The 57,671-nt window shown below is 38.3% G+C and carries 57 protein-coding genes (1 of these 57 running past the window's edge); 17 read left to right on the plus strand and 40 right to left on the minus strand.

The features are described 5' to 3' along the window. The first annotated feature begins 239 nt into the window (after positions 1 to 239). Complete coding sequence (gene fghA, locus GNP81_RS12815) at positions 240 to 1,082, plus strand: S-formylglutathione hydrolase (RefSeq protein WP_005417968.1); 843 nt, start codon at positions 240 to 242, stop codon at positions 1,080 to 1,082. Between the two features lie 70 nt (positions 1,083 to 1,152). Here the strand turns inward: fghA and GNP81_RS12820 are convergent, their stop codons facing one another. Beyond that, positions 1,153 to 2,457, minus strand: a complete 1,305-nt coding sequence (locus GNP81_RS12820) for an SLC5/6 family protein (protein WP_012534003.1) — start codon at positions 2,455 to 2,457, stop codon at positions 1,153 to 1,155. Positions 2,458 to 2,753: 296 nt separating this feature from the next. Here GNP81_RS12820 and GNP81_RS12825 point away from each other — a divergent pair, with 296 nt between their 5' ends. Genes GNP81_RS12825 through GNP81_RS12835 form a run of 3 tightly spaced genes read left to right on the plus strand, consistent with a single transcriptional unit; the run spans position 2,754 to position 5,132 of the window. Continuing rightward, positions 2,754 to 3,134, plus strand: a complete 381-nt coding sequence (locus GNP81_RS12825; protein ID WP_155674717.1) for a Rid family detoxifying hydrolase — start codon at positions 2,754 to 2,756, stop codon at positions 3,132 to 3,134. 25 nt (positions 3,135 to 3,159) lie between these two features. Continuing rightward, positions 3,160 to 4,437, plus strand: a complete 1,278-nt coding sequence (locus tag GNP81_RS12830) for an L-cysteine desulfidase family protein (RefSeq protein ID WP_155672884.1) — start codon at positions 3,160 to 3,162, stop codon at positions 4,435 to 4,437. 59 nt (positions 4,438 to 4,496) lie between these two features. Then, positions 4,497 to 5,132: a helix-turn-helix transcriptional regulator gene (locus GNP81_RS12835; protein WP_155672885.1), complete on the plus strand. Its 636-nt coding sequence runs from the start codon at positions 4,497 to 4,499 to the stop codon at positions 5,130 to 5,132. Between the two features lie 88 nt (positions 5,133 to 5,220). Here the strand turns inward: GNP81_RS12835 and GNP81_RS12840 are convergent, their stop codons facing one another. The 3 genes from GNP81_RS12840 to guaB form a co-directional block, all read right to left on the minus strand. Further along, complete coding sequence (locus tag GNP81_RS12840) at positions 5,221 to 6,780, minus strand: AbgT family transporter (RefSeq protein ID WP_155672886.1); 1,560 nt, start codon at positions 6,778 to 6,780, stop codon at positions 5,221 to 5,223. Positions 6,781 to 7,055: 275 nt separating this feature from the next. After that, entirely contained in the window at positions 7,056 to 8,609 is a 1,554-nt protein-coding gene (gene guaA, locus GNP81_RS12845) for a glutamine-hydrolyzing GMP synthase (RefSeq protein WP_005417959.1), read from the minus strand. A gap of 219 nt (positions 8,610 to 8,828) precedes the next feature. Beyond that, the gene (gene guaB, locus GNP81_RS12850) at positions 8,829 to 10,292 is read right to left on the minus strand and encodes an IMP dehydrogenase (RefSeq protein ID WP_155672887.1); all 1,464 of its coding nucleotides are present in this window, start codon (positions 10,290 to 10,292) and stop codon (positions 8,829 to 8,831) included. Between the two features lie 208 nt (positions 10,293 to 10,500). On the opposite strand from guaB, the gene xseA reads away from it, so the two are divergent. Continuing rightward, positions 10,501 to 11,850, plus strand: coding sequence for an exodeoxyribonuclease VII large subunit (xseA, locus tag GNP81_RS12855; protein WP_155674715.1), 1,350 nt, complete (start codon positions 10,501 to 10,503; stop codon positions 11,848 to 11,850). On the opposite strand, the gene GNP81_RS12860 is transcribed toward xseA, so the two are convergent. The 21 genes from GNP81_RS12860 to trmJ form a co-directional block, all read right to left on the minus strand. Next, complete coding sequence (locus GNP81_RS12860; RefSeq protein WP_012533706.1) at positions 11,843 to 12,076, minus strand: zinc ribbon domain-containing protein; 234 nt, start codon at positions 12,074 to 12,076, stop codon at positions 11,843 to 11,845. The genes xseA and GNP81_RS12860 overlap by 8 nt on opposite strands. Positions 12,077 to 12,393: 317 nt before the next feature. Further along, a complete protein-coding gene (locus tag GNP81_RS12865; RefSeq protein WP_155674713.1) occupies positions 12,394 to 13,269 on the minus strand; it encodes an alanyl-tRNA editing protein in 876 nt (291 codons plus the stop codon). Positions 13,270 to 13,348: 79 nt separating this feature from the next. Then, positions 13,349 to 14,851, minus strand: coding sequence for a ribosome biogenesis GTPase Der (gene der, locus GNP81_RS12870; RefSeq protein WP_011261369.1), 1,503 nt, complete (start codon positions 14,849 to 14,851; stop codon positions 13,349 to 13,351). 181 nt (positions 14,852 to 15,032) lie between these two features. Beyond that, on the minus strand, positions 15,033 to 16,190 hold the full coding sequence (bamB, locus tag GNP81_RS12875; RefSeq protein WP_155672892.1) for an outer membrane protein assembly factor BamB: 1,158 nt from the start codon (positions 16,188 to 16,190) through the stop codon (positions 15,033 to 15,035). Positions 16,191 to 16,200: 10 nt separating this feature from the next. Beyond that, positions 16,201 to 16,812 carry a YfgM family protein gene (locus GNP81_RS12880; RefSeq protein WP_336495495.1) on the minus strand — a complete coding sequence of 204 codons (612 nt, stop codon included), beginning with the start codon at positions 16,810 to 16,812 and terminating at the stop codon, positions 16,201 to 16,203. Positions 16,813 to 16,823: 11 nt separating this feature from the next. Continuing rightward, positions 16,824 to 18,092: a histidine--tRNA ligase gene (hisS, locus tag GNP81_RS12885; protein WP_336495496.1), complete on the minus strand. Its 1,269-nt coding sequence runs from the start codon at positions 18,090 to 18,092 to the stop codon at positions 16,824 to 16,826. Positions 18,093 to 18,130: 38 nt separating this feature from the next. Further along, on the minus strand, positions 18,131 to 19,249 hold the full coding sequence (ispG, locus tag GNP81_RS12890; RefSeq protein ID WP_005417930.1) for a flavodoxin-dependent (E)-4-hydroxy-3-methylbut-2-enyl-diphosphate synthase: 1,119 nt from the start codon (positions 19,247 to 19,249) through the stop codon (positions 18,131 to 18,133). Between the two features lie 12 nt (positions 19,250 to 19,261). Next, positions 19,262 to 20,182: a RodZ domain-containing protein gene (locus tag GNP81_RS12895; protein WP_155672893.1), complete on the minus strand. Its 921-nt coding sequence runs from the start codon at positions 20,180 to 20,182 to the stop codon at positions 19,262 to 19,264. Next, positions 20,163 to 20,933, minus strand: a complete 771-nt coding sequence (gene pilW, locus GNP81_RS12900; RefSeq protein WP_155674711.1) for a type IV pilus biogenesis/stability protein PilW — start codon at positions 20,931 to 20,933, stop codon at positions 20,163 to 20,165. Before pilW ends, GNP81_RS12895 begins: the two co-directional genes overlap by 20 nt. Before the next feature lie 30 nt (positions 20,934 to 20,963). Continuing rightward, positions 20,964 to 22,082: a dual-specificity RNA methyltransferase RlmN gene (gene rlmN / locus GNP81_RS12905; RefSeq protein ID WP_005417927.1), complete on the minus strand. Its 1,119-nt coding sequence runs from the start codon at positions 22,080 to 22,082 to the stop codon at positions 20,964 to 20,966. 224 nt (positions 22,083 to 22,306) lie between these two features. Beyond that, positions 22,307 to 22,741: a nucleoside-diphosphate kinase gene (ndk, locus tag GNP81_RS12910; RefSeq protein WP_005417926.1), complete on the minus strand. Its 435-nt coding sequence runs from the start codon at positions 22,739 to 22,741 to the stop codon at positions 22,307 to 22,309. A 285-nt stretch (positions 22,742 to 23,026) separates the two neighbouring features. Then, positions 23,027 to 24,313, minus strand: coding sequence for an aminopeptidase PepB (gene pepB, locus GNP81_RS12915; RefSeq protein ID WP_155674709.1), 1,287 nt, complete (start codon positions 24,311 to 24,313; stop codon positions 23,027 to 23,029). A 230-nt stretch (positions 24,314 to 24,543) separates the two neighbouring features. After that, positions 24,544 to 24,744 (minus strand): Fe-S cluster assembly protein IscX, encoded by a 201-nt coding sequence (gene iscX / locus GNP81_RS12920; RefSeq protein WP_005417922.1) that lies wholly within the window; start codon positions 24,742 to 24,744, stop codon positions 24,544 to 24,546. 122 nt (positions 24,745 to 24,866) lie between these two features. Then, positions 24,867 to 25,205 (minus strand): ISC system 2Fe-2S type ferredoxin, encoded by a 339-nt coding sequence (gene fdx / locus GNP81_RS12925; protein WP_005417920.1) that lies wholly within the window; start codon positions 25,203 to 25,205, stop codon positions 24,867 to 24,869. A gap of 2 nt (positions 25,206 to 25,207) precedes the next feature. Continuing rightward, complete coding sequence (gene hscA, locus GNP81_RS12930; RefSeq protein ID WP_155672897.1) at positions 25,208 to 27,058, minus strand: Fe-S protein assembly chaperone HscA; 1,851 nt, start codon at positions 27,056 to 27,058, stop codon at positions 25,208 to 25,210. A 38-nt stretch (positions 27,059 to 27,096) separates the two neighbouring features. Next, complete coding sequence (gene hscB, locus GNP81_RS12935; protein ID WP_011261361.1) at positions 27,097 to 27,612, minus strand: co-chaperone HscB; 516 nt, start codon at positions 27,610 to 27,612, stop codon at positions 27,097 to 27,099. Between the two features lie 15 nt (positions 27,613 to 27,627). Continuing rightward, the gene (gene iscA / locus GNP81_RS12940; protein WP_005417916.1) at positions 27,628 to 27,951 is read right to left on the minus strand and encodes an iron-sulfur cluster assembly protein IscA; all 324 of its coding nucleotides are present in this window, start codon (positions 27,949 to 27,951) and stop codon (positions 27,628 to 27,630) included. A 124-nt stretch (positions 27,952 to 28,075) separates the two neighbouring features. Then, complete coding sequence (gene iscU, locus GNP81_RS12945; RefSeq protein WP_005417914.1) at positions 28,076 to 28,459, minus strand: Fe-S cluster assembly scaffold IscU; 384 nt, start codon at positions 28,457 to 28,459, stop codon at positions 28,076 to 28,078. Positions 28,460 to 28,493: 34 nt separating this feature from the next. Further along, positions 28,494 to 29,708: an IscS subfamily cysteine desulfurase gene (locus GNP81_RS12950; protein ID WP_155672898.1), complete on the minus strand. Its 1,215-nt coding sequence runs from the start codon at positions 29,706 to 29,708 to the stop codon at positions 28,494 to 28,496. Positions 29,709 to 29,739: 31 nt separating this feature from the next. Then, positions 29,740 to 30,246, minus strand: coding sequence for a Fe-S cluster assembly transcriptional regulator IscR (iscR, locus tag GNP81_RS12955; protein WP_005417910.1), 507 nt, complete (start codon positions 30,244 to 30,246; stop codon positions 29,740 to 29,742). A gap of 107 nt (positions 30,247 to 30,353) precedes the next feature. Further along, positions 30,354 to 31,079, minus strand: coding sequence for a tRNA (cytosine(32)/uridine(32)-2'-O)-methyltransferase TrmJ (gene trmJ / locus GNP81_RS12960; RefSeq protein ID WP_155672900.1), 726 nt, complete (start codon positions 31,077 to 31,079; stop codon positions 30,354 to 30,356). 207 nt (positions 31,080 to 31,286) lie between these two features. Here trmJ and suhB point away from each other — a divergent pair, with 207 nt between their 5' ends. After that, entirely contained in the window at positions 31,287 to 32,090 is an 804-nt protein-coding gene (gene suhB, locus GNP81_RS12965) for an inositol-1-monophosphatase (RefSeq protein ID WP_155672902.1), read from the plus strand. Positions 32,091 to 32,145: 55 nt separating this feature from the next. Here the strand turns inward: suhB and truC are convergent, their stop codons facing one another. Together truC and GNP81_RS12975 are read right to left on the minus strand one after the other, a co-directional pair. Further along, a complete protein-coding gene (gene truC, locus GNP81_RS12970; RefSeq protein ID WP_336495497.1) occupies positions 32,146 to 32,925 on the minus strand; it encodes a tRNA pseudouridine(65) synthase TruC in 780 nt (259 codons plus the stop codon). 1 nt (position 32,926) lies between these two features. Beyond that, on the minus strand, positions 32,927 to 33,241 hold the full coding sequence (locus tag GNP81_RS12975) for a YqcC family protein (protein WP_017018645.1): 315 nt from the start codon (positions 33,239 to 33,241) through the stop codon (positions 32,927 to 32,929). Positions 33,242 to 33,343: 102 nt separating this feature from the next. Between GNP81_RS12975 and GNP81_RS12980 the strand changes: the two genes are divergently transcribed. Together GNP81_RS12980 and GNP81_RS12985 are read left to right on the plus strand one after the other, a co-directional pair. After that, positions 33,344 to 34,381: a DUF3549 family protein gene (locus tag GNP81_RS12980; RefSeq protein ID WP_155674707.1), complete on the plus strand. Its 1,038-nt coding sequence runs from the start codon at positions 33,344 to 33,346 to the stop codon at positions 34,379 to 34,381. Positions 34,382 to 34,384: 3 nt separating this feature from the next. Further along, the gene (locus GNP81_RS12985; RefSeq protein ID WP_011261354.1) at positions 34,385 to 34,693 is read left to right on the plus strand and encodes a DUF3301 domain-containing protein; all 309 of its coding nucleotides are present in this window, start codon (positions 34,385 to 34,387) and stop codon (positions 34,691 to 34,693) included. 66 nt (positions 34,694 to 34,759) lie between these two features. Here the strand turns inward: GNP81_RS12985 and GNP81_RS12990 are convergent, their stop codons facing one another. From GNP81_RS12990 to GNP81_RS13020, 7 genes are all read right to left on the minus strand, one after another. Further along, positions 34,760 to 36,037: a carbohydrate porin gene (locus GNP81_RS12990; RefSeq protein WP_155672907.1), complete on the minus strand. Its 1,278-nt coding sequence runs from the start codon at positions 36,035 to 36,037 to the stop codon at positions 34,760 to 34,762. Between the two features lie 260 nt (positions 36,038 to 36,297). After that, a complete protein-coding gene (locus GNP81_RS12995) occupies positions 36,298 to 37,302 on the minus strand; it encodes a LacI family DNA-binding transcriptional regulator (protein WP_155674705.1) in 1,005 nt (334 codons plus the stop codon). A 69-nt stretch (positions 37,303 to 37,371) separates the two neighbouring features. Continuing rightward, positions 37,372 to 37,695 (minus strand): PTS lactose/cellobiose transporter subunit IIA, encoded by a 324-nt coding sequence (locus GNP81_RS13000; protein WP_011261351.1) that lies wholly within the window; start codon positions 37,693 to 37,695, stop codon positions 37,372 to 37,374. A gap of 11 nt (positions 37,696 to 37,706) precedes the next feature. Then, complete coding sequence (locus tag GNP81_RS13005; protein WP_155674703.1) at positions 37,707 to 38,642, minus strand: ROK family protein; 936 nt, start codon at positions 38,640 to 38,642, stop codon at positions 37,707 to 37,709. A 27-nt stretch (positions 38,643 to 38,669) separates the two neighbouring features. Further along, positions 38,670 to 40,079 carry a glycoside hydrolase family 1 protein gene (locus GNP81_RS13010; protein WP_155674702.1) on the minus strand — a complete coding sequence of 470 codons (1,410 nt, stop codon included), beginning with the start codon at positions 40,077 to 40,079 and terminating at the stop codon, positions 38,670 to 38,672. A 39-nt stretch (positions 40,080 to 40,118) separates the two neighbouring features. Then, on the minus strand, positions 40,119 to 40,424 hold the full coding sequence (locus GNP81_RS13015; protein ID WP_005417897.1) for a PTS sugar transporter subunit IIB: 306 nt from the start codon (positions 40,422 to 40,424) through the stop codon (positions 40,119 to 40,121). Between the two features lie 32 nt (positions 40,425 to 40,456). Beyond that, positions 40,457 to 41,812 (minus strand): PTS sugar transporter subunit IIC, encoded by a 1,356-nt coding sequence (locus GNP81_RS13020; protein WP_155674700.1) that lies wholly within the window; start codon positions 41,810 to 41,812, stop codon positions 40,457 to 40,459. A 962-nt stretch (positions 41,813 to 42,774) separates the two neighbouring features. On the opposite strand from GNP81_RS13020, the gene GNP81_RS13025 reads away from it, so the two are divergent. Together GNP81_RS13025 and GNP81_RS13030 are read left to right on the plus strand one after the other, a co-directional pair. After that, positions 42,775 to 43,044: a hypothetical protein gene (locus GNP81_RS13025; protein WP_155674698.1), complete on the plus strand. Its 270-nt coding sequence runs from the start codon at positions 42,775 to 42,777 to the stop codon at positions 43,042 to 43,044. Further along, a complete protein-coding gene (locus GNP81_RS13030; protein ID WP_005417894.1) occupies positions 43,044 to 43,493 on the plus strand; it encodes a YaiI/YqxD family protein in 450 nt (149 codons plus the stop codon). Before GNP81_RS13025 ends, GNP81_RS13030 begins: the two co-directional genes overlap by 1 nt. Before the next feature lie 42 nt (positions 43,494 to 43,535). Here GNP81_RS13030 and GNP81_RS13035 read toward each other — a convergent pair whose 3' ends face one another. After that, positions 43,536 to 44,309, minus strand: a complete 774-nt coding sequence (locus tag GNP81_RS13035) for a Zn-ribbon-containing protein (RefSeq protein ID WP_005417893.1) — start codon at positions 44,307 to 44,309, stop codon at positions 43,536 to 43,538. Positions 44,310 to 44,389: 80 nt separating this feature from the next. Continuing rightward, positions 44,390 to 44,941: a SecY-interacting protein gene (gene syd, locus GNP81_RS13040; protein WP_155674696.1), complete on the minus strand. Its 552-nt coding sequence runs from the start codon at positions 44,939 to 44,941 to the stop codon at positions 44,390 to 44,392. A gap of 104 nt (positions 44,942 to 45,045) precedes the next feature. On the opposite strand from syd, the gene queF reads away from it, so the two are divergent. The 5 genes from queF (at position 45,046) to xni (ending at position 52,330) form a co-directional block, all read left to right on the plus strand. Beyond that, positions 45,046 to 45,891 (plus strand): NADPH-dependent 7-cyano-7-deazaguanine reductase QueF, encoded by an 846-nt coding sequence (queF, locus tag GNP81_RS13045; RefSeq protein WP_155674694.1) that lies wholly within the window; start codon positions 45,046 to 45,048, stop codon positions 45,889 to 45,891. A gap of 98 nt (positions 45,892 to 45,989) precedes the next feature. After that, positions 45,990 to 48,209: a tetratricopeptide repeat protein gene (locus GNP81_RS13050; protein WP_196587432.1), complete on the plus strand. Its 2,220-nt coding sequence runs from the start codon at positions 45,990 to 45,992 to the stop codon at positions 48,207 to 48,209. A gap of 175 nt (positions 48,210 to 48,384) precedes the next feature. Next, complete coding sequence (locus GNP81_RS13055) at positions 48,385 to 49,947, plus strand: GGDEF domain-containing protein (RefSeq protein WP_155674692.1); 1,563 nt, start codon at positions 48,385 to 48,387, stop codon at positions 49,945 to 49,947. A gap of 151 nt (positions 49,948 to 50,098) precedes the next feature. After that, positions 50,099 to 51,457: a nucleotide 5'-monophosphate nucleosidase PpnN gene (ppnN, locus tag GNP81_RS13060; protein WP_011261345.1), complete on the plus strand. Its 1,359-nt coding sequence runs from the start codon at positions 50,099 to 50,101 to the stop codon at positions 51,455 to 51,457. Between the two features lie 93 nt (positions 51,458 to 51,550). Then, positions 51,551 to 52,330 (plus strand): flap endonuclease Xni, encoded by a 780-nt coding sequence (xni, locus tag GNP81_RS13065; protein ID WP_155674690.1) that lies wholly within the window; start codon positions 51,551 to 51,553, stop codon positions 52,328 to 52,330. Between the two features lie 262 nt (positions 52,331 to 52,592). On the opposite strand, the gene rlmM is transcribed toward xni, so the two are convergent. From rlmM to GNP81_RS13080, 3 genes are read right to left on the minus strand one after another with little or no spacing between them, the layout of a single operon-like run. Continuing rightward, positions 52,593 to 53,684 carry a 23S rRNA (cytidine(2498)-2'-O)-methyltransferase RlmM gene (rlmM, locus tag GNP81_RS13070; protein ID WP_054775844.1) on the minus strand — a complete coding sequence of 364 codons (1,092 nt, stop codon included), beginning with the start codon at positions 53,682 to 53,684 and terminating at the stop codon, positions 52,593 to 52,595. After that, positions 53,681 to 54,067, minus strand: coding sequence for a DUF423 domain-containing protein (locus GNP81_RS13075; protein WP_012534127.1), 387 nt, complete (start codon positions 54,065 to 54,067; stop codon positions 53,681 to 53,683). The genes rlmM and GNP81_RS13075 overlap by 4 nt, the downstream gene beginning before the upstream one ends. Then, positions 54,060 to 54,968, minus strand: coding sequence for a transcriptional regulator GcvA (locus GNP81_RS13080; protein WP_005417875.1), 909 nt, complete (start codon positions 54,966 to 54,968; stop codon positions 54,060 to 54,062). The genes GNP81_RS13075 and GNP81_RS13080 overlap by 8 nt, the downstream gene beginning before the upstream one ends. 369 nt (positions 54,969 to 55,337) lie before the next feature. On the opposite strand from GNP81_RS13080, the gene csdA reads away from it, so the two are divergent. Together csdA and csdE are read left to right on the plus strand one after the other, a co-directional pair. Beyond that, entirely contained in the window at positions 55,338 to 56,555 is a 1,218-nt protein-coding gene (csdA, locus tag GNP81_RS13085; protein ID WP_196587433.1) for a cysteine desulfurase CsdA, read from the plus strand. A gap of 186 nt (positions 56,556 to 56,741) precedes the next feature. After that, positions 56,742 to 57,176: a cysteine desulfurase sulfur acceptor subunit CsdE gene (gene csdE, locus GNP81_RS13090; protein WP_155674688.1), complete on the plus strand. Its 435-nt coding sequence runs from the start codon at positions 56,742 to 56,744 to the stop codon at positions 57,174 to 57,176. Positions 57,177 to 57,272: 96 nt separating this feature from the next. Here the strand turns inward: csdE and tcdA are convergent, their stop codons facing one another. Then, positions 57,273 to 57,671 carry the 3' portion of a tRNA cyclic N6-threonylcarbamoyladenosine(37) synthase TcdA gene (tcdA, locus tag GNP81_RS13095; protein WP_005417869.1) on the minus strand. Its footprint extends 411 nt past the window's final position, so the window shows 399 of its 810 coding nt (coding positions 412-810); its start codon lies beyond the right edge, outside the window; it ends in the stop codon at positions 57,273 to 57,275.

Consider the following 57,671-nt stretch of genomic DNA (forward strand, 5'->3'; position numbering starts at 1 on the left):
TGTTCTGCATATGGATAAATAAGTAAAAATAAGGGGTTAGATACTCTAGCCCCTATTCTACTTTTGATCTCCAAGTGCTTTATATAAAGACAGTATGCTTATCTGCGTAGGTGGCGCAATGTATAGATAATCTTACTGAGTGTTTCATTCTTTATTTTAAAGCACTTCAAAATCAACCAGTAGATACCTATTCAATACAGTGATCTCGCTGATACGAATCAAATATAAAAGGGCTCATCATGACAATCGAAAATATCAGCCAAGCAAAAGTTGCGGGTGGTTGGCACAAACAATACACACATACTTCATCATCTCTAAACTGCAATATGCGCTTTGCTATTTTCTTACCTGCAAACGCATCTGAAAGTAATCCGGTTCCTGTTTTATACTGGTTATCAGGCTTAACTTGTACTGACGAAAACTTCATGCAAAAAGCTGGCGCTTTCAAAAAAGCTGCTGAGTTAGGTATTGCTATTGTGGCTATGGATACAAGCCCTCGAGGTGAAGACGTTGCTGATGATGCAGAAGGTGCATACGATTTTGGCCTAGGTGCTGGATTCTACTTAAATGCAACTCAAGCTCCTTGGAACCGTCATTACCATATGTATGATTATGTGACAAAAGAACTACCATCATTAATCGAAGAACACTTCCCTGTATCAGATAAAAAATCGATTTCGGGTCACAGTATGGGTGGTCATGGTGCTATTACTATCGGCTTAAAAAACCAAGACATGTATCAATCAATTTCTGCATTCAGTCCTATTGCTAGCCCAATTAACTGCCCTTGGGGACAAAAAGCGTTAGGTTTATACTTAGGTGATAATAAAGAAGCTTGGTTAGAATACGACAGTTCTGAACTTCTTAAAAAAGGCTCAAAACTTCCGATCTTAGTTGACCAAGGTGAAGCTGACGGCTTTTTAGAAGAACAATTAAAACCTGAATATCTTCTCTCTTCGGCAGAGAAATCAGGTACTGATATTGAAGTTAGAATGCAACCTGGCTACGACCATAGCTACTTCTTCATCTCAACATTTATTGATGAGCATTTAGAATTTCACGCATCTCACTTAAATAAGTAACAGCATAAATAGAAAAAGCCCAGAGAGGATATCTCTGGGCTTTTTTTATGTTATTTAGAAAATAATACTCTTAGATAAATGCAAGTATTGGAGAGATACAAAGCAGAATACCAGTAATAATAATTAGATTAGTTGCCACACCTTTGTACTTATGAAGTGTAGGTACTTTATACACAAGGTAAGCTGGAATTAAACAACCAACCAAACCAAAAACAGGACTACAAATCGAAGTAAAAGATAAGATAGGCGCATTTAACGCAACAGCAGACCATGCAAGTAATATAATGAATACAGTAATTAGTTTATTTACCAATTGTTTATTAATTGCAGATTCATCCATACGTCTTAATAGTATATTCATGGCAATACCACGACACGCTTCTTGGAATGCCATAAACACACCAAAGAATGATGTCACAACAGCGAAGATATTAATCACGATACCTGTAATCGTTGCCCAGCTACCAGGGAAGTAGTGTGCAATAATCGCTAATGCTGAAATATTTTTATTCATTGCTTCTGCCGCTTGCTCTTGGCTAATCGCAAAAGTAAAAGAAACAGCAAAGAAGAAAACAACAACAAACAAGATACCAAAAGCAATGTTCATTGCTCGTAGCGCTTTAAAGCGAGCAACCTCAATAGATTTTTCATGCGAACGGTATGAAATAACCATCGGGCTTAATGATTGGATAAATAAGATTGATGTTAATGTAAAAGGAAGTGTGATGATCGCATCTTTTAACATTGGACCAAATGATCCCATTGCTGGAATATTTGCCATATCCCAACGAGATACAAGTAATAGCCCCATAATTGCCACTAAAGATAAAACCGTTACAGCCATAAAACCAGAAAGTTTAAACAGTAACTTTTCACCTTTTGAACCAATGAATGCAAGAATACAAATCAGACCTAAACCATAAAATACATTATCGTTTAAATGCCCCTCTGTAACACCAAAAGAATGCAGATATGAAGAACTATCATTAGTTACCGCTAATGAATAAACCAATACCCAAATAACCAACATAATGAAATAAAGAACACCTAAAGCTATCCCCCAGTTTTTACCTAAATAACCAGTAATAACGCCAGGGTAATCCGTACATGTCTTTGCTTCTGCGAGAGTATTAATAAAAAGTTTTTGAAACAAATACATGGCTGGGTAACCAATAATTGAAGATAAAAGAAAAACCCAAAGCCCCATAATACCAACTTGAACAGGTAAAAAAACAATCCCTGCGCCTATAGCCATACCAATACTGATTACAATCCAACCAATATCAGTACTATCGAATTTCGTCGCTTTTTTCCACTCAGAGTCATTCATTCCATCTCTCTCATGATGATGACTCGGCAATGTAGCTGTGTTCATATAAAACTCCATCTTTGTGTAGGGTACGCTATTTTTTATTATTAATAATGCATCATACTTTCTAGGCATAAATGCAACTTTTGAAGAATTTACTCTTAATCATAAAAATAACAATGCAATTTTATTTGAAATGATAGCGAGATCTCAGTTCGAAAAATAAACACAAAAACAACAGAAACCTATTGCATTGCTTGTCAATTAAGCATAAATTCACCAAACAAGTTGGATGCAACTATTTTTGCACAACTTAAAATAAGAGTTAAAATTCAAAATTTATTGCAATTAAGTAGGTTTATATGAAAGAAATTATTGTTGCTGCATCTGCACCTGAAGCTATTGGCCCATATTCTCATGGCACACAATTTAACGGCCTTATTTTTACATCAGGTCAATTACCAGTAGATGGTTCTACTGGTAAAGTGGTTGAGGGTGGAATCACGGCACAATCACAAATGTCTCTACAAAATTTAATTGCTGTTATTGAAGCTGGTGGTGGTGATGTAGATACAGTTTTAAAAACAACTTGCTATCTTGCCAATATTACTGATTTCGCAGCGTTTAACGAAGTATACAAAACCGTTTTCAAAACAGACTGCCCTGCTCGATCATGTTTTGCCGTTAAAGATCTTCCACTTGGCGTATTAGTTGAAGTTGAAGCGATTGCACATCAAAAATAATAATTAGAGATAAAAGGTGACCATCATGAACTCTATCTGGAAACAGTACATTGATATTTTACAAGGTGTTGTAAAACCAGCTCTTGGCTGTACTGAACCAATTTGTGCTGCTTATGCTGCAAGCGTAGCTACACAGATGCTTGGTTCAAAACCAGAAACAATAGATGTTTTTGTTTCTGATAACTTATACAAAAATAGCATGGGTGTTTTTGTGCCAAGAACAGGTAGAGTTGGTCTTGCTATTGCAGCAGCAACTGGAGCCATAGGTGGTAATCCTGATGCCGGCTTAGAAGTATTAGCTAAGATAACTGAAGAAGAAGTAAATGAAGCACAAAGTCTCATTGATAATGGCTGCGTAGTCGTTCAAAGAGAAACCACTGACGAGTTTATTTATTGCCGAGTTATTGCCAAAAATGCACTTCATAGTGCTGAAGTTACCATTAGTGGTGGTCACACTCTAATTATTGAAAAACGTCTTGATGGTAACGTCATTTTCACGCTGGATTCCTCTTTACCAAAAACATCTACAGCGTCAATTTGTGATGGCGTTGATATCACTATCTCATCAATTTATGACTTTGCTACCCAAGCAGAGTTTGATGACATTAAATTTATTTTAGAGGCAAAAGAGTTAAATATCGCTCTTGCTCAAGAAGGCTTAAATAACCCTTACGGTTTAGAAGTTGGTCGCACCTATCAAAAGAACATTGAAAAAGGATTACTTGCTAAAAGTCTAGATAGTGACATTTTGATCTATACTTCTGCAGCATCTGACGCTCGTATGGGAGGCGCGACGCTGCCAGCCATGTCGAATTATGGCAGTGGTAACCAAGGCATTGCGGCAACTATACCAGTAGTAAAAATGGCTGACTTTTTTAATGCTGATGATGAAAAATTAGCTCGAGCTTTTATCATGAGTCATCTTGGTGCCATTTACATTAAATCTCACTACCCACCACTTTCTGCTTTTTGTGGTAATGCTGTTACGTCTGCAGCAGCATCAATGGCAATGGTATATCTAGCTGGTGGCACGTTTGAACAATCTTGCTCAGCCATTCAAAATACCATCAGTGATACCAGCGGTATGATTTGTGACGGTGCAAAATCAACATGCGCAATGAAAGTGGGAAGTAGCGCTCAGTCAGCAATGAAATCCGCTCTATTAGCATTAAATGATCATTGTGTAACGAAACAAGGCGTGATCGCTGATGATGTTGAAAAAACAATTAAAAACATTGGCAGAATGATCACAACAGGTATGCCAAATATTGATCATGAAATCATTGAAATAATGGCGTCATAATGAAAAGATGTCACTTACTCGTTAAGTGACATCTCATTTCACCAACATAAAGAACATATATGCTACATAAACTGACTACAGCCGATAAACTCATACTCAAATCAACTTACAGTATTGTTGATGGCATTGCTGCAATGTTTGGTAAACATGTAGAAGTGGTATTGCACTCTTTAGACTCGGATAACCCATCCATTATTAAAATAGCTAATGGGCATGTAACTGGCCGAGGCATCGGTGCACCTATCACGAACCTAGCACTAGAGAAATTAAAAACAGATTCTGATGTCTCTACCCCTTATTTTACTCGTACAGAAAAAGGGGAATTGCTACGCTCTGTCACATCGATAATTAGAAATGAAGATGGCACCCCAATTGCCTTACTTTGTATTAATTCAAATCTTGATGTTCCAATGAACAGTTTCTTTATGGATCTATTTCCTCAAACCAATCAGCTCACAGCATCACCAGAAACGTTTGCTAAAGACAGTATTGAAATGCTTACTGATTCAATTGCAAAAATTCAACATGATGTATTTGAAGATGAAACCATTGCCGTTTCACGTCGAGTTAGAACCATTGTTGAGCGCTTACACCACCAAGGCGCTTTTAATATTAAAGATGCAATTCAAATAACGGCGAATATTCTTAATGTATCTAAAGACTCTGTTTATCGATACCTAAGAAAGTTCAAATAATACCAATAACTCTTTCTTACCCTTATAAAAAAAGCCCTGAGAATTCAACATTCTCAGGGCTTTATTGCTTAATAACACTAATCGGATATTAACCCGGTAACTGATATGTGTATGGTGCTTGGATACCTAGTGGAATACCTAGAGCCCAGTATGCAAGTAGGAACACAGTCCAACCAACTAACATAGCAATAGAGAATGGCATCATTAGTGAAGCAAGAGTACCGATACCCGTAGACTTAACGTAACGTTGGCAATAAACCACTACTAATGGGAAGAATACCATTAGAGGTGAGATGATATTCGAAACTGAATCACCAACACGGTAAGCCGCTTGAGAAAGTTCAGGTGAAATACCAACACCCATTAGCATAGGTACTAGTACAGGACCAATTAGAGCCCATTTAGCTGATGCTGAACCAATTAATAAGTTAACCATTGCCGTTAGCAAAATCATACCAATAATGGTCATTTGACCTGGTAGGTCCATCGCTTTTAAGAAATCAGCACCGTACATTGCTAGAATTGTACCGATGTTTGATTGACTGAATGCCACTAAGAATTGTGCACAGAAGAATGACATAACCATGTATGCACCCATTGTACCCATCGTTTGTGACATTGCTTTGATTACATCATTACTGCTCTTAAATGTTCCTGAAACACGGCCATAAACAATGCCAGGAATAATAAATAGAATGAAGATAAGTGGAACAATTGACTTCATTAATGGTGCGGAAAATGACGTAATTTCACCATCAGGAGAGCGAAGTGCTGAGTTTTCTGGATAGATTAAAGCAATTAATAATGCAATACCTGCAACCATTGCCCAACCAGCAAATTTGAATGCTTTTGATTCAATCTCAGTGAATGAACCTAAGTCAGGTGCTTCTTCAGCATCTTCGTCTACTGGTGTATTTGCTAAGCGAGGCTCGATAATCTTATCTGTTACATACCAACCGATCACAACAATTAGAATTGAAGAAAGACCAGTAAAGTAAATGTTTGCTAATGGGTTAACAATATAAGAAGTATCTAGTACTTGAGCGGCTGTTTGAGTAAAGCCAGCCAGTAATGGATCAATACCTGATGGGATAAAGTTTGCAGAGAAACCACCAGATACACCAGCAAATGCTGCTGCGATACCAGCTAGTGGATGACGGCCTGCTGCGTGGAAAATAATACCACCTAGAGGAATAACTAAAACGTAACCTGCATCTGCTGCTGTATGCGAAACGATAGCAACAAGAATAAGCATAGGTGTTAATAGTTTAGCTGGCGTAAAGTTAAGCATTTTCTTTAGGCCAGTTTGAATAAAGCCAGAAGTATCTGCAACACCAACACCTAACATAGCAACCAATACGATACCTAAAGGAGCAAAGCCCGTGAAGTTCGTTACCATTGTTGCTAAAAAGTTTGCTAGAGAATCACCAGTTAAAAGGTTTTTCACTTGAACCGCGTCTTGGGTTACAGGGTGAATTAAGTCAAATTGTACTTGTGATAATAGCGCTGAAAGACCCCAAACAATTAAAAGGCCCCAAAAAAACAATAGTGCAGGATCTGGTATCTTGTTACCTACTCGTTCAATTGTATTCAGAAAACGATCCATGCCGCTAAGCTTAGGGGTTTTCTCTGCTACTTGGTTACTCATTAGTAACTCCATTTTCTGTAATGTTGTATTTAAAGATAAAGAGATTTGATTTTTTTTATTCTTTATCTATTCCTTTGCTAAATCAGTGTAAACCAGATATTGCCAAGAAAAGCTTAATACATTGCATTTTCAGCGCTATACAAATGTTTAATTTGTAAATTAATGTTTCAATGAAACATATATCTAACAACATTAATATTTGCATTACAATAGAAACAAAAAAAGCGCCTTTCGGCGCTTTAATAAATAGAATTTATATCAACAATTATTGAGGATTATTCCCACTCAATTGTTGCTGGTGGCTTACCTGAAATATCGTAAACTACACGAGAAATGCCATTAACTTCATTAATAATACGATTAGATACTTTACCTAAGAAATCGTATGGTAAATGTGCCCAATGCGCAGTCATAAAGTCGATAGTCTCAACAGCACGTAGAGAAACAACCCAATCGTACTTACGACCATCGCCCATTACACCAACTGAGCGAACAGGTAAAAATACAGTGAATGCTTGAGATACTTTATTATAAAGATCTGCATTGTGTAGTTCTTCAATAAAGATAGCATCAGCACGACGTAGTAAATCACAGTATTCTTTCTTGATTTCACCAAGAACACGAACACCTAAGCCTGGACCAGGGAATGGGTGGCGGTAAAGCATGTTGTAAGGCAAGCCTAGTTCTAGACCGATCTTACGAACTTCATCTTTAAATAATTCACGTAAAGGCTCAACAAGACCCATTTCCATATCATCTGGCAAACCGCCAACGTTATGGTGTGATTTAATTACGTGCGCTTTACCTGTTTTAGATGCTGCTGATTCAATAACATCAGGGTAGATAGTACCTTGTGCTAACCATTTAGCATTTTTCAGTTTCTTAGATTCTTCATCAAAGATATCTACAAATACGTGACCGATGATCTTACGTTTTGCTTCAGGATCCGATTCACCTTCTAGTGCATCAAGGAAACGCTGCTCAGCATTAACGTGAATAATGTTTAGGCCAAATTTATTGCCAAACATTTCCATTACTTGATCAGCTTCATTTAAACGTAGTAAACCGTTATCAACGAATACACACGTTAGTTTGTCACCAATTGCACGGTGAGCAAGCATTGCAACTACTGATGAGTCAACGCCACCAGATAGACCAAGAATCACTTCATCATCACCTACTTGCTCTTTAATTCGAGCAACAGCATCTTCAATAATAGAAGCTGATGTCCATAAACCTTCACAACCACATACATTAAGAACAAAGTTCTCAAGCATTTTCATGCCATTTTTAGTGTGAGTTACTTCTGGGTGGAATTGAACACCGTAGTATTTTTTCTCTTCGTTCGCCATTGCAGCGTATGGACAGGTTTCAGTCTCTGCAATTTTTACGAAATCAGATGGAATTTCAACGACTTTATCACCATGGCTCATCCAAACATCTTGAGTTGCTTCAAGATCTTTAAATAACGCTGATTCACCTGTTACTTGTACTGCTGCATAACCAAACTCACGTTCAGTTGATGTTGCAACTTTACCACCCAGTTGCTCTGCCATTGTTTGCATGCCGTAACACACACCAAATACAGGAACACCTGAATCAAATACATATTGTGGTGCACGAGGAGAGTTTTCTTCTGTAACACTCTCAGGTCCACCAGATAAAATAATACCGTCTGGATTAAAATCACGGATGTCAGATTCTTCTACATCCCAGCTCCAAAGCTCACAGTAAACACCAATCTCACGAATACGACGCGCAACAAGCTGCGTGTATTGAGAACCAAAATCTAAAATAAGAATACGTTGATCGTGGATATTAGTCGTCATTAGTCTTTCTCAAAAAATCATTTATTTAGTGTGGCTTTCATATAAACCACACGCTTAAAATTGAATTTGGTACAAAGTATTTTTTCTTTATATTTCAAAGCAGAATCATTCGAGTTCTAGGAAAAGGCACGGAGTTTACAAGTGTAAATGAGTACCTTTGACAACGAAATCGGAAGATTCTGCAAAGAAAATTAAGAAAAATTAGCCTAGGCGCTTCTTTTAACCCAAACGATAATTAGGCGCTTCTTTCGTAATTTGAACATCATGTACGTGAGACTCTTTCATGCCTGCACCTGAGATACGAACAAATTCAGCTTTAGTACGCATGTCTTCAATTGTTGCAGAACCTGTTAGACCCATGCTTGAACGTAGACCACCCATTTGTTGGTGAACGATCTCTTTTAGACGACCTTTATATGCGATACGACCTTCGATACCTTCTGGTACCAATTTATCTGCTGCATTATCTGATTGGAAGTAACGGTCTGAAGAACCTTGAGACATTGCACCTAGTGAACCCATACCACGGTATGCTTTGTATGAACGACCTTGGTAAAGAATCACTTCACCTGGTGCTTCTTCTGTACCTGCGAACATTGAGCCAACCATCACACATGATGCGCCAGCTACGATTGCTTTACAGATATCACCAGAGAAACGAATACCACCATCAGCGATAACTGGAATACCGTATTCAGCCGCCGCTGCTGCTGCATCTGCAATTGCTGTTACTTGAGGAACACCCACACCTGTTACGATGCGAGTTGTACAGATTGAACCTGGGCCAATACCCACTTTAACAGCGCTTACACCAGCTTCGATTAGTGCTTTTGCACCAGCCGCTGTTGCAACGTTACCACCAATAATATCTAAATCTGGGTATGCTGCACGAGTTTCACGGATACGGTTTAAAACACCTTCTGAGTGACCGTGTGAAGAGTCGATTAATAGAACATCTACACCCGCTTCTACTAGTGCTTTAACACGCTCTTCGTTACCAGCGCCTGCACCTACTGCAGCACCTACACGTAGACGACCACGCTCGTCTTTACATGCATTTGGTTTACGTTCTGCTTTATGGAAATCTTTTGCAGTGATCATACCGGTTAGTTGGAACTCATCGTTCACTACCAATACTTTTTCTACACGCGCTTCATGCATTTTCTCTTGAACTTCTTCACGAGTAGCGCCCTCTTTAACAGAAGCTAAACGCGATTTTGGCGTCATTACAACGTCAACTTTCTTAGATAAATCAGTTACAAAGCGAACATCACGACCAGTGATAATACCAACAAGTTCATTAGTTTCAGTTACTACAGGGAAACCAGCAAAGCCGTGTTTCTCTGTTAGTTCTTTAACATCTTGAATAGTTGCGTCTGGACGAACAGTGACAGGAGCAGAAACAACGCCAGCTTCAAAGATTTTAACTAGGCGAACTTCTTCAGCTTGCTGTTCAATAGACATGTTTTTGTGGATAAAACCGATGCCACCCTCTTGCGCTAATGCAATAGCAAGGCGCGCTTCTGTTACCGTATCCATAGATGCTGAGATCATTGGAATATTCAGAGAAATGTTCTTGGTTAACTGAGTGCGAAGATCAGCAGTGTTAGGAAGAACTGTTGAGTGTGCTGGGACGAGTAAAACGTCATCGAAGGTTAGAGCTTCTTTTGCGATTCGTAGCATTTGCAATATCTCACAACAAAGGTGTTTAAAGGAATAAATCCCACTTTATCGTTTCGCATAATAAAGTGTTTTGGATTTGATATTGCAGACGGATTATACGCATAGCGCAAACGCTTGGCTACACATTTATTTATTTTTAATTTGCAATTACCCCCTTGATATGTATTATATTGCCGCTAATTCCTATAGCCATGTCTAAGGCATTCTGATGTCTCTCGATTCCAATCCTCGTATCTTTACTGTCTCTCGATTGAATGCTGAAGTTCGCCTATTATTAGAGAACGAGATGGGAATTGTCTGGTTAGTCGGCGAAATCTCCAATCTTACCGTGCCTGTTTCTGGCCACTGGTACCTCACTTTAAAAGACAGTCAAGCACAAGTGAAATGTGCCATGTTTAAAGGCAATAACCGACGAGTTACCTTTAAACCACAAAACGGTAAACAAGTTCTTGTTAAAGCCCGCCTCTCTCTTTACGAACCTCGTGGTGACTATCAACTTATCATTGAAAGTATGCAACCAGAGGGAGATGGCCGTCTTCAACAAGAATTTGATCAACTCAAAATGTCACTGGCTGCTGAAGGGTTATTTGCTCAAACAGCTAAGAAGCCCTTACCTGAACAACCAAGACGTGTTGGTATCATTACTTCACAAACAGGGGCTGCCCTTTTTGATATTCTCCATGTATTAAAAAGACGAGATCCAAACCTACCTGTTGTTATTTATCCAACCATGGTTCAAGGAAGCGGTGCCGCTATACAAATAGCTCAAGCCATTGGACGAGCTAACACTCGCAATGAATGTGATATTTTGATTGTCGGTCGAGGCGGTGGCTCATTAGAAGATCTTTGGTGTTTTAATGAAGAGATTGTAGCTAGAACAATTGCAGCAAGTGGGATCCCAATCGTGAGTGCTGTAGGGCATGAAATTGATGTTACTATTGCAGACTTTGTTGCTGATGTTCGTGCACCTACACCTTCAGCAGCTGCTGAATTAGTTAGCCGTGATTTATCAACGCAGTTACAAACCGTTGCTCATCAAAAACGCCGTTTAAATAGTGCAATGGAACGTTATTTATCACATCAACAGCGTTCATTATCGGCTTATCAACACCGAATTGAAAAGCAACATCCTCAGATGCAGCTAAACAATCAAAGCCAACGCTTAGATGATCTTAATCAGAGATTGATGAATCATATTCAGCAACGCCTCCAACGTCAGCAACACAGAGTTGAAAACTTAACGCTACGATTAAATAATTTATCTCCGACAAAAAGAATCTCTCAAGATAAATCACACATTGAAGAACTCAAACGTCGCTTATTAGATTCAATGGATAGAAATCTATTAATGCAACGTCATCAATTAGCTCTGGCTGCAGAGAAGCTAGATACAGTGAGTCCTTTAGCTACCTTAATGCGTGGTTACTCCATCACCCATAATCAAGATGGGAAGATCATCACTTCAACAAAACAAGTGGAGTTAGGTGATAACATTACCACTCGTTTTGCTGATGGTGATATTACATCAACGGTAACTAAAACATCTGAACTTAGCTAATTGCAATTTCAGAAAATTCCGTTTTTGCTCGTGATTTAGACTTAAGTTCATTGCAATCATGACAAAAATAGCTTGCTGCGCCACAAGCATTAAGCTTTTCCATTTCTTTACTGCAATCAGGGCAATAAGCCACTTTCTTAAAATCTATCTGACAAAAGTCACAATGATAACCCTCTTTCTGCCAACGTAATTCAGATTGGCATTTTGGACATTGATTTTCTTGCATCACTCATTCCTTCTTTAATCGTTCTTATTCAATAATACTCTTTATTCAGTATATTCAAATGATGTGGATCTTCATGCTTATAGGGATCTGATCAGCGATCATGCCCTTTAAGAACATTTATATAACCACACCCCGAAAGCATTAGTTACATATGCTGTTTTTCAATTTAAAACCACATTAAAATCTAAATTTAACATTTAATATCAGAAGATCCAGCACATCAATCATTCTTTGGCTTATGATTTTCAGTGAAAAATACTCTAATTACACAAAATGCAGAATGAAATATACATGGAATGTAATTTCCATTTTTTAGATTATTTTTTAATCGATGTTGTTAGCATAAGGAGCTCTTGTTCGCTTTTCTCTTCCAATTTGACGGTAATTGTTGCGTATTCTTTAAATGAACTAACATGCGTACCACCACAAGGAAGTTTTGCTATTCCATCTATACCAAAATCTACTATCCAGTAACGTGAATCGGTTAACGCTTTACCATCACATTGCATAGTTACTTGGCTTTCTAGGGCAAGCCACTCAATAATTTGATGATTGACTGCTTCTTCTATTGTCTTAAGATCCGCCATCATCTCTGCACTATTAAGACCACGCTTACGTAATGTTTTACCTAAACGATATACATCTTCACAATGATCTTCAGATACAAAGCTGGTTTCTTGCGCATAGCTATTAAAATTATAGTGACCTAATTCGTCTTTTCTATCAGCATCTTTACGCCAGTAGTTAGCATGAAGCACTTTATTTAGTGCTAAATAAGCAATATGCCCTGCACTATGACCACGACTTAATGCTTTTTGATACTCCTCATCAACACGCAAAGTAACAATATTTTCTACTGCTATATCCGCATCTTTAGAGATTAAATGCGAAACAACAAAGACCCATCCCTCTTCGCCACGTTTAATTGGAATATCTTTTCCAATATAAAGCTCACCTGTAGCAAGTTCTATAGCTCCAGTTTGACAAGCAAGTACTGAGTATTCTTCATTATTAATCAGTATTACACCTTTATCTTCTGGGTGATCTGGCCAAATATGGCTAACAGGGTGGAATGGCGTCTCTTTAGTAATTACCCACTTTCCTTGCTCTGTTTCTTTGATAAGTAGCACTGTGGAGTCTGATTGCCATGTGTTATGACAAAATAAAATTTCGGTTGCTGCTAATTGAGTCATGATTTTTACCTAAAAAAAACGCCCAACAACTAGATGGGCGTTTTATTATTTAATATACATTTAAGAACGTAACTCTGGATTACTTCTTGTTGCGGTTTTTCACTGCACCTAACAGACGCTTGCGTTGACGCTCTTGCGACATAGTTAGTTTGCCACCACGATCTTCAAATGGGTTTTCGCTATTCTGGAATTGAATACGAATTGGAGTGCCCATAATTTCTAAAGACTTACGGTAGTAGTTCATTAAGAAACGTTTGTATGAAGATGGTAATTCTTTCACTTGGTTACCGTGAATAACGATAAGTGGTGGATTGTAACCACCTGCGTGAGCGTATTTTAGCTTCACACGACGGCCACGAACCAATGGTGGTTGGTGATCATCTTGTGCCATTTTCATGATACGAGTTAGAACAGAAGTACCAACACGCTTAGTAGCAGAAACGTATGCTTCTTGAACTGATTCGTATAAGTGACCTACACCAGTACCATGTAGAGCTGAAATAAAGTGAATACGAGCAAAATCAACAAAACCTAAACGGCGATCAAGTTCAGATTTTACTTTTTCTTTCACATCGTTATCTAAACCATCCCATTTGTTCACAGCAATTACTAATGAACGACCCGCATTAAGCGCAAAACCTAATAAACTTAAATCTTGATCTGAGATGTTTTCACGAGCATCAATCACCAGTAGAACAACGTTTGCATCTTCAACGGCTTTTAATGTTTTGATTACAGAGAATTTTTCTACGGTTTCATTAATACGGCCACGACGACGAACACCTGCAGTATCAATTAATACGTATTCTTGACCTTCACGTTCCATAGGAATGTAAATAGAGTCACGAGTTGTACCAGGCATATCGTAAACCACCACACGTTCTTCACCAAGAATACGGTTAGTCAGTGTCGATTTACCTACGTTTGGACGACCAATGATAGCTAGTTTAATAGGTTGATCCTGAAGACGAGCAAAATCTTTCTCTGCATCTTCTTCAGTTAGATCTTTCTCTTCGTCTTCAAAATCTTCAAATTCAGTTAAATCAGTGATTTCACCGTTTTCATCTTTCAAAGACTCTTCAACAAGCTCTTCCATAAAAGGAGCTAAAGCAAGTTCGAGTAAAGACGTTACACCACGCCCGTGTGAAGCTGCAATTTGGTATACTTTATTCATACCTAATTGCCAGAACTCAGCACTTGCAGCATCAGCATCAATACCATCGATCTTGTTAACAACTAAGAACGTTGGCTTTTCTCGTGAACGTAAGTGTTTTGCAATGGCTTCATCTGCAGATGTTAAACCAGCACGACCATCAACCATAAATAGCACAACATCAGCTTCTTCGATCGCAGCTAATGACTGTTCTGCCATTTTAGTTTCAACGCCTTGTTCTGTTCCATCGATACCGCCGGTATCAATCAGAATGAATTCTTGCTCTTCTAACTTAGCTCGTCCGTATTTACGGTCACGAGTTAAACCAGGAAAGTCAGCAACTAATGCATCCCTTGTGCGTGTAAGACGGTTAAATAGCGTCGATTTACCAACATTTGGACGCCCTACCAGAGCAACAACAGGAATCATATATACCTCTTTATTTAATCATAGGCATAGCGCGAGCTAATACCAATTTGATGATGGTTTTGACTGATTCATTACACATAAAGCCATCACCAAATTGGATTATCTTTCACTATCTAAAAACAATAAAAGGCCCCAAAACCAAAAGGACTTGGAGCCAATTCACAATTATAGCAAATAAATATTATTTAATTCGCATTTTTTTGATATCGCCTTCGCGAGTAACAACGAGGAAGCTGTCTTCAACTAAAATTGGAGAAACGGCAATACCATCACTGTCTATCTCTTGTTGAGACATAAACAGCCCAGTATCTCTATCTAACCAATGTAAATAACCTTCGCTATCCGCTAAAACAATATAGCTATCAATGATCATTGGTGATGTTAATTGACGATACTCTAACTCTTCGTTGCTCCAAAGTTCAGTACCACTTCGAGCATCAACAGCAACAACGTGATCTTTCTCTGTTACTAAGAAGAGTCGCTTACCATCAGATGACATATTCATAGCTGATGAATAATTGCGTTTCCATACCGGTTGGCCTGTACGTAAATCTAACGCAATTAACTGGCCATTGTAGCCAATAGTAAATAGTCGACTACCAAGGATCAGTGGTGAAGCATCAACATCAACCAAACGATCAATTTCTGTCGCACCTTTTGGTGTACCAACTGGTTGTTGCCATAATAGTTGACCTTTTGAAATCAACGCTGCCGCTAAGCGACCATTAGACATCCCCCAAAACACACCGCCTGAAATGCTCACAGGAGCACTATCACCACGAAGTGTTAAGTTTGGTACTTCACTATTGATTTGCCATTGTTCCACACCCGTTTCTGCATCAAAAGCTATTAATGCTCCACGACTGGTGTGAACCATGACGTAACCTTCATCAGCCAGTGGTTTAGCTAATACTTCACCATCCACCTTCTCACGCCATAACTCTTCACCGGTTTCTGCATCAAGAGTGATAAGTTCACCATTTTCAGAACCAATAAAAACTTTACCGTAAGTCAGTGTTAAACCACCAGATAGTCGAGCTGTATCATCTTGCTCTAAATCTCTTTCCCAAATGGTCTTGCCATTTTCAGGATCCAGAGCTTTAACAAGACCATCTCGACTAGCAACGTATATTTTTTGATAAGCATATACTGGTGTTAGACGTGAAAAATAATGTCCAACACCATCACCAATTGAACTTGTCCATTCCGTTGTTGGTTCAAATTGATTCTGAACAACAGGAACCGGTGCCATTACGATTGTATCTTCTTCACTCGCACAGCCAAAAAGCATCGAGAAACCAAAGGTACATAACGCCGCTTTTTTTAACACCTTACGCATTCAGTTGTCCTTACTCAGCTAAATCATCCAGTTTCATTTGAACTGCTTGGTTCATGCCTGCTTGAAGTGCTTCAGTATAAGCAGAACGAGCAGTTGCAATATCACCTTGACGAAGTGCGATGTCACCTTTTAATTCAGCAACACGAGCAGCCCAACTTGCTGGTTTAACATTAGCTAATGTTGCTAATGCGGCATCAAAGTTATCTTGTTCAGCTTGAATACGAGCAGAACGAACTTGAGCCATTGCTGTTAGTGATTCATCTTTGCTGTTACTAGCAACCCAATTTAATTGCTCAAGTGCATTTTCAAGCTGCCCAGCTTCAACTTGTACTTTAGCTAACTGAAGTGCCGCTAATGATGCGTATTCACTGCTTTTATTTGCATCAATAAATGCTTGTGTAGATTCAATCGCATCTGCACCAGAAGCTTGTAACGCAGTTAGCGCTCTTTCATAGGCAGCAGAAGCTGTTTCTTTCGCAGTAATCTGTGATGATTGGTAATATTTCCAACCCAAGATTGCACCAATACCAACAACACCACCAATAACGACAGCCTTGCCATTTTCTTTCCACCAACTTTTAATGGCTTCAACTTGTTGTTCTTCAGTTTCGTAGGCTTCCACGTCCTATCCTCTTAAATCAATTCAGCTAATTTTGTGAATACGTCTGATTGTGGCAGAGTCTCTTGCTCGCCATTACGTAAATCTTTAACGTTAACTGTTTGCTCTGCAACTTCAGTTTCACCTAGGATTAGGGCTACTGCTGCACCTGCATTATCAGCACGTTTAAATTGCTTTTTAAAATTACCACCACCGAAGTGACACATAACTCGTAAGCCTGGAACTTGTTCACGCAGTGACTCAGCCAGTTTCATACCAGCCATAAGTGTGCCTTCACCAGCTGTTACCATGTATACGTCAACAGAGCGACGAACATCTGTTAATTCTAATGTTTCCATTAGAAGAACAAGGCGTTCTAAGCCCATAGCAAAGCCAACTGCAGGTGTTGTTTTACCACCAAGTTGCTCAACTAGACCATCGTAACGGCCACCACCACATACTGTACCTTGAGCACCTAAACTTTCTGTAATCCACTCAAAAACAGTACGGTTATAATAATCTAAACCGCGAACTAAACGTTCATTAACTTGATATTGGATGCCAGCAGCGTCAAGTAGTTCACATAATCCAGAAAAATGTGCTTTAGAATCGTCATCTAAGTATTCTGATAGCTTAGGTGCATCACCTAAAATTGCTTGAACATCAGGATTCTTAGTATCTAATACACGCATTGGGTTTGTGTGCATACGACGCTTACAATCTTCATCTAATACATCTAAATGCTGCTCTAAGAAAGCAACTAATGCTGTACGGTAGTTAGCACGAGCTTCTAGTGAACCAATTGAGTTCAACTCTAAACGAACGTGTTGATCGATACCTAATTCACGCCATAAACGAGCTGTCATCATGATCAATTCAGCATCAACATCAGGACCGTTTAAGCCAAAAACTTCAACACCTACTTGGTGGAATTGACGGTAACGACCTTTTTGAGGACGTTCATGACGGAACATTGGACCCATGTACCATAAACGTTGCTCTTGGTTGTACAGTAAACCATTTTCAATTCCTGCACGAACACAACCCGCTGTACCTTCAGGACGAAGAGTCAAGCTATCGCCATTACGGTCTTCAAACGTATACATCTCTTTTTCTACAACATCAGTTACTTCACCGATAGCGCGTTTAAATAGATGAGTTTGCTCAACAATTGGCATGCGAACTTCGTTATAACCGTATGCGCTGATAACGCGTTTTACGCTATCTTCAACTTTTTGCCACAATGGAGACTGTGTTGGAAGGCAATCATTCATGCCTCGAATTGCTTGGATTGTTTTAGCCACGTTTACTTCCCAATGGGTTTGTTTATATCTACTACCAATCAGTCGATCTGATTGATATCAATTTGGTTTTCTTTTGATAACGTTGCCGCTTTTGCGCGGATCTTTGCTTCTAGTTGATCAACAATGTTGTCGTTATCAAAGCGCTCTTTCTGACGTACTCCGTCTTCATAAAAAGCACTCTTACGGTTACTACCCGCGATACCCATATGTGAAACTTCAGCTTCACCAGGGCCATTTACTACACATCCAATAAGAGATACATCCATTGGTGTGATTAAATCTTCTAAACGTTGCTCAAGTTCATTCACTGTTGCTATCACATCAAACTCTTGACGAGAGCATGTAGGACAAGCAATGAAGTTAATACCACGAGAACGAATGCGCAATGATTTTAAGATATCAAAACCAACTTTAATTTCTTCAACGGGATCCGCTGCTAAAGAAATTCGTAATGTGTCACCGATACCTTCAGATAGCAGCATACCCAAACCAACCGCTGATTTAACAGAACCAGCACGAGCGCCACCCGCTTCAGTAATACCTAAATGTAATGGTTGAGCTATTTGTTTTGCTAATAGACGATATGAATCAACCGCAAGGAAAACATCAGATGCTTTTACACTTACTTTAAATTGGTCAAAATTAAGACGATCTAAAATATCAACATGACGCATTGCTGATTCTAATAACGCTTCAGCTGTTGGTTCTTTATATTTTGCTTGAATGTCTTTTTCTAATGAGCCGCCATTAACACCAATTCGAATTGGAATATTTTTATCACGAGCACAATCAACTACTGAGCGAATACGCTGTTCATTACCAATATTACCAGGGTTAATACGTAAACAATCAACACCATACTCCGCAACTTGAAGAGCAATACGGTAGTCAAAATGAATATCAGCAACCAGTGGAACTGATACCTGTTGTTTAATTAGTTTGAATGCTTCAGCAGCGTCCATTGTCGGTACAGAAACTCGAACAATATCTGCGCCTACTTTTTCAAGAGACTTAATTTGAGCAACAGTGGCATCTACATCAGTAGTACGTGTATTCGTCATTGATTGAACGGCAATGGGAGCACCATCACCAATAGGAACATTACCCACATAAATGCGAGTAGATTGACGACGTTTAATTGGGGACTCTATATGCATGGAATCAACTCATTATTGAGGTAGGGTTAATCGTGCAACTTTACCTGCAGGGTATACAGATAAATCAACAGGTTTGCCTTTATAAGTAAGTGTTACCGCATTTGGAGCGCCAATAATTAGCTTATAAGGTGCTTTACCTGTTAATTTTAGTGTTTGATTCGATTTTTTCACACCTGAGTATAGGCGATTATTTGAAGCGTCTTGTACTTGTAACCAGCAATCGCTATTAAATGTCATTACAACATCTTCCGTAACAACGGCTTTTTCAGCTACTGGTTCTTCTTTTTTAACTTCTACAGGAGCTTCCGCTTCAGGCTTTTTGATGGTTTCTTTTTCAAGCGTTTTCGAGTCAGTCTCTAGCTCTGAAATATTAGTATCCAGTTGAAGCATTTCAGCCTCATCTAATGTTGGTGCTGTTTCTTCAGTTTGAGGGGAATCAGTTTTATTTTCTTCAACTTGTTCCATTGATTTAGCGGTTTCAACTTCTGCAATTAACTCTGCATCATTGGCACTCTCAAGTTGTGCTTGCTCTTGCCACCACCACAATACTGACATACCTAAAATCAACGCAAAAATAACCCATGTTAATTTCATAATGCGGTTATCGTGTTTCTCTCTCTTCGTTTTGCGAGAAAAACTTTGCATATCATGTTGTTCGATTTGGGCTTTACCCAGTTGATCTAACGCATCAAGCACTTTTTGTTCAGGAACATTAACCACTTTTGCGTATGAACGATAGTAACCACGGGTAAACGTTGCTAGTTTACCCATGTCAAACTGATCCGCTTCAATTTGCTCTAACACTTCTACACGTAAACGTAGTCGTGAAGAGATATCTTCAAGCGTTAAATTTAATTCTTCTCGAGCCTCTTTAAGCAATAGGCCAGGTGCGATAAACGTTTCTACTGTTTCTTCAATATGTTCTGTCGTCATGATTTATATAATTCTGATATTCTCGCGAGTCCGGATACTCTTTTCCCAGAATATTTACGTATTTTTTTACTAAATGCGCATTGCCTGCTTTTTTTTCTAATTCTATGAGTAAGCTTAGGCTAACTGGTTTATATCCGTACTTCTTATTAAATTTAAACAGCGAAATTCTCGGTTCGGAATAATTACCTTCGTCAATATTCAATTTAGCCAATTGAAGGGTCGAACGAATCCGATTCGGATCATGAGCCAACGAGCGCTCAAAATACGTTTTTGCTGTCACTTTATCCCCACTACTTAATGCACACATCGCTGCATTTTCATAACTTGCCGAGACAAGATAGTAGTAAGGTTGGTCTATTGCTTGAGTAAACTTCTCTTGAGCTTCCTCATATCGGCCCTTTTTACATAGAAAAACGCCGTAGTTATTTAATACATTACCATTTTTTGACGAATAACGTAATGCTCGTTTGTATGCCTTTTCAGCTAAATCGTCTTCTTCTACTTGTTGATAATAATAAGCGAGGGAGGTTTGAGAGCGGTAATAGTCGGGAGCGTATTGTACAGCCAGTTCCAAATTCTCGCGAGCTTTCATCATATCGCCCGCATTTAAATAGCTTAATCCGAGTGTAATTCGAGCTTCAGCGGCTCGAATTACCTCTTCTTTGGTCATTTCATCGGCTTCGTCAACAGTGACGCAACCAGCACTGGTTAACAATCCAATCGTTAATAGTGCTGCACTCCATTTTCTCATCCTGCCTTCCCTTGCTGTAATACACCAAGATTAAACAGTTTTTACAGGGATTGCCTCACCTTGCTGTTTAACTTTAGTGCGTTTAGTTCTGTCGATGACATCACCAACTAATTGACCACAAGCAGCGTCGATATCATCGCCACGAGTCTTACGAATTGTCACGGTATAGTCGTATTCCATTAAGGTTTTCATGAAACGATCAATACGTGAGTTACTTGGTTTCTTATATGGTGACCCAGGATAAGGGTTAAATGGAATCAAATTAATCTTCGCAGGCGTATCTTTTAGCAATTCTGCGAGTTGTCTTGCATGATCCATATCGTCATTAACATGATCAAGAAGAACATACTCAACAGTTACACGACCACGGTTTGCATTTGATGATGCAATGTAACGACGAACTGAAGCTAAAAACGCATCAATATCCCAACGATCATTGATAGGCATAATTTGGCTACGAAGTTCATCAGTTGGTGCATGTAATGAGATTGCTAATGCAACATCAATTTTACCTGTCATTTGGTCAAGACCAGAGACCACGCCTGATGTAGAAACGGTTACACGACGCTTAGATAAAGCAAAACCTAAATCATCTAGCATAATCTCTAATGCTGGAATTAAGTTTTTCATGTTAAGTAACGGCTCACCCATCCCCATCATTACAACGTTAGTAATTGGACGACGACCCGTTTCTTTTTCTAGACCAATTTCACGAGCTGCACGCCAGATTTGACCCACAATCTCTGATACTTTTAGGTTACGGTTAAAGCCTTGTTGAGCAGTTGAACAGAATTTACACTCTAATGCACAACCAACCTGTGAAGATACACAAAGTGTTGCACGGTCACCATCAGGGATGTATACCGTTTCTACGTCTTGATCGCCAACTTTCATCGCCCACTTAATCGTGCCATCAGATGAATGTTGTGCTTCTGATACGTAAGGTGCGCGAATTTCACACTTGTGCTTTAGTTTTTCACGAAGCTTTTTATTGATGTTGTTCATTTGATCGAAGTCATCACAACCAAAGTGATACATCCACTTCATTACTTGATCTGCACGGAAGGCTTTCTCTCCTAATTCCTCAGAAAAAAATGCTCGAAGTCCTTTACGATCAAAGTCCAGTAGATTGATTTTAGCTGTAGTCATGTTGCCTCTCTGATAAATGACATCACCGCGAATATGGGCGCAGAATTGTACAGCCTTTGGGAGGATATTACTAGAGGTTCGAGGTTCGAGGTTCGAGTAAGAGAATGTAGACTATCTACAAAAAAGAAAACTTATTCTGAAATTAATTACAATGCTCAAGCATTAAAAAACAAGCTCCCTTTATTCTTTAGGGAGCTTGTGAGCGTTCTAGGCTCTCATCTCTATTATTCAGCTGGGCGTGGGCAGATTTCGTCTTCAGCAAAGAAATACGCAATCTCACGTGCAGCAGACTCTGGGCTATCAGCACCGTGAACAGAGTTGTAACGCATGCTAATTGCATAATCCGCTCGTAGTGAGCCACACGCTGCTTCTTCTGGGTTAGTTTTACCCATTAGCTCACGGTAGCGTACAACCGCATTTTCACCTTCAAGAACTTGAACCATTACAGGTCCTGACATCATGTATGCCACTAATTCATCAAAAAACTCTTTTCCTTCATGCTCAGCATAAAAGCCTTCTGCTTGTTCTTTAGTTAAACGAAGCATTTTAGCAGCAACGATTTGCATACCTGTTTTTTCAATACGACGGTAAATAGCACCAATTAAATTACGCTTAACGGCATCTGGTTTTACAATTGAAAAAGTACGTTCTATTGTCATTCTACTTTCCTTTAGGTTTCTTTTACTTCTTATATTAATTTCAATCAGTACTCATTTATCTAATACCAATCACAGTAAGTCAATGCTCAAAAATAACAAAGAAAAAAGGCTTGAAAACAAAACGGAATTTTTCGATAAGTAGTGACTCTAAAATCAAAAAACCAACGCCGTTATCAAGCATGTTAACAATGCTAGGATGACCCGTTATTAACTACAACTCGTATAAATACTGATAGGAATTACCTGTTAAAAAAGAAGACCGAGCGAGCTCGATCTTCATTTTAATTATTTAGTTAAGATATTAGCAAGTGTTCTTACACCTACTCCGGTCGCACCGGCTGCCCACTTATCAGATGGCGCTGTGCGATACGTCGCTGAACAGTCCATATGAATCCATCCTTTCTGATAATCTTCAACAAAGTAAGATAAAAAGCCTGCGGCAGTACTTGCACCCGGTGAATATGGACCTGAACCAATATTCGCTAAATCAGCAAAGTTTGATGGCAGCATAGCTCGGTGGAATTCCATCAATGGTAGACGCCATAGACCTTCATTCTCTTCTTGAGCCGCATTTAACGCTTTTTGGCTCAATGCTTCATCAAAACTTAATAGTGAATGGAAATCATTACCTACAGCCATTTTCGCTGCACCCGTTAGCGTCGCACAGTCAATAATAAGTTCAGGCTTTTGCTCTGATGCAAACTGAAGACCATCAGCCAGAACTAAACGTCCTTCTGCATCCGTATTTAGAATTTCTACCGTCTTACCATTTTTATAAGTGATGATATCGCCTAACTTTAATGCTCGGCCTGAAATCATATTTTCAGCACAGCATAGAATCAGCTTAACACGCTTATCTAAACCACGAAGAATTGACATCGCAAGACCTGCTGTCACTAATGCAGAGCCTCCCATATCCGCTTTCATCGATGCCATACCTGCAGATGGTTTAATACTGTAACCACCAGAATCAAACGTAATGCCTTTACCAACTAAACAAGCAAATACTGGCGCACTTTCGTCTCCAGTAGGGTTATAGTCTAACTGTAACATTGCAGAGGTACGTTCTGAGCCACGACCTACGGCATAAATCCCCGTCCAACCTTGAGTCAAAAGATCTTTATCTTTTACAATCTTAGTTGTGACTGTGCCCTCTGGAGCAACAGATTTAATAAACTCTGCGGCCATAGTAGCAAGTTGACGAGGAGCGACTTCTTCAGCCGTTTTATTAATGATTTGACGAGTCCAATTCGTTGTTAGAATTCGAGCGTTTAACTCTTTTTCATCATTTTCACTTAATGCAGTCCAACTCACATCATCGCTATTTTTAGAGTCACGGAAACCTTGAATAAATGACCAAATAGATTCAAGATCCCAGTCGGCCCCCTCAAGTTCAACAGCGATTAAACCTTGTGAATTTAATTTACGAGCCGCTCGCTGGATAAGACTGTATACGTCACTTTCAATACAATGAATAACGGCAGCTTTAGAAGTAAAAGACAATATAGCTTTGTCCCCCCAATGGGCAGGGGCTGCGATAGATGAAAGTTGTACAGTCATCTTTTGTGACATGGTGTATCTCCTTTAAATACGCAATAACTCCATAACATCATTTAATTGCATATGATTACTTATATTGCGTGAATGTCGACCGATTATAAATGAATAAAACATCCATCTTTTTATACAATTTGCCTACTTTACACTAGTGATACAAGGTATTTCACTAAAATGTAAGAGGTAGATCCAAGCAGGTGATGGTTTTTTATACTTTCTAAAAGCGAATCATAAATGGTAAAAAACTAATCCCACTCGTCCATCCAACATAATACGATGGCTTCTAGCACTTTTTCACCAGAATGCTTAGGATCATCATCAAAATCTTCTAATTCTAATACCCATTGGTATAAATCAGTAAAGCGCACTGTTTTTGGATCGGTATCTGGGTATTTATCTAGTAATTCAATTGCAATATCTCTCGAATCAATCCATTTCAAACTCATAATAAACTCCTTATTATTTTGATTTGCTATTTGTTACTAATAAAAAAGGCAAGCTTGAGGGGAGTAATTACTTACTTCTCAATACTTGCCCTCTTAACTACTTTAGCTTAATAAAAGAAAGATTAATGATCTTCTGATGCTAAGTTTAAAGTATATTTTGGAATTTCTACCACAAGGTCTTCTTGTGCAACTAAAGCTTGGCAACCTAAACGTGATTCAGGCTCAAGTCCCCATGCTTTATCTAACATATCATCTTCTAATTCGTCACTTTCCTCTAGCGAGTCAAAGCCTTCACGAATAATAACGTGACATGTAGTACAAGCACATGATTTCTCACACGCATGCTCAATGCCAATGCCGTTTTTTAAAGCAACATCTAAAACACTGTCGCCTTCATTTGCTTCAAGAACCGCCCCTTCTGGACATAATTCTTCATGTGGTAGAACGATAATTTTTGGCATTTCTATACCTCATCAATAGATTGACCAGCCAATGCAGCTCGAATTGAGGCGTCCATTCGACGCGCTGCAAATTCTTGACTTGCTTCATCAGCCTTTTTAATTCCATCTTCAATTGCTTGCGCATCAGTACCTTGACGTAATGTGATTAACGCTTCAATTGCTTGTAAAATTTCTGCTTGTTCTTCTTTTGACAGTAACGCATCACCATCATTATTAAGCGCAACAACTAACCCTTCAATAACTCGATCTGCTTCTACTTGCTGTTCAGCTAATGCACGTGCTTGCATATCTTCTTTTGCATACGTCATTGAGTCTTTAAGCATGTTAGCTACCTCATTATCACTTAAACCATAAGACGGCTTAACTTGGATATGAGATTGAACGCCAGTGCTCTTTTCCATTGCTGTAACAGAAAGTAAGCCGTCAGCATCGACTTGATACGTTACACGAATATGTGCAGCACCCGCCGCCATTGGTGGGATCCCTTTTAAAGAAAAACGAGCCAAAGAACGACCATCTTCAACCATCTCTCGTTCACCTTGAACAACGTGCACCATCATGCCTGTTTGCCCATCTTTAAATGTGGTGAACTCTTGAGCTTTTGCTACAGGGATCGTGGTATTACGTGGAATGATCTTTTCAACAAGTCCACCCATAGTTTCAATACCAAGAGAAAGTGGAATAACATCAAGCAGTAACATTTCAGAATCAGGTTTGTTACCCACTAAGATATCCGCTTGAATCGCCGCACCAATAGCCACGACTTGATCAGGGTCGATACTGGTTAATGGCGTTTGACCAAAGTAATCACCAACAGAAGTACGTACAAATGGCGTTCGTGTTGAACCGCCAACCATAACCACTTCCATTACTTCTTCTGACGTAATATCCGCATCTTTTAGTGCACGACGACATGCCATTAGTGTCTTTTTAATCAAAGGTTGAATTAGACTATTGAAAAGCTCAACGCTAATCTCACCGCTCCAATCTTTAAAAGCGATCTCTACTTTATCTGTATCTGATAATGCAACTTTTGTTTGTGTCGCTAATGTCAGTAATTCACGCTGTTCTTGATTTGATAACGGATGAGTGATGCCCGCTTGTTCTTTAATCCATTGTGCTAAAGCATGGTCAAAATCATCACCGCCTAACGCAGAGTCACCACCAGTAGCAAGTACTTCAAATACGCCTTTAGATAAACGTAAAATAGAAATATCAAACGTACCACCACCTAAATCGTAAACGGCAATAACACCTTCTTGACCTGAATCTAAGCCGTATGCGATTGCCGCTGCAGTCGGTTCATTTAGTAGACGAAGAACATTTAAGCCCGCTAATGTCGCAGCATCCTTAGTGCCTGCACGTTGTGCATCATCAAAATAAGCAGGAACAGTAATCACTACCCCTTCTAACTCGCCACCAAGTGTGTCTTGAGCACGACGTGATAACGATTTTAAAATTTCAGACGAGACCTGAATTGGGTTAACTTCACCTTGAGCGGTTTGAATTACTGGTAATCCGTTTTCACTTTCTGAAAATTGGTATGGAAGCTCAGGATAACGAGCTTGAATATCTTTAAGTGAACGGCCCATTAAACGTTTTACAGAAATAATGGTATTTTGTGGATCCATTGCTGCAGATTGGTATGCATTCATGCCTACGCAAATTTTATCTTCTTGATACTGAACAACAGATGGCAAAATGACATTACCTTTCATGTCTGGTAATGTTTTAGCTTCACCGCTTCGAACTGAAGCAACCAAAGAGTTTGTTGTTCCTAAATCAATACCTACCGCCAGTTTATGTTGGTGCGGTACAGCACTTTGTCCTGGTTCAGCAATCTGTAATAACATGAAAGTATCCTTCGTTTATCTCATTAACCCAAAAAGAGTTAACCTAATAATTTCTCTTCTAACTGCTCAACTTCTTGATTCAGTTTTTCAATAAATTTGAGCTTTCGAACGCTCTGAGCGGCTTCAATCCATGCTTCATTTTTCAATAGTTCTTGCAGTTGAACTAACTGTGATTTACGCATTGCTGTTACATTCTCAGCAAAATCAAACAAAGCACTCTCAGGATCTGAACTTGATGGTAATGATTCTAACTCTTCACGCAGTTCCATTTGTTGCATTAAAAACATAGGATCTTGCATTGTGGTTTGTTCACCACGAATATCATGACCTTGCTCTGAAAGTATGTATTCAGCTCGTGATACTGGATTTTTTAATGTTTGATACGCATCATTAATTTGCGCAGCTTTTTGAATGGAAAGTAAACGGTCACGCTCTGAAGACGTTGCAAAATTATCTGGGTGAAAGCGTTTTTGTAACTCTCTAAATTGAAGAGAAAGAAGGCCACCATCCAGTTCAAACTGGTTCGGTAGCCCAAATAATTCAAAATGATTCATAAGTAATGTTTTGCTCTATACGTTGAAGCTTTCACCACACCCACATTCACTTTTTACGTTCGGGTTGTTGAATTTAAAGCCTTCATTTAGACCTTCTTTTGCAAAATCTAATTCAGTGCCATCCATATAAGCTAAGCTTTTTGGATCAATAATGATTTTTACACCAAACTGTTCGAAAACTTGATCTTCTTCGTTTAGCTCATCAACAAATTCAAGAATATAAGCCATACCCGAACAACCAGAGGTTCTTACGCCTAAACGTAAACCAACGCCTTTTCCTCGGTTTTCAAGAAATTTTTGTACACGGCTTGCCGCTGCTTCGGTGACTGAAATGGCCATACTGCAACCTTTACTTTTTGTTTGTGGTCATGGGAGTCATTAATTATTAACGACATTACTCAATAATAAAGCACCTTTTATTAATAAAACAAATAATAAAGGTGCTCTATCTAACCAAAAATAATTAATCTTGGTGTTTATTACGGTAATCAGATACCGCTGCTTTGATTGCATCTTCTGCAAGAATTGAACAGTGAACTTTCACTGGTGGTAACTCAAGCTCTTCTGCAATTTCAGCATTTTTAAGTGCTGCAGCTTCGTCTAGTGTTTTACCTTTTACCCACTCAGTAACTAGTGAGCTTGACGCAATTGCAGAACCACAACCGTATGTTTTGAATTTTGCATCTTCGATAACACCTTCTGGAGATACCTTGATTTGCAGTTTCATAACATCACCACAAGCCGGAGCACCAACCATGCCGCTACCCACTGATGGGTCGTCTTTTTCAAATGAACCAACATTACGAGGGTTTTCGTAATGGTCGATTACTTTTTCGCTATAAGCCATGATATATACCTCTAAATTCTGTAACGTCCGTGTTTTAGTGGTGTGCCCACTCAACCGTGTTTAAGTCGATGCCTTCTTTGTACATGTCCCACAGTGGTGACATATCACGCAGTTTGTTTACTGCTTGGCTAATTTGTGAAACCGCGTGGTCGATCTCTTCTGCTGTTGTGTAACGGCCAAAAGAGAAACGAATTGAACTGTGTGCTAGCTCATCATTTAAACCTAATGCACGTAGTACATATGAAGGTTCAAGACTTGCTGAAGTACATGCAGAACCAGAAGATACTGCAAGATCTTTAAGAGCCATTAATAAAGACTCACCTTCAACAAATTCAAAACTGATGTTCAAATTACTTGGTACACGTTGGTCTAAATCACCATTAATGTGTACTGCTTCCATATCTTTAATGCCATCCAATAAACGGTCGCGCATTGCTAAGCAGTGATCGTAATCTTTTTGCATTTCTTCTTTGGCAATACGACAAGCTTCACCCATACCAACGATTTGGTGTGTTGCTAGAGTACCTGAACGGAAACCACGCTCATGACCGCCACCGTGCATTTGTGCTTCTAAACGAATACGCGGTTTACGACGAACATACAATGCGCCGATACCTTTAGGGCCATAAATTTTATGTGCTGATAGTGAAATTAAATCAACTTTAACTTCTTGTACATCTAGAGGGATTTTACCTGCAGATTGTGCTGCATCAACATGGAAAATAATTTTACGAGAACGACATAATTCGCCAATTGCAGTAATGTCTTGAATTACACCAATTTCGTTATTTACATGCATAATTGAAACAAGAACAGTATCATCACGCATCGCTGCTTCAAGCTTAGCGAGGTCAATAAGACCGTTTGATTCTGGCTCAAGGTAAGTAACCTCATAACCTTCACGCTCAAGTTGACGACATGGGTCAAGAACCGCTTTATGTTCTGTTTTACAAGTAATGATGTGCTTACCTTTCTTATTATAGAAATGCGCAGCACCTTTAATTGCTAGGTTGTCAGACTCAGTAGCGCCTGATGTGAATACGATCTCACGAGGATCTGCATTCAATAAATCGGCAATATTTTCACGTGCAGTATCAACCGCTTCTTCAGCCTGCCAGCCGTAACGGTGTGAGCGTGATGCAGGGTTACCAAAGTAACCATCCATTGTCATGTATTGAACCATTTTATCCGCTACACGTTTATCAACAGGACACGTAGCCGAATAATCAAAGTAAATTGGCAGTTTCATTTTCATCTCCAAAAATACAGACGTTTGACCGTTAAGAACGGACATTAACACCCACAGAATTTGTTAATTTTGAATTCGTAGTTAAGCCATTTGTTATGGCAAGATCAACATTTTGTCGATCAGATATTTGCTGAACTTCATTATCTTGCATCAGTTCACCAAGCGTAATACCGTCTAAGAAAGTACTGATTCGAGAACTTAGATCACGCCACAATGTGTGCGTTAAACAACGCGTACCACCTTGGCAGCCTTCTTTTCCATGACATTTCGTTGCATCAACTGATTCATCGACAGCTGAAATAACCATTCCAACAGCAATTTGTTCAGCTTTTAATCCTAAGCGATAACCACCACCAGGACCTCGAACGCTAGCAACTAAACCGGCTTTACGTAATCTAGAGAATAATTGTTCAAGATAAGATAATGAAATTCCTTGGCGCTCTGAGATATCAGCAAGCGGCACTGGTCCTTCTTGGGCATGAAGTGCAACGTCTAACATTGCTGTTACTGCATACCTTCCCTTTGAAGTTAATTTCATAAGTTACCTCATATCCACACTATTCGTATGGAATGAAGTTTCCCATACCTGACTATTTTGGTCAAGTATTTATCCTACTATTTTAGTCAAGTACTTACTATTTGATATTACTTGTCTTTCATACTGCGTTCTACGGCGGTCAATACACCACGTAAAATGCGTAATTCTTGAGTTTCTGGACGTGTACGGTTAAACATACGACGCATTTTATTCATAACCTGACCTGGATGTGCTTTATTTATAAAGTCGGTATTCGTCATCACTTTTTCAAGGTGTTCGTAGAATAATTCCAGTTCATGGTTTAAAGGGTAATCCGCTTCTTTTGATTCGCCTTTATATGCTTGACTGTCTAACCATGCAACGCGTGCTTCGTAGCTAATAGTTTGCACTGCCATTGCTAAGTTCAAAGAACTGTATTCAGGGTTAGCTGGAATACATACATGGAAATGACACTTCTGTAACTCTTCATTAGTCAAACCGACTCTTTCACGGCCAAAAACAAAAGCAATTGGATGTGTATTGGCTTCTTCTATTGCTTTAACGCCCGCTTCGCGAGGTTCTAACATTGGCCATTCAAGTGTTCTTGAACGTGCACTTGAACCAATAACTAAACCACAATCAGAAATGGCTTCATCTAATGTATCAACAACACGTGCATTATTCGCAATATCACTTGCTCCAGCAGCAAGAGCAATGGCTTGACCATCAACTTCACATTCAGGTGCAACAAGCACCATATTAGTTAACCCCATCACTTTCATAGCGCGAGCAGCTGAACCAATATTTCCTGAATGGCTAGTTCCTACAAGAACAATACGAATTTTATCTAACATGTTATTTCCCATCTAATGAAAAGAGCCGCCGGATACTAACATAAAGCAATACGGCTTTCTTCTTTATCTCGCTGAGATTTTAACCTTGGATCGCTTTTTTTGTAATAAAGAGAATGAATGAACAAAAAATAAACACTTCCTTTTTATAATAAGTCTGTGTATACTCGCCGCCGATTTCTGTTCTTTAACATCTTTTGGGATATTACTATGCATCCAATGCTAAACATTGCTGTACGTGCTGCACGTAAAGCTGGTGACTTTGTTGCTAAATCTTTTGAGCAAACTGACAAAATTGAAACAACAAAGAAAGGCAACAACGAATTTATTACGAACATCGAAGCCGATGCTCAATACATTCTTGTTGACATGATCAAGAAATCTTACCCTGATCACAGCATCATTTCTGAAGAGTCTGGCCTAATTGAAGGTAAAGACACTGACATTCAATGGATCATTGACCCATTAGATGGCACGACTAACTTCGTTAGAGGTATCCCACACTTCTCTGTTTCTATTGCTGTTCGCATTAAAGGCCGTACAGAAGTCGCTTGTGTATACGATCCAATCCGCAATGAACTATTTACTGCTCAACGTGGTGCTGGTGCTCAACGCAACAACCAACGTATGCGCGTTAAAGAGTTAAAAGATCTTAGCGAAGCTATCATCTCTACAGGTTTCCCATACCGTCACAAACAACACTCTGAAAGCTTCATGAAAGTGGTTAGTGCACTATTCATCGAAGGTTCTGACGTTCGCCGTACTGGTTGTGCATCTCTAGACTTATGTTACTTAGCATCAGCTCGTATGGATGGTTTTGTTGAACTAGGTCTTAAGCCTTGGGAAATGTCTGCTGCTGACTTAATTGCTCGTGAAGCTGGTGTTATCTGTACTGACTTCGTTGGCGGTACTGATTACCTTAAATCTGGTAACCTAGTTGCTGGTAGCCCACGTGTTGTTAAAGCGATGCTTAAAAAAGTTCGTGAAAACGGCAACGAAGCAATGATGAAATAATTTCATTTATTGATTTAAAAAAAGGGAAGACAGGTTATCTGTCTTCCCTTTTTTATTATTGACTCCAACCAAACTCAGTAAATAGTTTTTTCCAAGTCTCATCAAAATCGGCTTTAATCACGATATCCTCCCCCGTTATTGGGTGAGTGAAATTCAATTCTGATGCGTGAAGTAATAAACGGTGGCTATCCAATTTTTCTTTAAATAAACGATTATGCTTTCCATCACCGTGGCTTGTATCACCAACAATTGGGTGACGTAAATGTGCCATATGGCGACGAAGTTGATGCTTTCTACCCGTATGTGGTTTTAATTCCATCAAACAATACCGCGTTGTGGGAAACTTACCTGTTGAATAAGGTAATTCCACTTTAGCTAACGGTTTGTACTCTGTAATCGCTTCTTTAGCTTCGACTTCTTGTGATGCCTTTTTATCTGCAATTTTATCGAGTTCTTTTTTCAATGGATAATCAAGCGTATCCGCTTCTTCAATCCATCCACGAACAATCGCATGATAGGTTTTCTTTATTTCTCTGCTTGCGAAAAGTGGGGATACTTGTGCCGCAATCTCACTTGATAAAGCAAAGAATAATATTCCTGATGTTGGTCTGTCTAAACGATGTAATGGAAACACATGCTGACCAATTTGATCACGTAATGTTTGCATCGCAAATACCGTTTCGTGTTTATCAAGCCATGAACGGTGTACTAACATTCCAGCAGGTTTATTAATCGCAATTAAATGTTCATCACGATAAACAATCTCAAGCTCTATTGGCTCAACCTGTTCTTCTAATAACTCATCATTCACAGCTGTAATTTCTTCTGTATTCACTTCATTTACCTAATGCATCAATGGCATGACATAAGCGTACAATTTCGTTATACCCTTCAATATCTTTTAATGCTTCTTCAATATAGGGAGCAATTGAGAATCCTTTTGGTGTCGGTTTATTATTCTCAATTAGATAATTCATCTTAGGGATAAAAATCCACTGCAACCACTCAGATGCAGATAAAGTATCAATGGCAAATGGCTCTGTACTTGATAAATCGGCTATCGATGGTGACGTACGTTGCCAATGCCCATGATGTTCTAATTGCTGAGCTAACTGCTCTAATAATGTTGATAATTCTAACGATGTCGTCATATCCGATAAAACTCGCACTCTCTGATACTTTTGATGACAAAGGATACCATCTTATCAAGGCTTGGGTATAATCACGACATTACCCATAAAATAAGACATATCATGGATCAGATTTATACGCTTACCCAACTGATACAGCAATCAGATTGTGAATACACGATTTATGACTTAGGTCGCCGTGTTCAACCTATCTCAAATAAACAATTTGAATCTATTGAAGCTGGACAGCAACCTTATCCTTACCCACTACAACGTCATGCTCATTTAGCTATCGCTTATTGGAATGAGACAAAACAACCTTGGATTTGGTTTTTAAAACTGCCTTTAGATGAACGAAGTCTACTGCAACAAGCTGATATCGGTAATTTTATTAAGTACGTTATCGAAGCGATTGGGGTGTCATTAAGCGGCGATTTAAGCGAAGAGCAACAACAAAAGTTGTCAAATAACCCTTATACCTTTAAGCCTAAAGATGACAAGATGGCAATGTTTCATAGTCTCTTGCGTATGGAATTAGCACAGCCTATGAGCCAATACTATGATCACGCAAAAACGTACCTTTCAGGTACAAACGGTTGGGATAATTGGCAGTTTGTTGGAATGCAAGGATTAGCCGATGTATGTGCAAATCTAAATAAAGACAACAACAGTACTGCACTTCGCAAAGCGCTGTCTCATTTACCGACAACGGTTTTATACGCTACATTAGGCTGCTTAGAACACATCAATTTGCCTGAAAAATTAGCACAAAAGCAATTAGAAATAATCCAAGAACTATGCAATGACAAAGAATCTGATCTGTTTCTATTATCTGCACATATTCGTGCGCTTTCTGGAGCAGATAAAAATACTTTAATTAAAGCACTGACTTTGATTTTATCAAGTGAACGATTAAGTCACCCTGAAGTTCTCGTCGCTATTGCTGGTCGTTGCTGGAGTGGATTAGAGGATCTGTCTATTGCTAATCTTTTCTTATTACGATTGGCTCAAACGGGTGATCAGCAACTGTTTAATCAATTGTTTGCTGATTTAGTAATGCAACCGAAGCTTCGTATGTGCATGCTTCAGATCCTTCATGGAGAAGCGGATCCTAAACTGGCTAACGCTTTATTAAAATTGCAGCAAACCACCAAGAGCTAAGATATGGATAATCTACTTGCGATATTAGCGCTAACCCTATTCTGCTTTCTTTTTTGGCAACAAAGAAGACAATCGGAATATGCTCACCAAGCTATTCAACATTATTGTAAAAAAATGGAATTACAGCTGCTTAGTGTCGCAAGAGGTTCTTACGGTATTCAATTACCTGACGGTAAAAAGCGCCTACATACTATTTATGAATTCGAGTTTTCTTCCGTGGGAGATGACCACTACACAGGTAAATTGATCATGATAGGCTTTAAAGCCGCAAAGTTTAATTTACCTCCATATCGCATGGCTGAAGAATACTAATGAAAACTGGGCTAGCGCATAGTATTGCTGCTAGCCCAATTCCCCCCTTATTTTATATCCTTTTGGTTACCACCATGCTTCCCACATAGCACCAACTGCAAAAGTATCTTGTTTACCCGTTTCTCCACGAGTTAAATCCACTTCTGTATTTGAGTCACCAACGGTTGCGTAAAATCTCAACATTGGTCTTGCACCTGAATCCATATCAAAGCTAATATTTTGAGATAAGGTGACTTTCCAAGCATCGTTTTGTCCGCTTTGATTATCAAAATCAACCAGTGAATAACCCGCTTCTAGCCATGTCGAATGAATGTTATTCCATGCATAAGTGGGACGCACAATGGCACTGTAGTTAGCTCGGTCATCTTGACTCGCATTTTTATCTTCTAATGATTGATAACCAACTAGATATTCAATATTAGTTTGATTGCTCATCACTAACTTACCTTCTAGCTGCATCAACAACGTCGATAAGTCTTCTGTTTTATTAAAAATATTGTTATCAACATTATTACCATAGCGAGTCACAAACTTATTGCTCAGCATTCCAACACTATGATTTAACTCAAGCGCCAGTTGGTACGAATCGATATCATCAACATAACACTGCTTATCTAGGCCAGTTCCAGTACAAGTTTGCGTGTCCTTGTCAGTTTCAGTATTTTTAGAGGAAAAGCCATAGTTCGCATAGAAAGAAAGATCTAATGCGTCCGTTAAATTAATTCCATGTAATTTAGATGTAATTGCGTAATTACCACTGTCACCAGTACCACCACCATCAACAACTTGTGCAACTGCAGCCATATCAAATTTCACGCTGCCAAACTCAAGGTTTTTAATACCAGCACCTTGAGAATCATTCATCATCCAGAAGTAATCGTTTAATCCTGTTTGTGGTCGGTTATGGAAATCTCGACCAGCCCAAATATAAGCATTAGGTTGAGATTCAAAGACATTCGTCGCCCCCGCATAGAATTTCTTCAAGCCAACCTCATCTCCCCAATGCTCTAGCATGACAACCACATCCCAAATGGTGCCATTATCAGAAACAAATCCTTTAGCAAACTGGAACTCACCGCCATTTCCTTCATTACCTAAACGACCAGCAGCATTACCAATTAATTGACCATCCGCTGAGACGTATTTTTGCGTATCATCAGAAAAATGAAAGCCATAACGAGCATAACCAGAAAAAACAATCCCATCGGGAATATCCGATTGAGGAGAAATAACTAAAGGTTGTTGATCATCTAATTGAATATTATCTAATGGATCTGTTTCAGCAAAAGTAGAAAATGAAGAAAGGGTCGCTGTAACAGCCAAAGCAACAGGTAATAATTTCATTATAATTCCTTAATAAATATTAAAACAGCAATTTAAAATCATCATGAACATTATCGAATTATATTTACGACTCATTCATGAACTAATTAAATTATTTACTGTTATATTATTAACATTCAACAATCATAATTTTTAAATATTAACCTGATCACGCACGTTTTATATTTATATATATTTTATTTTTAGCTTTTTAAGAGGTATCTATTCAATAAAAATAAAAAAGCACCAATTAATCGATGCTTTATTAAAAATAAAATAGTTTAATTAATATTCTTTGTTGATTCACGAACAATTATATTACCTTTTAATATTTCAGTCGTTGCTTTTACTTCTTTATCTGAAATCAATCTCAATGCTTTATCCATTGCCAACTGAGTTACTTTTTGAATAGGAATATTAATCGTTGTTAATGCTGGAGATAAAAATGCAGAAATCTCATCATTATCTATTCCAACGATGGAAATATCTTCAGGAACACGAATATTCATCTCTTTTAAGGCTTTAATTGCACCGAGTGCTAAATGGTCATTAAAACAAAAAATAGCGGAAATATCTTGTGAACGCTTCAACAATTCCTTACATGCTTGATAGCCATCTTCTAACTTACCATTCTTTATTATAGTTAAGTTATCATCATAAGTAACACCATGTTTTTCAAGTGTTTCTTTCGCTCCTTTCAAACGGATTTGACCAGTGCTTGATGTCATATTAAGGGTGATAATCGCGATGTTTTTATGCCCTAATTCAACAAGATGCTCAATAGCCATTTGACTTGCATTGTATTGATCAAAAGCCACTGCGTGCCCTAACCCATCAGGTAAGGTTCGATTAATTACCACAAGTGGGATCGGCAGTTTTTTCTGAATTTCGCAATAATCATCAGCCGTCATCGTACGACTATAAATTAAAATAGCGTCACACTTTCTTGCCACTAGTGAATTAATGGCTTCGATTTCAGTTTCAACTTGATTATGACCGTCAGTGACGATTAATTGCTTTCCTGATTCTTCTGCAATTCTTGTCGCTTCTTTGAGTAAAATACCAAAATAATAACCATCAAAGAACGACACAATAAGGCCAATACTATTAGAACTATTTGTTGCCAATGCTTGAGCTACAAGGCTCGGTTTATAGTCTAATGTTTCCATTGCATCAAAAATCAGTTTTTTTGTTTCTTCTTTTACTGGACCTTTTCCATTCATTACTCGAGAAACGGTCGCTTTAGAAACACCTGCAAGCTTACATACGTCATTGATTGTTGCCATTGAGCCCTCAAAAATATGTAGATGAAATTAGCGTAATAATAGCTAAGTTATTACGCTAAATACACTTTATTATTTATTCTGCAACGCGCGATGAATCTCAATTAACTCTTGAATCATCTCTTTTGCAAGCATAGAGGTCATAATATGATCTTGGGCGTGCACCATAATTAAATTCACTGGCACTTTTCCCTCTCCCTCATCCATGCCAATAAGCTGTGTTTGCACATCATGCGCTCTTTTTGAAGCTTCAGCTGATTGCTTTAAAAGATCATCAACTTTATCCCATTCGCCAGATTTTGCTGCTCGTAATGCTTCCATTGCGCATGATTTAGATTCACCTGCATTAATAATAAGTTCCATTACTGTAGTTTCTAACTCTTCACCGACTAGCATATTCTTTATTCCTATTTAAATTTATTTTTCATTGTTAAAAAGTGATATACAGCTCCGATTAATCCACTGTCATTATTAAATGTACTTTTCTCAATAGAAACTAACTCTTTAACATTAAATTCATTAATTGAATTTTGGCTTTTAATAATCTGATTAAATTTATCTTCAATATTAGAAATTAAATCTTTTCGACTACTTATCGCTCCACCAATAATTATTTTTTCTGGATTTAAAATAAACGTAAGGTTATATAATCCGATAGCAATATTATTATAAAAGTCATCAATTACTTTTATTGCGACTTCATCACCTGCTGATGCGAGATCAAAAATATCTTTTCCTGATATATTATCAATACTATTAATATTTTTTAATTTTGAATAACGACGCCTTAGTCCTTCTCTGACTGATGCAGTAAAACTCATGCTTGCTGTTGCTTTATCTTCTATATCAAATACATTTTTTGTGAACATATAACCAAACTCTCCAGCCATAAAACCATGACCTCGAACCATTTGATTATTAATATAGATAGCGCCACCAATTCCTGTGCCTATCGTAATACAGATAAAATTCTCAACATGTTGTGCTTTACCGAGCCATTTTTCAGCAAGCGCTACACAGTTAACGTCATTCTCTAACTCAACAGGTAACGATAATCTCTTAGTTAACTCATCTTTAAATTGAAAACCATAGAAATCATCAATTGCTCCCCCCGTTTTTAAATACCCTGTATTTACATCTACAAATCCAGGAAGAGAGAAAGCTGCACCATCGAACGTATACTTTTTTGACCACTGCTCTTTTATATCCACAAGAGTGGCAATGATTTTTTCTCCGCAAGTTTCAGTTTTCACCTTCCCTTGCTCAAGAACTTGTCCTTGTTCATTTAACACGCCAAACTTTATGTCTGTACCACCAATATCAAACGAAATATACGTTGCCATAATGCGAACTTCTCCCTTTTATTTCAGTTAAATATCTTCACCACGAGTGGCAATGACATCTTTAAACCAATGAAATGACGCTTTTTTCTTACGCGCTAATCCATTTTGATGATCAACATAGATAAAACCATATTGCTTTTTATAACCATTTAACCAACTTAATAAGTCAATGGCAGACCAAGCGTAATACCCTTTAATATGAACACCGCGACGAACCGCTTCTTTTACCGCACCTAAGTGCTCTTTAATAAAATTAATACGTGGAATATCGCACACTTCACCTTCAATGATAGGATCTTCATCACCTAAACCATTTTCCGTGATGTAGAGCTTAATTTGACCATAATGCTCTTTTAGCATTTCTAATCCGCCAACAAACCCTTCAGGTGAAATTTCCCAATCCCATTTCGTGTACTTTTTATCTGCCATTTTCACTGTACGGTACACATTATCGTAACTAGGGTTACCAGGTGATCCCGTTGAGTTTTCTCGCGTAATCGTACGAGCTTCAACATCCCCTTGAATTTTCTCTACACGCTGAGGTTGATAATAATTCAATCCCATAAAGTCATTCAAAGGTGCGGCTTCAAAAATCGTTTGTAGCTCTTCATCCGTCCAATCAGGAAGGTTACCTTCTTCTTGTAATTGCTTAACTACATATTCTGGGTATTTACCAAGTAAAATAGGATCATAGAACCAGTTCATACTAAATTGGTTCGCATGCATTGCTGCAAAGTGACTCTCTTCAGTATCATCAACGCCAAATGCAGGACTAAATACATGACTCAAACCAATTTCACCAAATTGATTTAATTTTTTATATTCAATCACCGCTTTAGCATGAGCGTAAAATACGTTATGTGTTGCTTGGAAGTATTTTTTCGGGTCATTTTGAATGCCCGGTGGATGCGCGCCTGCCATGTAGCCTAGAGCACAGAACACAACCGTTTCATTGAACGTTATAAAATGCTTAACACGGTCACCAAATTCGTTGAAACATAATTTAGCGAACTCGACATACGCATCACCCGTCGCTTTATTTAACCATGCACCTTCTTTTTCTAGTGCTAATGGCAGGTCCCAGTGATACAGAGTTACAAAAGGAACAATGCCATATTTCAAACATTCATCGATCAGATTATTATAAAAATCGATGCCTTTTTGGTTAATTTCACCCGTTCCATTTGGGAAAATACGAGCCCAAGAAATTGAGAAACGGTATGACTCTAACCCCATTTCCGCCATTAAAGCGATGTCTTCTTTATAACGATTGTAATGATCAACAGCGACATCACCGTTAGTCCCTTCAAAGGTTTTTCCTGGTATTTTGGTAAACTCATCCCAGTTTGTTGGACCTTTACCATCTTGATCCCACGCGCCTTCCACTTGATAAGAAGCGGTTGCTGCGCCAAATAAAAAATCATGTGCAAATTTCATTTCAAATTCCTGTCTATTACTGTAGCCAACTGAATATTGTTAGTCTAAAAGCGCCAATGCATCATTTAGGATCTTCTCGCCTTTCATCATGCCGTAATCCATCATGTCGATGACTTCAACTTTCTTATTTACTTCATCAGCAAGTTTCTGAAGTTCATCTTTTTTGAAGCGAATTTGTGGTCCTAATAGGAATAAATCATATTCAGATAAATAGTCTTGAATCGTTTCAACACCATGGGCTTCGATATGAATATCTAGTCCTTTTTGTTCTGCTGATTCACGCATTTTTTTTACAACCATTGACGTAGACATGCCTGCTGCACATAGTAATAAAATCTTTTTCATAATAACCTCGATACTCATCTAATCTGTTTTAATTAAGCTGCTGCTTGTGATGTTGGCGCTGCTGTCTTTGCTTCATCTTGAGCTGCTAACTTGTCTTGATATTTAAAAAATGGGAAATAAACGCACACTGTCATACAGAACACGGCTATTTGTAGTAATGCTGCACTCCAACCACCAACGATGAACCCACTAAGCACCATAGGTGTTGTCCAAGGCACTTGAACTGCGGTAAATGGACCAACAAATCCCATATTAATTGACGTATAAACCATAATTGCTGATAGCACTGGTGCCGTTACAAATGGAATAAACATGATTGGGTTAAAGATAATTGGTGTTGCAAAAATCACAGGTTCATTGATATTGAAAATACCTGGGATAAAAGAAAGGCGGCCAAGTTGTTTGAACTGAATAGAGCGGGCAAATAACACCATGCAGCACACTAAACCAAACGTTAAACCTGACCCACCAACGGTAATGAATTGGTCAACAAACTGGTTAGTTACTACTTTGCCATTTTCGCCAGCAATCAGTGCTTCGCCTGCATTCACGATAGATTGATTATGAAGTGCGTTCGCTGTCACGATTGGTCCCATGATCCCCATAACAATAACTGGACCGTGAACACCACACCACCAAAGTAGAGAGATAAGCAAAGCAATACCAACAGCTCCAAAGAATGAATCAGACATACTTTGCAGTGGCGTTTGAATAATATGATAAATGGTTTCAATAAAGGTTCTTTCAAATACAACTTCAAAAAAGATGTAAGTTAAGAAAGCAAGAGTGATAATAAGAAAACCAGGAATAAGCGATTTAAATGCATTGGATACCCCTTCAGGCACACTATCAGGTAGTTTGATAACCCAATTACGATTAAAGGCCATTGAATAAATAATACCAACAACTAAACCTATTACGATGGCTGCTATCATACCTTTACCACCAAGAAAGGCTTTCGGTATTACGCCACCAATTTGAGTTACACCATCAGGTGCTACAACAAAGGCATTCATTACAATAAGAAGAGAAACAATGGCTAATACCCCCGCATTTACACCATTATGTCCTTCATATTTAACGTAAGTATACGCAATACCAAAAGCACCAATCAGCGCCAAAATATCAAATGTTGCCCCTACAACTTGAAACAGTGGTGTTGACCATTCCGCTCCAAAAATTCCAGCCATAAACTCGCTGTAACCATCAATAGGTACAAACGCCAGTAACAAAAACACTGAACCTATAATGGTCAATGGCATTGTTAACATGAAGCCTTCTTTAATCGCTACAATCGGTTTTGAATTCACAACCTTTAAAATTTTAGGTAGGAATTTATTCACCTTTTCCATGATAGTACTTTGCAAATTTACCGCTTGAGTACTCATTGTTCACCCCTAATTAGAATTATAAATTTATTAACTTTTATTCACTGGAGAGAAATGTAACCGGTTTCAGTAACCGGTTACATAGCATAATTGATCAAATATGATTCAACTCACGAATATTGATAATTTACAGATTAAAAATGTGATCTAGATAAATTGATGTTTTTTTAAACGAGGGAATGGGCGGTTCGGTGGGTATAAAAATGATAATGATTGCGTAAAAAAGAAAAACCCCATCAAGCTCTCGCTTAATGGGGTTATAACTCTACTCGCAGCAGTCCGGCTACTAAGTGGTGCTCCATGCATCAAATCCATGATAGTATGCTGATTCCTTCAGCTTATTCCGTTCGTCGCCGTCCTAGCGGTGTCCTTGATCTTATCCTGATCCGTTAACAGTCCGTCGTTAACTCTCTTCACTTGTTCCGTGAGCGGTGTCCCTTACATCATCCTGATGTTCAGTCCTTCCTCAATCCTAGAGGTATCCATTGTCTTCCTTGGTAGTAACTATCCTAGTTACTATTGCGTCCGTTCAATGTCCTTTGCTTTCCTTGCCGATTATTCATCCTAAATAACCGAATGCTTCATCCTGAAGCTTACCAAATCCTTGGCTAGTTCCTGTTCCGTGTCAGTATCCTTCCGACACCAATAAGATTACGCTTTTGACTTTTTGGAACAATGGTCTAGCAGCATATTTTTTATCTTTCTTTGTATCCATAACCATATAAAAAAACAAAATAACTTTAATAACAATAACTTAATACAACCCATATACTTATTTACGATAAAATAAACGATATTTCTCACCCCACACGTGAGAGATCTCGCACAAGCCTATTCTCTTTTTTCCATTTTCATCTATTTAACAGTTACCACTCAATGTGATATTTATCACACTTTTATTCTTCTAGGATTGGTATAGAGAATTCGTTATTATAAACAAAGCTGAAATATAGGAAGTCACAATGAAAAACGTAACGGATGAACTGCAAAAAATTCTGCAAGATTTAACCGATGAAGGTAAAAAACCAACAACGGCGTTGGTACGAGCTCGCTTAACGACTCAAGTACCCATGCCTGCTATTATTGCTGCGGTAAAATCTTTTAAATCGACTTCCAATGTACCAAAAATAGAAGTTCGAGAAACCTCACTAACAGCGGACGAGCGTATTGCTCAACTTGAACAACAAGTTAAAGAGCTAACAGAACGCTTGATTGCTCTGGAGAATAAATAATGCAAATTTGGGTGGATGCCGATGCATGTCCAAAGGTAGTAAAAGAAGTGCTATTTCGTGCCGCAACTCGAACTGGTATTCAATTAACCTTAGTTGCTAACCATTATATTCCTGTACCAAGTGCAGCCAATATTCGTTCTATGCAAGTAGAAGCGGGCTTCGATGTTGCCGATGATGAAATAGTAAAACGTTCTGAAGCGGGCGATTTAGTGATCAGTGCTGATATTCCATTAGCTGCAGAGCTAATTGAAAAGAAAGTACAGGTATTGAACCCTCGTGGTGAGTTATATACCGAAGCAACCATTAAAGCTCGATTAAATATTCGTGATTTTATGGATACAATGCGTGCCAGTGGCATTCAAACAGGCGGCCCAGCTCCACTTTCTCAAACAGAACGTCGAGAATTTGCGAATCAATTGGATCGCATTTTAGCCAAAGCCAAAATATAAAAAATGGGAGCATCTACGCTCCCATTTTTTATTCAGCCAAACTTAGTCTTTAAAGTCCCAAGATAAATTACTTACTAACAAGCATTCATCACATTTAAAATCAAATACTTCATGAAGCGGCTCTTTTAAAGCCCAATCACCATCACACACAGGACAACGGCGTGCTTGCTCTTTTTCTTTGCTCTCGCCAGCTACACGATAAATGTATAGATACGTTGGAATACCACTTACCACCGCCATACGACGACACAAATCCCAACCACGCTTAAATAAATGACTTTTGCTTGAACTTATCTCATGTAATGAAGGATGCTCAACAACAGATCCATTCATCTGTAATTGATCACATGCACTCCAATCTTCTTGCCATTTAATAAGTTGCTTTTGGTCACCATTAGCTACTGCAGGTAAACGATATAATGGGATAGGCTGAAATGTCTCACCATGACGAATCGGCGAACACGTATGTAGATGGCTAGTATAAAGAATTTGCCAACTAACGGTTTCACTCTCATCACTAGGATCGGAGTTCATGTCTTGGCCAACCACTTTAACTTTAGGTTGTAATAATCCAAACTCACTAAGTTGTTTAAAAGCTAGCTTCACCTGAGGGCTGTGATTATCCGGATGTAATGAATCCACTTCAGGACAAACAACACGAGCAACAAAGTTTGTTCCTTTCATCACAACTGGCAGTTCACGCCCAATAACTTGTCCATTGTAACGTAGGCAATCTAAACAATAATTTATTGCCTTTTCTACCGCTGCCATCGATGTATCGCAATACACTTCAAAATCTAACTCAGTAACAAACATTAACGCTTTTTTCCTAACCACTTTAAAATAAAAATTCCGATGTAAACACACCGGAATTAATTTAATCATTTACCAATTAACTATGCTGCGATAACCGGTTCTAGTTTATTTAAAAACTCAGTCATATTCGCCGCTAATACTGTTCTATTTTTAGTACCAACGCGATCTAAAATCACTTCACCAGATTGATTACAAATAGAAACGACTTCCATTTCATCATCCGTTACAGCAACAAATAAAGTCGGAACTAATTTCAGACGACGCTGCATCACAAGGTGACCTAACATATTGCCTTGCAAACGCTCCAGATCCTCATCACTCCACACTTGAAGAAGTTCAATATTCATATCTTCAAATTTGGCTGTCATATCCGCGCTGTATTGAGTGCCATAGAATGCATGAAAATCGTCATGAAGATCCAGTTCAATTCCTTGCTCGATATTATGCAAGCGGATTGCTTCATTTCTAACAATAGGTTGCCAAGATATTTCTAAATCTCGCGTTTCTTCAATACAAGGAGAAGCTAATCCCACTAACTCTTCATTAATTGGTAAGCAATTATGTTGTGCTTTCCATGCTTCTACATAACGTTGGCTAAAATTAGCAAGCGCTTGCTCTACCGAAAGTGGCATTCGATTCTCCTCATAAGATAAAATTTCAAGTAAACTACCTAATATTAAACGAAAGGCAGTCTACTTAGTACGCCTTATTCTAATCTACTTTTGGTATTTTCAATATGACTAAATACACCAATGCAGATGAGCTAAAATCACTGACCCTTGGACAAAAAACAGAATACAAACACACTTACGAGCCTGAATTACTACAAGCGGTTCCTCGAAGTCTTAATCGTGATGATCTTGCACTAGGTGATGAACTTCCTTTTGTAGGTTGTGATGTGTGGACGCTATATGAGCTGTCGTGGCTAAATCAAAATGGTTTACCACAAGTAGCTGTTGGTGAAGTCGCACTACCGGCAACTAGCCCAAATCTTGTTGAATCAAAATCGTTTAAACTTTATCTAAACAGTTTTAATCAAACAAAATTCACTTCATGGGATAAAGTAAAAGAGACATTAGTAAAAGATTTAAGTGCATGTGCAGGTGAAACCGTAAAAGTGGACGTATTCCCTGTACAACGATATTCACAACAACCTATTGTTGATATGCAAGGCGAATGCATTGATGATCAAGATATTATTATTGATGATTACGAATTCAATGCCGCTTATTTAGAGTCGAGTACATCTGATGCAGAAATCGAAGAAACACTGCACAGCCATTTATTAAAATCTAACTGCTTAATTACAAACCAGCCTGATTGGGGCAGTGTTGAGATTCAATACAAAGGCAAAAAAATTGATCGTGAGAAACTGCTGCGATACCTAATCTCTTTCCGTCAACATAATGAGTTTCACGAGCAATGTGTTGAACGAATTTATACTGACATAATGAAATATTGTGCACCAGAATCATTAACCGTATTTGCTCGTTACACTCGACGCGGCGGTCTTGATATTAATCCATTCCGTAGCTCACATTTATTGGCACCTAAAGACAATTTACGTTTAGCTCGCCAATAAGACATTTCGATTAAATTTGTCTACAGAGAGTGTTTCTTTGTAGACAAATCCCCTCACAACGATAGTATGTAATGGTTGTTTTTTTGTGGATCCTTTACATGTCTTTCCGTCAGTGTCTTCTTTTTATTTTTGTGTTTTTCCCACTTTCTGCATGGGCTAAATTTTTCTCAGCTCCAATTCTGAATGATGCTTACCAACTTTTAGATACCAAACCTGCGCAATCACTTAGAATCGTTAATCAATATCTTGAGCAAAGACAAATCTCGCCGGGTCAAAATCCGAATCAAATTCCAATTAATAACGATTCTGAACGCACCATTAGAACACCAATAAGTACTGTTGAAGCTTTTCAAATTAAAGCTCTAGCCAATAAAAGATTAAATAAAAATAGAGACTCCATTGAGTCTATTAAAGAAGCTATTTCTCTTGCTAAAGACTTTCAATTAAAGTCAGGCTATTTGGAATCTAAATTAATCTATGCTTACTTATGGTGGAACTTAACCAAAGATATAGATGAGACAAACAGTATCTTAGCAATTATTGAGCAAGAATTACTTGAATCTGGCAACAGCATTGGTATTCACGATAAATTGTATTTTGGCTTTGCATTAATTCATGCTGAAGTTGAATCTGAACAAGGTAATAACAGCAAAGCGCAACAATATTACAAACAAGCAATGACTCATGGGGCAAAACTAAAAGATCCAAGCAGCCTCATTTTCTATCATATTTCTTATGGTCGACACTTTTTAAAGAACAAACAATTTGATCAAGCATTAACAGAGTTATTAAGTGCTTACTGGCAATCAATTGAAGCGGATCAAAGTGGTCAACTAGCTAGAGCTAACTTCTTATTAGGTGAGCTTTTTTTCCAAAGAAAGGTACTGGATAAAGCGCTTGAACACGCCTCGCAATCAGCCGAATTTTACGGTCGTTACAATAACAGCGAGCAACTTTCTAACGTTTTAACCTTAATAGCTCAAATACACCTTAAACAAGGTCGATTCAACTTGGCGTTAGTGCAGTACTTTAACGCTCTGGATCAAGAGAAAGAAAAAAATAACGTTAATAAATTAATCTCATTACGATTAGATATCGCAAATACTTATTTCTTACTCTACAACTACGCATTAAGTGAGCATTACTTAAAACAAGCCAACAACCTTAATGAATACGTAAAACTACCAAAGCAGAAAGCAAGAGCGGCTCTTCTACAAGCAAAATTGAATCTAATCAACAATAAGCCAGATCTAGCTATTAATGATATTCAAACTGCGATTGTTTATAGCAAAAAAGACAATGATAAACCGCTAAAATTACAGTCTCAGAAATTGCTTTCTGAAACCTATGAAAAAATGGGATTATTTGAAGCGGCATTAAAGGCCCAGCGTGAATACGAAACGCTGAACTCATCTATTCAAGCAGTTCAAAACGAAATCAATGAAGAAGTATTTAGACAACAAAAAAGTATTATTGAACAATCTCTGCACTACCAAGGATTAGAAGCTCAATTAAAAGAGAATCATTTACAAACGCTTAAAATTCAAAAAATTGCAGGGTTCTTAGTTGCATTGCTAACGATTATTTCAATTTATGCATTCAGAAAACAACAAGTGAATCGTTTCTTGAAAAAACGTCTCCATCTGTTACTAAATAAATATTACACCCACCCTCGCAGTGGATTACGTAACTTACGTCTACTCACAGAGAGATTACCGTCATCACTACAGCAAAGTAGCTCTAATATCGAACAATGGCATTTAGGTGAATTAATTAACGAGCCACTAAGTGATAGATTAAGATTTACGCTATTCCATATTCCTATGTTACAAGAGCTATATCTAACTCATGGCTACCAAGAAGGTTTATCAATTGAAAAAGCGTTTGGTGATTACTTATCTTCTGTTGTGACTTCTCCAAGTCGTATTTATCATTTTTCGGATGCAAGCTTTCTCTATATCGAGCATAAATCAGATTCAACCTGTAGCGTTCAAGAAATGGCTGAAACCGTTCAAACTTGGATCAATAATTTTGATTCAAACATTTTAACTGATAAGACAGTTAATATAGGAATGGTTGAATACCCATTTTTACCACGAGCCTACACTGCAATTAATGATAGAGAATTAATTGATATTCTATTAATGGCGACTAATGCAGCCCAACATTTGAGTGAAGAGCTATCAAGTAGCCAATGGGTAAACTATCGAGCGATAGATAACGCACCAGCAGCAAGTTTTGCAAGTAATAATATACGCTTAGCTTGTGAACAAGCTATTAACCAAGGTTTAATAAAGGTAATAACATCAAGGAATTAGTAACAAAAATGAATAATGCATCACAAAATTAACATTAACGGCATAGTAATGATTATCAATTAAACAAATTTGATACTTTATTTTAGTCAGTTACTAATATCTTTGTTACTATGAAAATATTGACCTATTTATAGGTTATCGCTATCTATCAATGTGAGTTTTTACCTAAGTTATTATGATTGAAGTATCCATTGTTGCCTCTGAATTAAACCAACTTAAGCAACAGCTAGATCAAACACGCCTATCACACCGAGACACTACGTTAAAATCACGTCGTGAAATAATGCTATTAAAACGTATTATTCTGCGATTTTGTGCTGCGTGTAAACATCATGATAGCGACCTAGATAAAGAGATTGTTGAACTTGCTACTAGCATTGAACAAGTAGAAAACACATCAGATCTTACAGTTCGTATTGCTACTTTTGAACGCTTAATTAATCGATATAAGCAGAATGTTCAAAAAGAGCATTCAATGATGGAAGATCATATTTCTTATTGTGGTGAAACGCTACAACGAGTCATTGGCTTACCTGCCGGACTTAAGAGAGATCTTCGTAACTTATTACAACACCCTTCTCACGATGGCAGTAAACATATTCAACGTATTGTTCGACTTATTGAGCTTTATGAGCGAGCGATCAAATTCATTTCAGTTGGCCAATTATCATCTGAAATCAATTCAAATGAAATTATTGATGTTGATACTCAAGAGCAATTGAGTAATGAATTACAGCATTTAATTTCTGAATTAGATTTTGATAGTACGTCAGGAAAAGACTTACTGGAAATCCGTAATAAACTACTGACAGGTGTTGATGCTGTTTCTTTGATTGATCTTGCACTTCAAACCCTTAAGTTAGTATTGGAAGGCACAAACAATGAACGTAAAGCATCACAAGCGTTTGTTGGTGAAATGAATACGCAAGTTGCTCAAATCATAAAAACAAGTGAACAAAACCAAGAAAAAAGCCAAGCTTATTTAGAACAACGCTCCCTATTAAATGAAGAATACTCCTTGCTAGTAAAGCAAGCAGAGAACTTATTAGACAGCAAAATAAGCATGCAAGATCATAAAGCTCAAATGGCTCTACTACTTAGTGAAATGAGTGATTTATCTGAACGTAATAAAGCCATGCAAGAGCGTGAAGCCGCATTAATTGAGCGACACGAATACGCAACCAAAAAGCTTAATGTTCTTTATGAAGAAACTCTTGAATACCGTCGCCAATTAAACAATCAGCAACAACGTATTTTTAAAGATCCACTTACCAAAGTCTATAACCGAGCAGCAATGCACGAACGTCTTGATTTAGAATATAAACGTTGGGTACGCCATCAACACTCTTTAGTACTTAGTATCATCGATATCGATCAGTTCAAGCGCATTAACAAAAATTATGGCCATTTGGCTGGAGATAAAGCACTTAGCATTATCGCAAAAACCATCGAAAACCAAGTATCAGACACAGATTTTGTTGCCCGCTTCAGTGGCGAAGAATTTTTAATTTTATTTACAGAAACCACTGATGATGAAAGAAATAAAGTACTAACCAATATTCAGTCAGCGATTGCGAAACTGCCATTTAAATTCAAAGATAACCATGTAAAAATCACGGTTTCAATTTGCAGCTCAGAGTTCACAAATAGTGACATACCTGAAAAAGTCATTGAACGTTCAATACAAGCATTATACAAACAAAAAGCAAAAGGTATTGAGCAACTCATTAGTGCGTAGTTATCATTAGAATTTCGTTTTTTTACTGATAACTAAATACCAAATAGCATTATAACCCTCTCAGTTTTTTACAATTTTCCTAGCAAAAGTCTCTTTTGCTGTGTAAGTTTATTATTCGAACAATAATAAAAATACGCAAGGGAGGCACAATATGATTACTCATATAAGCCCTGCAGGTAGCATGGATTTGCTATCACAATTAGAAGTTGATCAGTTAAAGAAAACCGCTTCAAGTGAACTTTACCGTATGTATCGAAACTGTACACTAGCGGTATTAAATTCAGGAAGTCATACAGATAGTTCAAAAGAATTATTAGATAAATATCAATCATTTGATGTTGCTGTTACGCGCCGAGATCGTGGAATTAAACTTGAATTAAATAACCCACCAGAGCACGCATTCGTTGATGGGACTATCATTAAAGGTATTCAAGAACATCTATTTTCTGTTTTACGTGACATGGTTTACGTGAACATGCAAATCGCGGATCACAATCGACTAAATCTTACCAAAGCCACTCACCTAACCAACTTAGTATTTAGTATCTTGCGTAATGCAAAAGCCTTGCATACCGGTATTGAGCCTAACTTAGTCGTATGTTGGGGTGGACATTCAATTAATCCTGTCGAATACCAATACACTCGTGAAGTCGGCCATGAGCTTGGGCTACGTGAATTAAATATTTGTACTGGCTGTGGTCCCGGTGCAATGGAAGGCCCAATGAAAGGAGCCGCTATTGGTCATGCGAAACAACGCTATAACGATAGTCGATTTGTTGGTCTAACCGAGCCATCAATTATTGCGGCAGAGCCACCAAACCCTATCGTAAATGAACTTATCATTATGCCTGACATTGAAAAACGTCTAGAAGCGTTTGTACGTATGGCTCATGGTATTGTTATTTTCCCAGGGGGCCCAGGAACGGCAGAAGAGTTGCTTTATATCTTAGGGATCATGATGAACCCAGCTAATAGACAACAGCCTATGCCTATCGTACTTACTGGTCCAAAAGAGAGTGAGGCTTATTTCCGCTCTATTGATACCTTTATTCGTGATACCTTAGGTGAAGAAGCCACTCACTATTATGATATTGTTATTGGTGACCCAGCTAAAGCAGCGGTTTTCATTAATCATGGTATTAAGAAAGTAAAAGAATATCGTAAAGCAACGGATGACTCTTATAGCTTTAACTGGGCTCTGAAAATTGAACCTGAGTTTCAGTTACCATTTGAACCAACCCATGAAGCGATGTCAGCTTTAGATTTACATTTAAATCAGCCTAAAGAAACATTAGCTGCCAACTTACGTCAAGCATTCTCAGGAATTGTCTCTGGTAATGTGAAAGCCGAAGGTATTGCAGAGATCGAAAAGCACGGTGTATTTAAACTGCATGGTGATCCTGCCTTAATGAAAAAGATGGATCGCTTACTTCAAGACTTTGTAAAACAAGGTCGAATGAAGTTACCGGGTTCTAAGTACGAGCCTTGCTATAAAATCGTTATGGATTAAGGCTGGAATTTTTCACCTTCACTAACGTACAATAATAAGCCTATGCAGAATGCGTAGGCTTTTTCTTTTTTTATAGATAGGAATGAATACGTTATGGCAATTCATCTGGTTATTATTGACGCTCTTAATCTTATTCGTCGCGTTCACTCTGCTCAACCTAACCAAGATGATATCCAAACGGTTATCACCACCACTACTCGAACTATTAATAAAATATTAAAAGAAACAGAGCCAACTCATATCATTGCGGTATTTGATCATCATCTTCAAGATCGAGGATGGCGTGCAGAAATTCTTCCTCAATATAAAGAAGACAGAAAGCCCATGCCAGAAGCATTACAGAAAGGCATGGATGATATCCAAGAAGCATGGTGGAAACTAGGCATTGATTCACTGCTTTCTGATGGTGATGAAGCGGATGACTTGGTTGCCACCCTAGCCAATAAAGTAGCTGTGCATAATGAACAAGTTACGATTATTTCTACCGATAAAGGCTACTGTCAGTTACTCTCTCCTACTTTACGTATTCGAGATTATTTCCAACATCGCTGGTTAGATGCTCCTTTTGTAGAAAAAGAGTTTGGGTTAAAGCCTGAACAATTGGCTGATTACTGGGGATTAGCTGGGATCAGTTCAAGCAAAATTACGGGGATTCCGGGAGTCGGTCCAAAAGCAGCCTTAGAAATTCTAACTCAATTCCCAACGATTGAGGCCGCAAACGAATCTGAAGATTTACCTAAAAAATACCGTAAGAAATTTGATGAGCATTATGAAACCGCTATTTTATGTCGTCAGGTTGCGGGGTTAAGAACGGATATTGAGCTTGGGTTTAATTTGCAAGATATACGATATGAGAAAGGGACTAGGGACTAGGGACTACCAAGTATCATGAATATAATGTGCTTTTCTGCAAAAGAAAGATGGCTATATTTGATGTGGTTATCAAAACGATGACAAACAGTTTTTTTGCGCCAAAGCACACCATATTCAACATCGTACCTAAATAATCTCAACACCTAATAGCCTAATAGCCTAATATTGAAGTTAAATAAAAACGCCCGCTGATTATCAACATCAGCGGGCGTTTTTTATTTATCAATAATTTGGATTACACCAATATTCGTATGAAACAGTATTAGTGTGGAGAAATATTTGAAATCGCTTGGATATGAACAGTGATTTCTTCACGGTCATGATACAAATGCTTAGCTTGAAGCTTGTATTGGAAACCATTTTTCTTTAAGAAATCTTTTAGGTTTTCAATATCTTGAAGAACCTCATCGTAACGACCTTTCATTGGTAATTTAAGGTTAAATAGCGCTTCTTTTGCCCAACCTTTAATTAGCCACTCACCCATAAGATGCGCAACACGAGCTGGTTTCTCAACCATGTCACAAATTAGCCATGTTACGTTCTTTCTTGGTGGTTCAAATTTAAAACCATCAACCATGTGGTGTTTCACTTGGCCTGTATCCATTAAGCTTTGAGCCATCATGCCATTATCAATCGCATGAACAAACATAGAACGCTTAACCAATTGGTAAGTCCAGCCACCAGGACACGCACCTAAATCAACACCCCACATGCCTGATGCCAAACGCGTATCCCACTCTTCTTTTGGAATAAATACGTGAAACGCTTCTTCCAATTTCAATGTTGAACGACTTGGCGCATCAGCAGGGAATTTCAAACGAGGAATACCCATAAAGAACTGAGAGTTATTGTTTGTGTAAGAGTAACCTACATAACAGTGACCCGGAGCAATAAAGCAAATATGCAAAACAGGGATTCGATTTGAATCTCTTTCTGTTAGCATTTTCTTTCCACGTAAAGCCTGACGCATTGGTACAGTAAATTTACGACAGAATTTTAATAGTTCTTTTGCTTCGTTAGTATCTGGCGTTTCAATACGAATATCACCACAACAAGGCACATCTTCAACTTCAGATAACGCATCTAAAATCGGAGAAATACGATCATCTTTTGGTAAATCACTAACTTCAACTGCAACCGCAAACATTTGACGAGCAAAAATTAACTCATTAAATTTAATTTCACGAATTAATCGGTCTGCATCGCCTTCCTGATAGCATTCAAATAACACATAACCCGTATTATTTTTTAGGCGAGGGAAACCAAACACTTCTAGTTGAGTGGCTTTATCTTGGATCTCACCTGCACACTCTTTTTCAAAACCAGAGCGACAATAGAACATTACTTGTTTCACTTTGAAACCTCAGTCAAACGATAAGTTGAAATAGCCAGTATTAACCAGCCAATAATAAAACAGAATCCACCTAATGGCGTTATTGGTCCGAACCATTTAACACCAGTGAATACTAACGCATATAAACTACCACTAAAGAAAAGCATCCCAATGGTAAATAGCAAAGCCGCGTATGATACCCCTTTTGAAAATGAATTTCTCAACAAAATTCCACATCCAAATAAAGCAAGGGTATGCCACATTTGATATTGAACTGCAGTTTCATATACATCAAGTAGATAAGGAGATAAAACCGCTTTCAAACCATGAGCACCAAATGCCCCTAGCCCAACAGTTAATGCTCCACTCATACTCGCAATCAATAAACATAAGCGACTATTCATCATCCACAATCTCTTGTTCGCTACGAGCTTTACTTAAAATCCACTCTCTAAACGTAGCAATACGACCGGTATCAGCCTGTTTTTCATTACATACAAGATAAAAAGCATTCTTACTCACCAATACTTCTTCAAATGGAGCAACCAAACGGCCCGCATCTAATTCAGGTTGAGCTAAAACGTTATTACCTAACGCAATACCTTGCCCGTGAGCAGCAGCTTGTAACACCATAGTTGAGTGACTAAAAATAGGCCCTTGGTTTACATTCATGCCAGCTAATTCGTAATGCTTAACAAACTGCTTCCAGTCTTTACGAGAAGTATCATGCAATAACGTATGGAACCGCAAATCATCAATCGTCGCTAATGGTTTTTCATTCAGTAGCACTTGAGGTGAACATAATGGTAATAACTGCTCTTGATATAACAGTTCAACACGAAGACCCGGCCAATTACCTCGACCATAATAAATAGCAACATCCACATCTTCTGTTAATGAACCTTCATCCATATCAACGGCTTTAATACGAACATCAATATCTGGCTCTTGGTTATTAAAATCCGATAATCTTGGTACCAACCATTGAATAGCAAAACTTGGCGGCAAACTAATAGTTAATGCACCTTTGGCGCTTCTTTCCAATACTTTATCTGTTGCTTCAGATAAAGAAGAGAAGATTTCTTTAATGTCTAAAAAGTAGCTCTGTCCCTCTTCTGTTAATAACAAAGAGCGATTTCGGCGTCGAAAAAGTTTAAGACCAAGAAACTCTTCTAATGCTTTGATTTGATGGCTAACTGCCGCTTGTGTAACAAATAATTCTTCTGCTGCACGCGTGAAGCTTAAGTGCCTGGCTGCCGCTTCAAACACACGTAAAGAATTTAAAGGTGGTAATCTTCGAGACATAAGAACTCACATTTTGAACCATTAGTTTTTTTAATGCCAAGTATTATAATTTGTCCATTGTCGAACTACCAGATAAAACCTAATATTAGCCCCGTAGTTTAGAGGTAAGACATATATTCCTCCCTGAATATTTTTCCCCTCTCTCTAAACTGCAATGTTGTGTTTGCATATTGGCTCGACTGTTAGAGCCCGATCATTGATATCAACTTATTGATACCAATGCTCAATATTTCCTGTGTTTTTGACCTATGGTTAAAAAAGATTAGTTAGCACCGTTTAATACGGTGCTTTTTTTTGCCTGTAATTTTGACTTACGCACCAGAAATCCGCATCATTCTCCTGTTTGCTAACCCAATGAAGAAAATTCTTATGACTGCATTTAATGTTGAACTTGTTCGTTCTCAATTTCCAGCTCTATTACAAGAAGTAAATGAGCAACCTATTGCGTATTTTGATAGTGCGGCAACCACACAAAAACCATTAGCTGTATTAAATGCAATTCAAGATTATTATCAAAAAAGTAATGCCAATGTGCATCGTGGCAGTCATAGCCTAACAGCTTCTGCTACGCTTCAATTTGAACAAGCAAGAGAAACGGTTCAACACTTCATTAATGCAAAAAGCAGTAAAGAGATTATTTGGACTCGCGGTGCAACAGAAGCCATTAATCTAATCGCTCAAACTTATGCTCGTAATACATTACAAGTTAATGATGAAATTTTAGTGAGTGAATTAGAACACCACGCGAATATTGTTCCTTGGCAAATTGTTGCAGAACAAACCGGAGCAAAAATCATTAAAATCCCAATGAAGTCAAATTGCACATTAGATATGGATGCATTTGAATCATTGGTAACCAAAAAGACAAAAATTGTTGCCATCGCTCAAGTGACCAACGTAACTGGAACTCTAAACCCTGTTGAAGATATCATTAATGTTGCTCATCAAGCAGGAGCGATTGTGGTTGTTGATGGTGCTCAAGGAATTGTTCATCATGCGATTGATGTTCAAGCTATGAATGCCGACTTCTATGTTTGCTCTGGTCATAAATTATTTGCACCTGCTGGGATTGGCGCTTTGTATGGCAAACAGCACTTACTTGAATCTATGCCGGTATGGCATGGGGGCGGTAAAATGGTTGAGAAAGTGTCGTTTGAAAAAACGACGTTTGCAGAACTTCCAGGAAAATTTGAAGCGGGTACGCCTAATGTTGCCGGAGCGATTGCTTTTGCCACTGCCATTAACTGGGTTAAGCAATTTTCCCACGATGATCTAAATGCTCATATTAATGAACTTCGTCAAATGGCGATTGATGGAATCAAAGATATTGAGGACTTACGCTTTATTGGGTTACAAGATAACGCGAGCTTATTCTCTTTTGTTATTGATGGTGTCCACCACCAAGATATCGCTACGTTATTAGATCAACAAGGCATCGCTGTACGCTCTGGTAATCACTGTGCTCATCCTATGCTAGATGCTCTAGGGCTTACTGGTACTGTACGTGTTTCATTTGCCTTGTATAATACAAAACAAGATGTTCAACGCTTTATCGACGCGCTAAATAAAGCCGCAGATATGCTATAATACCAATCCACATAAATATTTGATCATTCTTGCTTGTTAAAATCGATTATAGCTGCGTTATAAATTTTGTAATTAGAGCTACTAGTTACTGCAATTTATGCCTTGCTTTAATCAATTTTTCCTACGCAATTATCTGATCAACTACTTATCCGGATTGGTATAAGCTCTAATTTAAGGTATTCATTTATGTCCACTTTCCCATCATCGCCTTTTGGTTTTGATATTACTCACTCGACAGTACTTGATTTAATGAGTAACGCTAAAGGTTGGGAAGACCGTTACCGTAACGTAATTCAATTAGGTAAAAAACTGCCTAACATGCCTGAAGAGCTACAACAGGAGAACGTGACGATCTCAGGTTGTGAAAGTAAAGTATGGCTACAACATGAAATCGTTGATGGTGTTTATTTCTTCTGTGCTGACTCTGATGCAAGAATTGTTCGTGGGCTTATCGCATTAGTCATGGCGGCAGTTAATAATAAAACCGCAGAAGAGATTAAGGCTTTCGACATGGATGGGTATTTTGCTCAATTGGGGTTAATTGAACATTTAAGCCCATCACGTGGTAATGGGCTTAAGGCGATCATTGAAACGATCAATGAACTAATAGAGCAGGCTTAAGGCCGCTTCGCTTGAAGGATTCAGGGAGGTCGTTGGAATAATAGCGCCTATACCTGAAACCTTTAGGGAGCTTGCGACCGTCCTGAAACCTAGTCCCTATTTACTATGTTTCTCAATCAACTTCTCTACAATTCTCGACACAGCAACAAACCCAAACGTCGCCGTTACCACCGTCGCAGCACCAAAACCACTCGCACAATCCATACGCTTAGGGCCTTCAGCAGTTGCTTTAGTTGCACATACCGAGCCATCAGCTTGTGGATATTTCAAATGCTCAGTTGAGTACACACAATCAATACCAAATTTACGCTTAGGGTTCTTAGTAAAATTATGGTGGCGACGCAGCGTATCACGCAATTTCTTAGCTAATGGATCTTGAATCGTTTTAGTTAAATCTGTGATTTGAATTTGAGTCGGATCCGTTTGACCACCCGCACCACCAGTCGTAATAACTTTAATCTTATTGCTCTTACAGTAAGCCAGTAATGCCGCTTT

This window comes from Aliivibrio fischeri (assembly GCF_009727955.1).
GTDB lineage: Bacteria > Pseudomonadota > Gammaproteobacteria > Enterobacterales > Vibrionaceae > Aliivibrio > Aliivibrio fischeri_A.

What these genes read in the sequence shown, in the direction of transcription:
- csdE (WP_155674688.1), top strand. Translation starts at nt 56,742, where the DNA reads ATGTCCACTTTCCCATCATCGCCTTTTGGTTTTGATATTACTCACTCG.
- GNP81_RS12840 (WP_155672886.1), bottom strand. Translation starts at nt 6,780, where the DNA reads ATGAGTAACCAAGTAGCAGAGAAAACCCCTAAGCTTAGCGGCATGGAT.
- GNP81_RS13035 (WP_005417893.1), bottom strand. Translation starts at nt 44,309, where the DNA reads ATGTTTGTTACTGAGTTAGATTTTGAAGTGTATTGCGATACATCGATG.
- guaB (WP_155672887.1), bottom strand. Translation starts at nt 10,292, where the DNA reads ATGCTACGAATCGCAAAAGAAGCTCTAACCTTCGATGACGTTTTACTC.
- guaA (WP_005417959.1), bottom strand. Translation starts at nt 8,609, where the DNA reads ATGACGACTAATATCCACGATCAACGTATTCTTATTTTAGATTTTGGT.
- suhB (WP_155672902.1), top strand. Translation starts at nt 31,287, where the DNA reads ATGCATCCAATGCTAAACATTGCTGTACGTGCTGCACGTAAAGCTGGT.
- GNP81_RS13015 (WP_005417897.1), bottom strand. Translation starts at nt 40,424, where the DNA reads ATGAAAAAGATTTTATTACTATGTGCAGCAGGCATGTCTACGTCAATG.
- GNP81_RS12895 (WP_155672893.1), bottom strand. Translation starts at nt 20,182, where the DNA reads ATGACGACAGAACATATTGAAGAAACAGTAGAAACGTTTATCGCACCT.
- GNP81_RS13080 (WP_005417875.1), bottom strand. Translation starts at nt 54,968, where the DNA reads ATGTCTCGAAGATTACCACCTTTAAATTCTTTACGTGTGTTTGAAGCG.
- trmJ (WP_155672900.1), bottom strand. Translation starts at nt 31,079, where the DNA reads ATGTTAGATAAAATTCGTATTGTTCTTGTAGGAACTAGCCATTCAGGA.
- xseA (WP_155674715.1), top strand. Translation starts at nt 10,501, where the DNA reads ATGTCTCTCGATTCCAATCCTCGTATCTTTACTGTCTCTCGATTGAAT.
- GNP81_RS12975 (WP_017018645.1), bottom strand. Translation starts at nt 33,241, where the DNA reads ATGACGACATCGTTAGAATTATCAACATTATTAGAGCAGTTAGCTCAG.
- GNP81_RS13020 (WP_155674700.1), bottom strand. Translation starts at nt 41,812, where the DNA reads ATGAGTACTCAAGCGGTAAATTTGCAAAGTACTATCATGGAAAAGGTG.
- hscB (WP_011261361.1), bottom strand. Translation starts at nt 27,612, where the DNA reads ATGAATCATTTTGAATTATTTGGGCTACCGAACCAGTTTGAACTGGAT.
- fghA (WP_005417968.1), top strand. Translation starts at nt 240, where the DNA reads ATGACAATCGAAAATATCAGCCAAGCAAAAGTTGCGGGTGGTTGGCAC.
- ispG (WP_005417930.1), bottom strand. Translation starts at nt 19,249, where the DNA reads ATGCATATAGAGTCCCCAATTAAACGTCGTCAATCTACTCGCATTTAT.
- der (WP_011261369.1), bottom strand. Translation starts at nt 14,851, where the DNA reads ATGATTCCTGTTGTTGCTCTGGTAGGGCGTCCAAATGTTGGTAAATCG.
- pilW (WP_155674711.1), bottom strand. Translation starts at nt 20,933, where the DNA reads ATGAGAAAATGGAGTGCAGCACTATTAACGATTGGATTGTTAACCAGT.
- iscR (WP_005417910.1), bottom strand. Translation starts at nt 30,246, where the DNA reads ATGAAATTAACTTCAAAGGGAAGGTATGCAGTAACAGCAATGTTAGAC.
- pepB (WP_155674709.1), bottom strand. Translation starts at nt 24,313, where the DNA reads ATGTCACAAAAGATGACTGTACAACTTTCATCTATCGCAGCCCCTGCC.
- GNP81_RS12995 (WP_155674705.1), bottom strand. Translation starts at nt 37,302, where the DNA reads ATGGCAACAATCAATGACGTATGTAAGCTTGCAGGTGTTTCTAAAGCG.
- ppnN (WP_011261345.1), top strand. Translation starts at nt 50,099, where the DNA reads ATGATTACTCATATAAGCCCTGCAGGTAGCATGGATTTGCTATCACAA.
- GNP81_RS13025 (WP_155674698.1), top strand. Translation starts at nt 42,775, where the DNA reads ATGAAAAACGTAACGGATGAACTGCAAAAAATTCTGCAAGATTTAACC.
- GNP81_RS12825 (WP_155674717.1), top strand. Translation starts at nt 2,754, where the DNA reads ATGAAAGAAATTATTGTTGCTGCATCTGCACCTGAAGCTATTGGCCCA.
- iscA (WP_005417916.1), bottom strand. Translation starts at nt 27,951, where the DNA reads ATGGCCATTTCAGTCACCGAAGCAGCGGCAAGCCGTGTACAAAAATTT.
- GNP81_RS12950 (WP_155672898.1), bottom strand. Translation starts at nt 29,708, where the DNA reads ATGAAACTGCCAATTTACTTTGATTATTCGGCTACGTGTCCTGTTGAT.
- GNP81_RS12820 (WP_012534003.1), bottom strand. Translation starts at nt 2,457, where the DNA reads ATGAACACAGCTACATTGCCGAGTCATCATCATGAGAGAGATGGAATG.
- csdA (WP_196587433.1), top strand. Translation starts at nt 55,338, where the DNA reads ATGACTGCATTTAATGTTGAACTTGTTCGTTCTCAATTTCCAGCTCTA.
- hscA (WP_155672897.1), bottom strand. Translation starts at nt 27,058, where the DNA reads ATGTTATTACAGATTGCTGAACCAGGACAAAGTGCTGTACCGCACCAA.
- bamB (WP_155672892.1), bottom strand. Translation starts at nt 16,190, where the DNA reads ATGCGTAAGGTGTTAAAAAAAGCGGCGTTATGTACCTTTGGTTTCTCG.
- GNP81_RS12990 (WP_155672907.1), bottom strand. Translation starts at nt 36,037, where the DNA reads ATGAAATTATTACCTGTTGCTTTGGCTGTTACAGCGACCCTTTCTTCA.
- GNP81_RS12985 (WP_011261354.1), top strand. Translation starts at nt 34,385, where the DNA reads ATGGATAATCTACTTGCGATATTAGCGCTAACCCTATTCTGCTTTCTT.
- iscU (WP_005417914.1), bottom strand. Translation starts at nt 28,459, where the DNA reads ATGGCTTATAGCGAAAAAGTAATCGACCATTACGAAAACCCTCGTAAT.
- ndk (WP_005417926.1), bottom strand. Translation starts at nt 22,741, where the DNA reads ATGACAATAGAACGTACTTTTTCAATTGTAAAACCAGATGCCGTTAAG.
- GNP81_RS13030 (WP_005417894.1), top strand. Translation starts at nt 43,044, where the DNA reads ATGCAAATTTGGGTGGATGCCGATGCATGTCCAAAGGTAGTAAAAGAA.
- queF (WP_155674694.1), top strand. Translation starts at nt 45,046, where the DNA reads ATGACTAAATACACCAATGCAGATGAGCTAAAATCACTGACCCTTGGA.
- GNP81_RS13000 (WP_011261351.1), bottom strand. Translation starts at nt 37,695, where the DNA reads ATGCTAGTCGGTGAAGAGTTAGAAACTACAGTAATGGAACTTATTATT.
- GNP81_RS12860 (WP_012533706.1), bottom strand. Translation starts at nt 12,076, where the DNA reads ATGCAAGAAAATCAATGTCCAAAATGCCAATCTGAATTACGTTGGCAG.
- rlmN (WP_005417927.1), bottom strand. Translation starts at nt 22,082, where the DNA reads ATGACTACAGCTAAAATCAATCTACTGGACTTTGATCGTAAAGGACTT.
- GNP81_RS12980 (WP_155674707.1), top strand. Translation starts at nt 33,344, where the DNA reads ATGGATCAGATTTATACGCTTACCCAACTGATACAGCAATCAGATTGT.
- GNP81_RS13055 (WP_155674692.1), top strand. Translation starts at nt 48,385, where the DNA reads ATGATTGAAGTATCCATTGTTGCCTCTGAATTAAACCAACTTAAGCAA.
- xni (WP_155674690.1), top strand. Translation starts at nt 51,551, where the DNA reads ATGGCAATTCATCTGGTTATTATTGACGCTCTTAATCTTATTCGTCGC.
- GNP81_RS13005 (WP_155674703.1), bottom strand. Translation starts at nt 38,642, where the DNA reads ATGGCAACGTATATTTCGTTTGATATTGGTGGTACAGACATAAAGTTT.
- GNP81_RS13075 (WP_012534127.1), bottom strand. Translation starts at nt 54,067, where the DNA reads ATGAATAGTCGCTTATGTTTATTGATTGCGAGTATGAGTGGAGCATTA.
- GNP81_RS12830 (WP_155672884.1), top strand. Translation starts at nt 3,160, where the DNA reads ATGAACTCTATCTGGAAACAGTACATTGATATTTTACAAGGTGTTGTA.
- GNP81_RS12835 (WP_155672885.1), top strand. Translation starts at nt 4,497, where the DNA reads ATGCTACATAAACTGACTACAGCCGATAAACTCATACTCAAATCAACT.
- GNP81_RS13010 (WP_155674702.1), bottom strand. Translation starts at nt 40,079, where the DNA reads ATGAAATTTGCACATGATTTTTTATTTGGCGCAGCAACCGCTTCTTAT.
- fdx (WP_005417920.1), bottom strand. Translation starts at nt 25,205, where the DNA reads ATGCCAAAAATTATCGTTCTACCACATGAAGAATTATGTCCAGAAGGG.
- iscX (WP_005417922.1), bottom strand. Translation starts at nt 24,744, where the DNA reads ATGAGTTTGAAATGGATTGATTCGAGAGATATTGCAATTGAATTACTA.
- GNP81_RS13050 (WP_196587432.1), top strand. Translation starts at nt 45,990, where the DNA reads ATGTCTTTCCGTCAGTGTCTTCTTTTTATTTTTGTGTTTTTCCCACTT.
- syd (WP_155674696.1), bottom strand. Translation starts at nt 44,941, where the DNA reads ATGCCACTTTCGGTAGAGCAAGCGCTTGCTAATTTTAGCCAACGTTAT.
- GNP81_RS12865 (WP_155674713.1), bottom strand. Translation starts at nt 13,269, where the DNA reads ATGACTCAATTAGCAGCAACCGAAATTTTATTTTGTCATAACACATGG.